This window comes from Pantoea sp. V106_11 (genome assembly GCF_029967885.1).
GTDB classification, from domain to species: Bacteria; Pseudomonadota; Gammaproteobacteria; order Enterobacterales; family Enterobacteriaceae; genus Pantoea; species Pantoea ananatis.
Genome location: NZ_JASCAK010000021.1, coordinates 1 through 57,240 on the forward strand (window position 1 = coordinate 1; position 57,240 = coordinate 57,240).

The 57,240-nt window shown below is 52.1% G+C and carries 55 protein-coding genes, 1 pseudogene and 1 other annotated feature (1 of these 57 only partly in view); of the genes and pseudogenes, 31 read left to right on the forward strand and 25 right to left on the reverse strand.

The genetic code is table 11. The features are described from left to right. Nucleotides 1-221: 221 nt before the first annotated feature. Together purU and QLG08_RS04160 are read right to left on the reverse strand one after the other, a co-directional pair. Nucleotides 222-1,070 carry a formyltetrahydrofolate deformylase gene (purU, locus tag QLG08_RS04155; RefSeq protein WP_013025975.1) on the reverse strand — a complete coding sequence of 283 codons (849 nt, stop codon included), beginning with the start codon at nt 1,068-1,070 and terminating at the stop codon, nt 222-224. Nucleotides 1,071-1,126: 56 nt separating this feature from the next. Continuing rightward, a complete protein-coding gene (locus tag QLG08_RS04160) occupies nt 1,127-1,582 on the reverse strand; it encodes a YchJ family protein (protein ID WP_014593829.1) in 456 nt (151 codons plus the stop codon). A gap of 97 nt (nt 1,583-1,679) precedes the next feature. On the opposite strand from QLG08_RS04160, the gene rssA reads away from it, so the two are divergent. The 5 genes from rssA to QLG08_RS04185 all read left to right on the forward strand — a co-directional run bounded on the left by rssA (nt 1,680) and on the right by QLG08_RS04185 (nt 7,195). Then, the gene (gene rssA / locus QLG08_RS04165) at nt 1,680-2,591 is read left to right on the forward strand and encodes a patatin-like phospholipase RssA (protein WP_024471782.1); all 912 of its coding nucleotides are present in this window, start codon (nt 1,680-1,682) and stop codon (nt 2,589-2,591) included. 99 nt (nt 2,592-2,690) lie between these two features. Beyond that, the gene (rssB, locus tag QLG08_RS04170; RefSeq protein WP_014605716.1) at nt 2,691-3,707 is read left to right on the forward strand and encodes a two-component system response regulator RssB; all 1,017 of its coding nucleotides are present in this window, start codon (nt 2,691-2,693) and stop codon (nt 3,705-3,707) included. A 195-nt stretch (nt 3,708-3,902) separates the two neighbouring features. Next, a complete protein-coding gene (gene galU / locus QLG08_RS04175; protein WP_014593827.1) occupies nt 3,903-4,811 on the forward strand; it encodes a UTP--glucose-1-phosphate uridylyltransferase GalU in 909 nt (302 codons plus the stop codon). Nucleotides 4,812-4,832: 21 nt separating this feature from the next. Next, nucleotides 4,833-6,173, forward strand: a complete 1,341-nt coding sequence (locus QLG08_RS04180) for a UDP-glucose/GDP-mannose dehydrogenase family protein (RefSeq protein ID WP_013025970.1) — start codon at nt 4,833-4,835, stop codon at nt 6,171-6,173. A 14-nt stretch (nt 6,174-6,187) separates the two neighbouring features. Beyond that, entirely contained in the window at nt 6,188-7,195 is a 1,008-nt protein-coding gene (locus tag QLG08_RS04185; RefSeq protein WP_014593826.1) for an NAD-dependent epimerase, read from the forward strand. Nucleotides 7,196-7,290: 95 nt separating this feature from the next. Here the strand turns inward: QLG08_RS04185 and hns are convergent, their stop codons facing one another. Further along, nucleotides 7,291-7,698, reverse strand: a complete 408-nt coding sequence (gene hns, locus QLG08_RS04190; RefSeq protein ID WP_110286789.1) for a histone-like nucleoid-structuring protein H-NS — start codon at nt 7,696-7,698, stop codon at nt 7,291-7,293. Between the two features lie 415 nt (nt 7,699-8,113). Here hns and tdk point away from each other — a divergent pair, with 415 nt between their 5' ends. After that, nucleotides 8,114-8,740 carry a thymidine kinase gene (gene tdk / locus QLG08_RS04195; RefSeq protein WP_282472819.1) on the forward strand — a complete coding sequence of 209 codons (627 nt, stop codon included), beginning with the start codon at nt 8,114-8,116 and terminating at the stop codon, nt 8,738-8,740. A gap of 228 nt (nt 8,741-8,968) precedes the next feature. On the opposite strand, the gene adhE is transcribed toward tdk, so the two are convergent. Next, nucleotides 8,969-11,656 carry a bifunctional acetaldehyde-CoA/alcohol dehydrogenase gene (gene adhE / locus QLG08_RS04200; protein ID WP_110286787.1) on the reverse strand — a complete coding sequence of 896 codons (2,688 nt, stop codon included), beginning with the start codon at nt 11,654-11,656 and terminating at the stop codon, nt 8,969-8,971. Nucleotides 11,657-12,093: 437 nt separating this feature from the next. Here adhE and QLG08_RS04205 point away from each other — a divergent pair, with 437 nt between their 5' ends. From QLG08_RS04205 to oppF, 7 genes are all read left to right on the forward strand, one after another. Further along, the gene (locus QLG08_RS04205; protein ID WP_013025965.1) at nt 12,094-12,741 is read left to right on the forward strand and encodes a YchE family NAAT transporter; all 648 of its coding nucleotides are present in this window, start codon (nt 12,094-12,096) and stop codon (nt 12,739-12,741) included. Between the two features lie 582 nt (nt 12,742-13,323). Continuing rightward, nucleotides 13,324-14,940 carry an ABC transporter substrate-binding protein gene (locus tag QLG08_RS04210; protein WP_110286786.1) on the forward strand — a complete coding sequence of 539 codons (1,617 nt, stop codon included), beginning with the start codon at nt 13,324-13,326 and terminating at the stop codon, nt 14,938-14,940. 157 nt (nt 14,941-15,097) lie between these two features. Next, complete coding sequence (gene oppA, locus QLG08_RS04215) at nt 15,098-16,738, forward strand: oligopeptide ABC transporter substrate-binding protein OppA (RefSeq protein WP_014593821.1); 1,641 nt, start codon at nt 15,098-15,100, stop codon at nt 16,736-16,738. Nucleotides 16,739-16,825: 87 nt separating this feature from the next. Then, nucleotides 16,826-17,746, forward strand: a complete 921-nt coding sequence (oppB, locus tag QLG08_RS04220; RefSeq protein ID WP_013025963.1) for an oligopeptide ABC transporter permease OppB — start codon at nt 16,826-16,828, stop codon at nt 17,744-17,746. Between the two features lie 14 nt (nt 17,747-17,760). Continuing rightward, nucleotides 17,761-18,669: an oligopeptide ABC transporter permease OppC gene (gene oppC, locus QLG08_RS04225; protein WP_013025962.1), complete on the forward strand. Its 909-nt coding sequence runs from the start codon at nt 17,761-17,763 to the stop codon at nt 18,667-18,669. Between the two features lie 11 nt (nt 18,670-18,680). Next, nucleotides 18,681-19,694, forward strand: a complete 1,014-nt coding sequence (locus tag QLG08_RS04230; protein ID WP_013025961.1) for an ABC transporter ATP-binding protein — start codon at nt 18,681-18,683, stop codon at nt 19,692-19,694. Beyond that, nucleotides 19,691-20,692 carry a murein tripeptide/oligopeptide ABC transporter ATP binding protein OppF gene (gene oppF / locus QLG08_RS04235; RefSeq protein WP_013025960.1) on the forward strand — a complete coding sequence of 334 codons (1,002 nt, stop codon included), beginning with the start codon at nt 19,691-19,693 and terminating at the stop codon, nt 20,690-20,692. The genes QLG08_RS04230 and oppF overlap by 4 nt, the downstream gene beginning before the upstream one ends. Before the next feature lie 46 nt (nt 20,693-20,738). Here oppF and QLG08_RS04240 read toward each other — a convergent pair whose 3' ends face one another. Continuing rightward, the gene (locus tag QLG08_RS04240) at nt 20,739-21,068 is read right to left on the reverse strand and encodes an HI1450 family dsDNA-mimic protein (protein ID WP_196492568.1); all 330 of its coding nucleotides are present in this window, start codon (nt 21,066-21,068) and stop codon (nt 20,739-20,741) included. 38 nt (nt 21,069-21,106) lie between these two features. Then, complete coding sequence (cls, locus tag QLG08_RS04245; RefSeq protein ID WP_013025958.1) at nt 21,107-22,567, reverse strand: cardiolipin synthase; 1,461 nt, start codon at nt 22,565-22,567, stop codon at nt 21,107-21,109. 162 nt (nt 22,568-22,729) lie between these two features. Here cls and QLG08_RS04250 point away from each other — a divergent pair, with 162 nt between their 5' ends. Further along, nucleotides 22,730-22,903 (forward strand): YciY family protein, encoded by a 174-nt coding sequence (locus QLG08_RS04250; protein WP_006119368.1) that lies wholly within the window; start codon nt 22,730-22,732, stop codon nt 22,901-22,903. Between the two features lie 29 nt (nt 22,904-22,932). On the opposite strand, the gene QLG08_RS04255 is transcribed toward QLG08_RS04250, so the two are convergent. Together QLG08_RS04255 and QLG08_RS04260 are read right to left on the reverse strand one after the other, a co-directional pair. Beyond that, nucleotides 22,933-23,106: a hypothetical protein gene (locus QLG08_RS04255; protein WP_013025956.1), complete on the reverse strand. Its 174-nt coding sequence runs from the start codon at nt 23,104-23,106 to the stop codon at nt 22,933-22,935. 69 nt (nt 23,107-23,175) lie between these two features. After that, a complete protein-coding gene (locus tag QLG08_RS04260; protein ID WP_014605725.1) occupies nt 23,176-23,472 on the reverse strand; it encodes a YciI family protein in 297 nt (98 codons plus the stop codon). 197 nt (nt 23,473-23,669) lie between these two features. Between QLG08_RS04260 and tonB the strand changes: the two genes are divergently transcribed. Further along, on the forward strand, nt 23,670-24,428 hold the full coding sequence (tonB, locus tag QLG08_RS04265; RefSeq protein ID WP_013025954.1) for a TonB system transport protein TonB: 759 nt from the start codon (nt 23,670-23,672) through the stop codon (nt 24,426-24,428). A gap of 115 nt (nt 24,429-24,543) precedes the next feature. Here tonB and yciA read toward each other — a convergent pair whose 3' ends face one another. The 4 genes from yciA to QLG08_RS04285 are packed head-to-tail and all read right to left on the reverse strand — an operon-like array spanning nt 24,544 to nt 26,796. After that, nucleotides 24,544-24,966, reverse strand: coding sequence for an acyl-CoA thioester hydrolase YciA (gene yciA / locus QLG08_RS04270; RefSeq protein ID WP_013025953.1), 423 nt, complete (start codon nt 24,964-24,966; stop codon nt 24,544-24,546). 55 nt (nt 24,967-25,021) lie between these two features. Further along, nucleotides 25,022-25,561: a septation protein A gene (locus tag QLG08_RS04275; protein WP_014605727.1), complete on the reverse strand. Its 540-nt coding sequence runs from the start codon at nt 25,559-25,561 to the stop codon at nt 25,022-25,024. A 56-nt stretch (nt 25,562-25,617) separates the two neighbouring features. Further along, nucleotides 25,618-26,352: a YciC family protein gene (locus QLG08_RS04280; protein ID WP_013025951.1), complete on the reverse strand. Its 735-nt coding sequence runs from the start codon at nt 26,350-26,352 to the stop codon at nt 25,618-25,620. Nucleotides 26,353-26,379: 27 nt separating this feature from the next. Then, nucleotides 26,380-26,796: a YkgJ family cysteine cluster protein gene (locus tag QLG08_RS04285; protein WP_015700210.1), complete on the reverse strand. Its 417-nt coding sequence runs from the start codon at nt 26,794-26,796 to the stop codon at nt 26,380-26,382. A gap of 251 nt (nt 26,797-27,047) precedes the next feature. On the opposite strand from QLG08_RS04285, the gene ompW reads away from it, so the two are divergent. After that, nucleotides 27,048-27,680 carry an outer membrane protein OmpW gene (ompW, locus tag QLG08_RS04290; protein ID WP_014593818.1) on the forward strand — a complete coding sequence of 211 codons (633 nt, stop codon included), beginning with the start codon at nt 27,048-27,050 and terminating at the stop codon, nt 27,678-27,680. A gap of 47 nt (nt 27,681-27,727) precedes the next feature. Here ompW and QLG08_RS04295 read toward each other — a convergent pair whose 3' ends face one another. The 6 genes and pseudogenes from QLG08_RS04295 to QLG08_RS04320 form a co-directional block, all read right to left on the reverse strand. Then, entirely contained in the window at nt 27,728-28,042 is a 315-nt protein-coding gene (locus QLG08_RS04295) for a BON domain-containing protein (protein WP_014605729.1), read from the reverse strand. A 144-nt stretch (nt 28,043-28,186) separates the two neighbouring features. Beyond that, complete coding sequence (trpA, locus tag QLG08_RS04300; RefSeq protein ID WP_014605730.1) at nt 28,187-28,990, reverse strand: tryptophan synthase subunit alpha; 804 nt, start codon at nt 28,988-28,990, stop codon at nt 28,187-28,189. Next, complete coding sequence (trpB, locus tag QLG08_RS04305; RefSeq protein WP_013025946.1) at nt 28,990-30,180, reverse strand: tryptophan synthase subunit beta; 1,191 nt, start codon at nt 30,178-30,180, stop codon at nt 28,990-28,992. Before trpB ends, trpA begins: the two co-directional genes overlap by 1 nt. Before the next feature lie 47 nt (nt 30,181-30,227). After that, complete coding sequence (gene trpCF, locus QLG08_RS04310; protein WP_282472820.1) at nt 30,228-31,589, reverse strand: bifunctional indole-3-glycerol-phosphate synthase TrpC/phosphoribosylanthranilate isomerase TrpF; 1,362 nt, start codon at nt 31,587-31,589, stop codon at nt 30,228-30,230. A 2-nt stretch (nt 31,590-31,591) separates the two neighbouring features. Next, nucleotides 31,592-33,185, reverse strand: a pseudogene (gene trpD / locus QLG08_RS04315) (bifunctional anthranilate synthase glutamate amidotransferase component TrpG/anthranilate phosphoribosyltransferase TrpD). After that, the gene (locus tag QLG08_RS04320) at nt 33,185-34,747 is read right to left on the reverse strand and encodes an anthranilate synthase component 1 (protein WP_078828704.1); all 1,563 of its coding nucleotides are present in this window, start codon (nt 34,745-34,747) and stop codon (nt 33,185-33,187) included. Before QLG08_RS04320 ends, trpD begins: the two are co-directional and overlap by 1 nt. 23 nt (nt 34,748-34,770) lie before the next feature. Next, nucleotides 34,771-34,875, reverse strand: a sequence feature (Trp leader region). 154 nt (nt 34,876-35,029) lie between these two features. Between QLG08_RS04320 and QLG08_RS04325 the strand changes: the two genes are divergently transcribed. Beyond that, nucleotides 35,030-35,917 carry a PHP domain-containing protein gene (locus tag QLG08_RS04325; RefSeq protein WP_014605733.1) on the forward strand — a complete coding sequence of 296 codons (888 nt, stop codon included), beginning with the start codon at nt 35,030-35,032 and terminating at the stop codon, nt 35,915-35,917. 9 nt (nt 35,918-35,926) lie between these two features. Then, nucleotides 35,927-36,547, forward strand: a complete 621-nt coding sequence (locus tag QLG08_RS04330) for an L-threonylcarbamoyladenylate synthase (RefSeq protein ID WP_110286783.1) — start codon at nt 35,927-35,929, stop codon at nt 36,545-36,547. A 5-nt stretch (nt 36,548-36,552) separates the two neighbouring features. On the opposite strand, the gene QLG08_RS04335 is transcribed toward QLG08_RS04330, so the two are convergent. Then, a complete protein-coding gene (locus QLG08_RS04335) occupies nt 36,553-37,194 on the reverse strand; it encodes a hypothetical protein (RefSeq protein WP_014605735.1) in 642 nt (213 codons plus the stop codon). Between the two features lie 1,163 nt (nt 37,195-38,357). Between QLG08_RS04335 and rluB the strand changes: the two genes are divergently transcribed. Continuing rightward, a complete protein-coding gene (gene rluB / locus QLG08_RS04340; protein ID WP_014593812.1) occupies nt 38,358-39,242 on the forward strand; it encodes a 23S rRNA pseudouridine(2605) synthase RluB in 885 nt (294 codons plus the stop codon). 92 nt (nt 39,243-39,334) lie between these two features. Here rluB and QLG08_RS04345 read toward each other — a convergent pair whose 3' ends face one another. The 3 genes from QLG08_RS04345 to QLG08_RS04355 form a co-directional block, all read right to left on the reverse strand. Continuing rightward, on the reverse strand, nt 39,335-40,648 hold the full coding sequence (locus QLG08_RS04345) for a CitMHS family transporter (RefSeq protein ID WP_013025938.1): 1,314 nt from the start codon (nt 40,646-40,648) through the stop codon (nt 39,335-39,337). A 529-nt stretch (nt 40,649-41,177) separates the two neighbouring features. Continuing rightward, nucleotides 41,178-41,768: a cob(I)yrinic acid a,c-diamide adenosyltransferase gene (gene cobO / locus QLG08_RS04350; RefSeq protein WP_013025937.1), complete on the reverse strand. Its 591-nt coding sequence runs from the start codon at nt 41,766-41,768 to the stop codon at nt 41,178-41,180. Continuing rightward, nucleotides 41,768-42,529: a YciK family oxidoreductase gene (locus QLG08_RS04355; RefSeq protein ID WP_110286782.1), complete on the reverse strand. Its 762-nt coding sequence runs from the start codon at nt 42,527-42,529 to the stop codon at nt 41,768-41,770. The genes cobO and QLG08_RS04355 overlap by 1 nt, the downstream gene beginning before the upstream one ends. 173 nt (nt 42,530-42,702) lie before the next feature. Here QLG08_RS04355 and sohB point away from each other — a divergent pair, with 173 nt between their 5' ends. Next, nucleotides 42,703-43,749, forward strand: coding sequence for a protease SohB (gene sohB, locus QLG08_RS04360; protein ID WP_013025935.1), 1,047 nt, complete (start codon nt 42,703-42,705; stop codon nt 43,747-43,749). A 30-nt stretch (nt 43,750-43,779) separates the two neighbouring features. On the opposite strand, the gene QLG08_RS04365 is transcribed toward sohB, so the two are convergent. Beyond that, nucleotides 43,780-44,028 carry a YciN family protein gene (locus QLG08_RS04365; protein ID WP_064352532.1) on the reverse strand — a complete coding sequence of 83 codons (249 nt, stop codon included), beginning with the start codon at nt 44,026-44,028 and terminating at the stop codon, nt 43,780-43,782. 368 nt (nt 44,029-44,396) lie between these two features. Here QLG08_RS04365 and topA point away from each other — a divergent pair, with 368 nt between their 5' ends. From topA to acnA, 5 genes are all read left to right on the forward strand, one after another. Then, nucleotides 44,397-46,994 carry a type I DNA topoisomerase gene (gene topA, locus QLG08_RS04370; RefSeq protein ID WP_013025933.1) on the forward strand — a complete coding sequence of 866 codons (2,598 nt, stop codon included), beginning with the start codon at nt 44,397-44,399 and terminating at the stop codon, nt 46,992-46,994. Between the two features lie 190 nt (nt 46,995-47,184). Next, complete coding sequence (gene cysB / locus QLG08_RS04375) at nt 47,185-48,159, forward strand: HTH-type transcriptional regulator CysB (protein WP_013025932.1); 975 nt, start codon at nt 47,185-47,187, stop codon at nt 48,157-48,159. Between the two features lie 495 nt (nt 48,160-48,654). Next, the gene (locus QLG08_RS04380; protein WP_013025931.1) at nt 48,655-48,813 is read left to right on the forward strand and encodes a YmiA family putative membrane protein; all 159 of its coding nucleotides are present in this window, start codon (nt 48,655-48,657) and stop codon (nt 48,811-48,813) included. Between the two features lie 36 nt (nt 48,814-48,849). Next, nucleotides 48,850-48,996: a hypothetical protein gene (locus tag QLG08_RS04385; protein WP_227022862.1), complete on the forward strand. Its 147-nt coding sequence runs from the start codon at nt 48,850-48,852 to the stop codon at nt 48,994-48,996. A gap of 400 nt (nt 48,997-49,396) precedes the next feature. Then, entirely contained in the window at nt 49,397-52,078 is a 2,682-nt protein-coding gene (acnA, locus tag QLG08_RS04390; protein ID WP_014605739.1) for an aconitate hydratase AcnA, read from the forward strand. A gap of 31 nt (nt 52,079-52,109) precedes the next feature. Here the strand turns inward: acnA and ribA are convergent, their stop codons facing one another. Beyond that, entirely contained in the window at nt 52,110-52,703 is a 594-nt protein-coding gene (ribA, locus tag QLG08_RS04395; RefSeq protein WP_015700216.1) for a GTP cyclohydrolase II, read from the reverse strand. A gap of 228 nt (nt 52,704-52,931) precedes the next feature. Between ribA and pgpB the strand changes: the two genes are divergently transcribed. The 5 genes from pgpB (at nt 52,932) to yciH (ending at nt 56,541) form a co-directional block, all read left to right on the forward strand. Beyond that, on the forward strand, nt 52,932-53,696 hold the full coding sequence (gene pgpB / locus QLG08_RS04400; RefSeq protein WP_014605741.1) for a phosphatidylglycerophosphatase B: 765 nt from the start codon (nt 52,932-52,934) through the stop codon (nt 53,694-53,696). 129 nt (nt 53,697-53,825) lie between these two features. Next, on the forward strand, nt 53,826-54,137 hold the full coding sequence (locus QLG08_RS04405) for a LapA family protein (RefSeq protein WP_014593805.1): 312 nt from the start codon (nt 53,826-53,828) through the stop codon (nt 54,135-54,137). A gap of 6 nt (nt 54,138-54,143) precedes the next feature. Then, entirely contained in the window at nt 54,144-55,313 is a 1,170-nt protein-coding gene (gene lapB, locus QLG08_RS04410) for a lipopolysaccharide assembly protein LapB (RefSeq protein WP_013025926.1), read from the forward strand. 194 nt (nt 55,314-55,507) lie between these two features. After that, entirely contained in the window at nt 55,508-56,221 is a 714-nt protein-coding gene (gene pyrF / locus QLG08_RS04415) for an orotidine-5'-phosphate decarboxylase (RefSeq protein ID WP_014593804.1), read from the forward strand. Continuing rightward, on the forward strand, nt 56,218-56,541 hold the full coding sequence (gene yciH / locus QLG08_RS04420) for a stress response translation initiation inhibitor YciH (protein WP_014593803.1): 324 nt from the start codon (nt 56,218-56,220) through the stop codon (nt 56,539-56,541). The genes pyrF and yciH overlap by 4 nt, the downstream gene beginning before the upstream one ends. A gap of 82 nt (nt 56,542-56,623) precedes the next feature. Here the strand turns inward: yciH and osmB are convergent, their stop codons facing one another. Further along, nucleotides 56,624-56,839 (reverse strand): osmotically-inducible lipoprotein OsmB, encoded by a 216-nt coding sequence (gene osmB / locus QLG08_RS04425; RefSeq protein WP_014593802.1) that lies wholly within the window; start codon nt 56,837-56,839, stop codon nt 56,624-56,626. A gap of 345 nt (nt 56,840-57,184) precedes the next feature. On the opposite strand from osmB, the gene araD reads away from it, so the two are divergent. Continuing rightward, nucleotides 57,185-57,240, forward strand: the 5' portion of a protein-coding gene (araD, locus tag QLG08_RS04430) for an L-ribulose-5-phosphate 4-epimerase (RefSeq protein ID WP_015700217.1). 643 nt of this gene lie beyond the right edge of the window; only the first 56 of its 699 coding nucleotides appear in the window; its start codon is at nt 57,185-57,187; the stop codon falls past the right edge of the window.

The following is a 57,240-nucleotide window of genomic DNA, read 5'->3' on the forward strand; positions in this document are numbered from 1 at the left end:
GGAGAAGGATTCGAACCTTCGAAGTCTGTGACGGCAGATTTACAGTCTGCTCCCTTTGGCCGCTCGGGAATCCCACCAGGGACTGAATTGTTGTGCTCTGAAGCGGGGCGCATCATACCAAATGCGCCATGGCTGTAAAGCGACGACTGGCAAAAGGTGAATCGTTTGCCCACTTTTTGCCCGTAGCGCTGGAATGTCAGCCAATCCAGCGCCGTTTACGCTTAAAGAATAATCGTGCGGTTACCATAAACAAAAACACGCTGGCCCAATACTTTATCCAGCGCGCGGCTCAGCACGTTTTTTTCGACGTCGCGTCCGGCCCGCATCATCTCTTCGGCGGTGTAACTGTGATCGACATTAATCACGTCCTGCATGATGATCGGACCTTCATCAAGGTTATCGTTAACGTAGTGTGCCGTTGCGCCAATGATTTTCACACCACGTTCGTAAGCCTGATGGTAAGGCCGTGCGCCGATAAAGGCCGGCAGGAAAGAGTGGTGAATGTTAATAATCTGATTTGGGTAGCGCTGCACAAAGCCCGGCGTCAGCACGCGCATGTATTTGGCAAGCACCACATAATCGGGCTGATAACGATCAATCTCGTCCGCCATGCGGTTGTCATGCTCTTCGCGCGACAAGCCTTCGTGGCTGACCAGAACAAACGGAATATCGAAACGCTCTACCAGCGAACGCAACGTGTCGTGATTACCGATAACGGCGGCGATTTCCATATCGAGGCCGCCAAACGCACTCTTCATCAGCAGGTCGCCAAGGCAGTGTGCTTCTTTGGTAATGAGAATAACAACACGGCGACGGCCTGCGCTATGCAGTTCACGCACGGAACCTTGCGGAAGGGCACTGTCGAGATCGGCCAGCAGGGTGGTGTCGTTAAAAATCCCCTCCAGCTCTGTGCGCATAAAAAAACGCCCGGTGCGATGGTCAACAAACTCATTGTTTTGCACGATATTCAGTTCGTGCTTGTAACAAATATTGGTGATTTTGGCGATCAGACCTTTTGCATCGGGACAAATGGTTCGTAAAACTTTTCTTTGCATGGTTTGCGCTTGCATCTCAATCAGAGTCCTGTCAAAGCATTAAGGGTAAAACCGTTACGCAGGCAACTGCCTTAGCCGCAACATTTTTTGTATTTTTTATCGGCGCCACAAGGACAGCGATCGTTACGCCCAATGGCGGGCGTCACTCCGTCTACATAGTACCAGCGTTGATCCTCGCGAAGAAAGCGTGAACGTTCGTACATTGCCCGATCGGCGCCGTTTTCACGATAACGGGCGAAAAAAGTCACAAACGATTCGTCATCATCACGCCCCGGTTCACGCTGCGTGATGTTCAGGCTCAGCCATTCAGTACCAGCAAAACTTTCAGACAACAGTCCCGCAAGTGCCGGATCGCGCCGGGTAGGATGCCAAGTAGACACCAGGTAGTTGACGTCATGTTTGACATAAGCGCAGTAGCGAGAGCGCATAAGTTGTTCAGCTGATAAGGGAATTTCTGCTCCTTTAACAAAGGGCTGACAACATAGGCTATACTGCTTGCCGCTACAGCAAGGGCAAGATTCGGACACACTTTCTCCTGTTAATCACAGTCGTTGTTGATGATATCGTTTACTTTATCTGACCCATGCTTATGACGCTACGTATTGACGCCAGGAACCGAGCAAGATGAGAAAGCAAAAGATTGGATTGGCTCTGGGTTCCGGTGCCGCCAAAGGATGGGCGCATATCGGCGTCATCGAAGCGTTGGAAAGCGCAGGCATTGAAATTGATGTAGTCGCCGGGTGTTCAATCGGTGCCCTGGTCGGTGCGGCTTATGTCAATCACCGGTTGCCCCATATGAAAAAATGGGTCAGCGCTTTTAGCTACTGGGATGTGATCCGCCTGATGGATCTCTCCTGGCAGCGCGGCGGACTCCTGCGCGGTGAACGCGTATTTAACCATGTCCGCCAGCTCATCACGAATGATGCGCTTGAGTCATGCGATAAGCCCTTTGGCGTAGTGGCGACCAACCTGAGCACCGGGCGTGAATTATGGCTCACTGAGGGAGAATTGCATCAGGCGGTTCGCGCTTCCTGCAGTATGCCAGGTTTATTACCACCGGTCGGCTACAATGGATATTGGCTGGTAGACGGTGCCGTGGTGAATCCGGTGCCGGTTTCGCTAACGCGCGCACTGGGCGCTGATGTGGTTATTGCCGTCGATCTTCAACACGATGCGCACCTGATGCAGCCTGATTCAATGGTGCTGACGCCACAGAGTTCTGAAGAACATGCCGCGGCTGTCGCACTGAATCTTGACTGGCGCGGAAAGCTGCGCCAGAGGCTGGTCAGTTTTACCCAGCGACGCGCATCACAAGTGCCGGGCGCGATGGAGATCATGGCAACATCCATTCAGGTCCTGGAAAATCGCCTGAAGCGAAACAGGATGGCAGGCGATCCGCCCGATGTGCTCATCCAGCCGTTTTGTCCACAAATATCCACGTTGGATTTTCATCGTGCAGAAGAAGCTATTGCGGCTGGGAAGGTTGCCGTTGAGAAACAAATGGATGAATTATTACCGCTGGTCCGTAGAAGATAATCTGGTTGTTCACGCACAGATGTTACTTCGGTCTATTCTGAAAGGCGCAACTGCGTTTTATGAACCACTATTGAATTATCGGGTACGCAGGGGGATGGAATGGAAAAACCACTGATCGGCAAAAAGATACTCATTGTCGAAGATGAGGCCGTTTTCCGTTCGCTTTTAAACCAATTTCTGTCATCGATGGGGGCTGTCACAGTTGAGGCAGAAGATGGCCTCGAGGCTATTGAGCAACTGAAGCAGCATGCTGTGGAGCTGGTGATTTGTGATCTTGAGATGCCGCGCATGAGCGGTATCGAATTCGTTGAACACGTGCGCAGCCGGGGTAACAGCGTCCCGATTTTGATTATTTCCGCCACAGAAAATATGTCCGATATTGCTCAGGTTTTGCGTCTTGGCGTACAGGATGTGCTGCTTAAGCCGCTAAAAAACTTTGAACGTTTTCGTGAAGCGGTTTACGAATGCCTCTATCCCTCCATGTTTACCTCAAAGGTGGAGGAAGACGAGCAGCTGTTTCAGGACTGGGACGCTCTGGTTCGCGATCCCTCTGCGGCGGCAAAACTCCTTAAAGAACTTCAGCCACCCGTACAACAACGCATTGCTAACTGTCGGATCAACTATCGGCAACTGACGATGGCCGAGCAGCCAGGTCTGGTGCTGGATATTGCGGCGCTTTCAGACAAAGATCTCGCCTTTTATTGTCTTGACGTTACGCGCGCAGGCGACAACGGCGTACTGGCCGCCTTGCTTTTGCGCGCCTTATTTAACGGACTCCTTCAGGAACAGTTATCTGGCCAAAAACAACGCTTACCTGAGCTGAGCAGTCTGCTCAGACAGGTTAATTTGCTGCTGCGCCAGGCAAATCTGACCGGTCAGTTCCCGTTGCTGGTGGGCTACTATCACCGCGGATTAAAAAATCTGGTACTGGTTTCAGCCGGATTAAATGCAACGCTGCACGTTCAGGCCCATCAAATACAACTCAGTAACGGTGTGCCACTTGGCACTATGGGCAGTACACATACTAACCAAATAAGCCAGCGCGCTGATGACTGGCAATGCCATATTTGGGGGGCCGGAGGCCGCATACGACTGATGTTATCGTCTGACCAGTAAACCCGTATGGATAGTTTATTATCTGATGGGAGACAGGGCCAGAAGTTAGCTTTACACTTGGGTAATAGTCTTAAATTCTACGGATAGCGGTCTTCCAGGATAAATCCGTTCACGACTAACTGATATACTCATTTCCGAATTTAAACCGACATATCAAGCATTAAAACTTGAACGGCCTATAAGAGAGGTATTTTGATGTCTGCCTATAAGACCAAAGTAAAAAAAGCGGTAATTCCAGTAGCGGGTTTGGGTACACGTATGTTGCCTGCTACCAAAGCGATTCCAAAAGAAATGTTGCCGCTGGTTGATAAGCCGTTAATTCAGTATGTCGTTAACGAGTGTATTGCTGCGGGTATTAATGAGATTGTGCTGGTTACTCACTCCTCTAAAAACGCCATTGAGAACCATTTTGATACCAGTTTTGAACTGGAGTCTATGCTGGAAAAACGCGTCAAGCGCCAGCTGCTGGACGAAATTCAGTCCATCTGTCCTCCGCACGTGACCATCATGCAGGTCCGTCAGGGCATCGCGAAAGGTCTGGGCCATGCGGTCATGTGTGCACATCCTCTGGTCGGCGATGAACCTGTTGCGGTCATCCTGCCTGACGTGATCATCGACGAATACGAATCTAACCCAACCAAAGATAACCTGGCAGAAATGCTGAGCCGTTACGAAGAGTCTGGCCGTAGTCAGATCATGGTTGAGCCCGTCAGCGATGTGACGGCATACGGTGTTGTAGATTGTCAGGGTGCAGAACTGAATCCTGGTGACAGCGCGCCTATGGTCGGGGTTGTTGAGAAACCTAAAGCGTCTGAAGCGCCATCCAACCTTGCGGTTGTCGGTCGTTACGTTCTGTCTGCGGATATCTGGCCACTGCTGGCGAAAACGCCTCCAGGTGCCGGTGGCGAAGTTCAGCTCACCGACTCCATTGCCATGCTGATGGATAAAGAAACCGTCGAAGCCTATCACCTGAAAGGGGTAAGCCACGACTGTGGTAACAAACTGGGTTATATGCAGGCTTTCGTTGAATATGGTGTCCGCCATCCGGTATTGGGTAAAGAGTTCACTGAATGGCTCAACAATACTGTTAGCGATAAAAAGTAATTTTAAACACAGGATAGCTCAATGAAAGTCACTGTATTTGGTATCGGCTATGTCGGTCTGGTTCAGGCTGCGGTGTTGGCCGAAGTCGGACATGACGTTCTCTGCATTGATGTGGATGAAAACAAGGTCGAGAACCTTAAAAAAGGCAAGATCCCAATTTTTGAGCCGGGTCTGACGCCGCTGGTTATGTCGAATTACGAATCGGGTCGCCTGAAGTTCAGCACTGATGCTGCTCAGGGCGTGAACCACGGTGTAATGCAGTTTATCGCCGTCGGCACGCCGCCTGATGAGGACGGCTCGGCCGATCTGAAATATGTTACTGCCGTAGCGCGTACCATTGCTCAGCACATGACAGATCACAAAGTCGTGATTGATAAGTCAACGGTACCGGTCGGAACGGCTGACAGAGTCCGTGCTGTCATGACAGAAACGCTGCAGGCGCGCGATGCCAACATCAGCTTTGATGTGGTATCCAACCCAGAGTTCCTGAAAGAAGGCGCGGCCGTTAACGACTGTATGCGCCCTGAGCGTATCGTTGTCGGCACCGACAATGATGACGTGGTGGAGCTGTTGCGTGAGCTGTATGAGCCATTCAACCGTAACCACGATCGTATGATTTTGATGGATATTCGCAGTGCAGAACTGACGAAGTACGCCGCTAACTGCATGCTGGCGACGAAAATCAGCTTTATGAACGAAATTTCCAATCTCGCAGAACGTTTAGGTGCGGATATCGAAAAAGTGCGCCAGGGGATTGGTTCTGACTCACGTATCGGCTATCACTTTATCTACCCAGGCTGCGGCTATGGCGGTTCCTGCTTCCCGAAAGACGTTCAGGCGCTGATCCGCACAGCGGAGTCTATTGGTTATACACCGCGCCTGTTGAAGGCGGTGGAAGACGTCAACGACAGCCAAAAGACAAAGCTGCCCACCTTCATTAAACGCCACTTCGGTGACGATCTGAAAGGTAAAACGTTTGCGCTGTGGGGCCTGTCATTCAAGCCCAACACAGATGATATGCGCGAAGCATCCAGTCGCGTGTTGATGGAAACGTTATGGGAAGCGGGTGCCTCTGTTCAGGCGTTCGATCCGGAAGCCATGGACGAAGCGCAGCGCATCTATGGTCATCGCGACGATCTGAAGCTGATGGGAACCAAAGAAGCGGCGCTGCACGGTGCAGACGGCCTGGTGATTTGTACGGAATGGCAAAATTTCCGTGCACCTGACTTTGACGTGATTAAGAGCGCACTGAAAGAACCCGTGATTTTTGATGGACGTAACCTGTATGATCCAGAGCGTATCAGCAAACGCGGCTTCGTTTATTATGCAATCGGCCGCGGAGCATCTATCCAGGCTGTGTGATTAACGAGGGATTTATGAATTTTCTGGTAACCGGCGCAGCAGGCTTTATTGGCTTTCATGTCAGTCAACGCCTGCTGGCCGCCGGTCACCAGGTTGTCGGTCTTGACAACCTGAATGACTACTATGATGTAAACCTTAAACAAGCTCGCCTTGATATCATCGGTGACAATCCATCCTTTACCTTTATTAAAGCCAATTTGGCCGATCGTCAGGCTATTGCCACACTTTTTGAACAGCACAATTTTCAGCGCGTTATTCATCTGGCCGCTCAGGCAGGGGTGCGTTACTCACTCGAAAACCCCCATGCGTATGCCGATGCAAACGTCATTGGGCACCTGAATATTCTTGAAGGCTGCCGCCACCATAAAATCGAGCATCTGCTTTATGCTTCATCCAGTTCGGTTTATGGCCTGAATAACAAGATGCCATTTTCAACAGAAGACAGCGTCGATCATCCCGTGTCATTGTATGCCGCGACGAAAAAAGCCAATGAGCTGATGTCGCATACCTATTCACATCTCTATCAATTGCCTACCACTGGCTTACGTTTTTTCACGGTCTATGGCCCGTGGGGACGTCCGGACATGGCGTTGTTTAAATTCACCCGCGCAATGCTTGCAGGCGAGGCGATAGATGTTTATAACCAGGGGCAAATGAAACGCGACTTTACTTATATCGATGATGTTGCAGAGGCGGTTATTCGCTTGCAGGATGTTATCCCGCAGGCGGACGCAGACTGGACCGTGGAAACGGGTTCTGCCGCGTCAAGCTCTGCCCCTTATCGCATATATAACCTTGGCAATAGCCAGCCGGTGAGCCTGATTCACTATATTGAAGCGATTGAGAAAGCGTTGGGTGTGAAGGCAAATAAAAATCTGATGCCCATGCAACCGGGGGACGTGCTGGCAACCAGCGCGGACACAACCGCATTATTTAATACCATTGGATTTAAACCCCAAACCGGTGTTGATGAAGGCGTAAGGCGCTTTGTAGACTGGTATCGAAATTTCTATTCAATCTGAAAATAAAAAAAAGGAAGCGATCGCTTCCTTTTTTTTCTGGTGCGGATAATCTTAAAGCTAAAGTAAAGCTAACAATAAGCGAAACAGGCTAAGCATTACAGCAGGAAGTCGTCTAACTGCTTACCTTGTTCTTCCATGGCTTTCTTGATTGCTGCTGGCGTACGGCCCTGACCCGTCCAGGTTTTGGTCTCGCCATGTTCATCTACAAACTGATATTTAGCCGGGCGGGCAGCACGTTTGGCTTTGCCAGCCGTTTTTGATTCTGACAGGGTATTGAATAATTCGTTGGGATCGATACCATCCGCTAACAGCATCTCGCGATATTGCTCAAGTTTACGCGCACGCTCTTCGTTTTCAGCTTTAGAGTTTGACTCTTCGTCGCGACGTTCATTTACCACGACGTCCAGTTTTTCCAGCATTTCTTCCAGCGTTTCCAAAGAACACTCTCTGGCCTGGGCACGCAGCGTGCGGATATTATTAAGATTTTTAAGTGCTTCGCTCATTGTCCTGATCTCTGAATAATTAATAGGAGAGTTGTTCTGCCCGCTAATAGTAGTGGTGGAGAAAAATAAGTTCAACATTAAATTAATTTTTAGCTTAAAAAGAGTAAGCGAGGAATTTAATAAATTATTAATTCACCCCGATGAAGTGTGATGTCAGGTGGGTTGAATCAATGAAAAGATTAAGATCTTAGCTGAAAATGCGCTGATACATTATCGGTATAAAAATAATGTTTAATCACACATGTGCTTTAATATTTATCCTGACTTGAAGACCCAATGCCGCATCATATTAACCGCTGCATCATCAATGAGTGATGCTAATCTGAACAGCATAAGGTGAAAATCCCCCCAGCAGCAACCTGTAGATATGCTAAAATCGGCCCTGTTTTTTCATCGTATCCGAGAATCGGCGCAAATGGCTCAACTCTATTTCTACTATTCGGCAATGAACGCCGGTAAATCAACCGCATTATTGCAGTCATCCTACAATTATCAGGAACGCGGGATGCGCACGCTCGTCTATACCGCTGAGATCGACAATCGCTTCGGCGCAGGCAAGGTGAGCTCGCGTATTGGATTATCTTCTCCTGCGGTGCTTTATAATGCAGCCAGCCAGCTTGATGTGGAAATTGCCCAGGAACATGCGCGACAACCCGTTCACTGTGTACTGGTGGACGAAAGCCAGTTTCTGACGCGTGAGCAGGTTAAGGCCTTGTCTGACGTGGTAGATAATCTGGATATTCCCGTACTCTGCTACGGGCTGCGTACCGATTTTCTTGGTGAACTCTTCACCGGTAGCCAGTATCTTCTGGCATGGGCGGATAAGCTGGTAGAGCTGAAAACGGTCTGTCATTGTGGACGTAAAGCGGGCATGGTGCTGCGTCTGGACAGTGACGGTAAACCTTTCAGAGAGGGGGAGCAGGTCGTCATCGGCGGCAACGAACGTTATATCTCCGTATGCCGTAAGCATTATAAAAAGGCGATAGAGCAGGGTTGTTTGCAGGCATCCATGGGGCGCAAACCCCCGTGGGGGAATAAATAGCCCTCAATGAGCGCCGGGCTGCTTTTCCATGGCGCTCGTTAAGGGCGCAAGGCGATGCGATCACGGACTTTATTCCTTTTCCCGTCCGGCTCAGGTCGATATTCTCTTCACTACCCTGATTCACCAGGCAGCAGTGTTTAACGAAGCGGTAAACCCGCCATAAAAAACCCCTTGAGGCACGGGCCAGACAAGGGGTTTCGGCAGCCCGTTCATCGGGCGCGGAGCGGATTAGGCTTTTTTAGCTTTCTTCGCCGCTTTGCTGTCACTGACAGGTTGAGCCTGAGCAGCCTCGGCGGCACTGGCGAACGGCTCGACAAATTTACGGCCGTAGTAGCTGTCCAGCATCAGCTGTTTGAGTTCGGCAATCAGCGGATAACGTGGATTCGCGCCAGTACACTGGTCATCAAAGGCATCATCCGCCAGTTTATCGACTTTCGCCAGGAAGTCTGCCTCCTGCACACCGGCTTCACGAATCGAGGCCGGAATACCCAGTTCCGTTTTGATTTCATCCAGCCATACCAGCAGCTTCTCAATTTTCTGGGCAGTGCGGTCGCCCGGCGCGGTGAGACCAAGATGATCCGCAATTTCAGCATAACGACGACGCGCCTGGGGACGATCGTACTGGCTGAATGCGGTTTGCTTAGTAGGGTTGTCATTGGCGTTATAGCGAATAACGTTGGAAATCAGCAGCGAGTTAGCCAGTCCATGAGGAATATGGAACTCAGAGCCAAGCTTATGCGCCATTGAGTGACAAACCCCGAGGAAGGCGTTCGCAAAGGCGATACCGGCGATGGTGGCGGCATTATGTACACGTTCACGGGCAACCGGATTTTTTGCACCTTCTGCATAGCTCGCCGGTAAGTTCTCTTTAAGCAGCTTAAGCGCCTGCAGGGCCTGACCATCGGAGTATTCATTGGCCAGGACCGACACATAGGCTTCCAGCGCGTGCGTCACCGCATCCAGACCGCCGAAAGCACAAAGTGAACGTGGCATATCCATGACCAGGTTGGCATCAACGATAGCCATATCCGGCGTCAGCGCATAATCGGCCAGCGGGTATTTCTGTCCGGTCGCGTCATCCGTTACCACGGCAAAAGGCGTCACTTCTGAACCTGTGCCTGAGGTTGTCGTAATGGCCACCATGCGCGCTTTCACGCCCATTTTAGGGAACTTATAGATACGTTTGCGAATATCCATAAACCGCAGTGCCAGCTCTTCAAAATGGGTTTCTGGATGCTCATACATGACCCACATGATTTTGGCTGCATCCATCGGCGAACCGCCGCCCAGGGCGATGATCACGTCTGGCTTAAAGCTGTTCATCTGTTCTGCACCTTTACGCACGATGCTTAAGGTGGGATCCGCTTCAACCTCAAAGAAAACTTCGGTTTCGATGCCGTGAGATTTTAAAACGCGGGTGACCTGATCGGCATAACCGTTGTTAAACAGGAAGCGGTCAGTCACCACAAACGCGCGTTTGGCACCGTCAGTGGCGATCTCTTCAAGCGCAATGGGTAAAGAGCCGCGACGGAAGTAAATGGACTTCGGAAGTTTATGCCACAACATATTTTCAGCTCGCTTAGCGACGGTTTTCTTGTTGATGAGATGTTTGGGCCCCACGTTTTCAGAAATGGAGTTACCGCCCCAGGAACCACAACCCAGTGTCAGAGAAGGGGCGAGTTTGAAGTTATATAAATCACCAATACCGCCCTGAGAAGCTGGCGTGTTGATCAGAATGCGGGCTGTTTTCATCTTGTCGCCAAAATAGTGCACGCGCGCTGTCTGATTGTCCTGGTCGGTATACAGGCATGACGTATGACCAATACCGCCCATCGCCACCAGTTTCTCCGCTTTGCTGACGGCATCCTGATAATCTTTAGCACGGTACATCGCCAGTGTCGGCGACAGTTTTTCATGAGCGAAAGGCTCTGATTCATCGACCCGTTCAACTTCGCCAATCAGGATTTTGGTTTCACCAGGTACGCTGATGCCGGCCATCTCCGCAATCTTCACCGCAGGCTGGCCCACAATGGCGGCGTTAAGCCCACCGTTTTTTAGAATGATATTTTGTACCGCACTCAGCTCCTGTCCCTCAAGCAGATAGCCACCATGGCTGGCGAAGCGCTCGCGCACGGCGTCGTAGACGGCATCCACCACGATAACCGACTGTTCAGAGGCACAGATCACACCGTTATCAAACGTTTTTGACATCAGGATGGAGGCAACGGCGCGTTTAACATCAGCTGTTTCATCGATGACAACGGGCGTGTTACCGGCCCCCACGCCAATCGCCGGCTTACCTGAGCTGTAGGCGGCTTTGACCATGCCGGGGCCACCCGTCGCCAGAATCAGGTTAATATCAGGATGGTGCATCAACTGATTGGACAGTTCCACAGAAGGTGCATCAATCCAGCCTATAATGTCTTTGGGCGCGCCAGCGGCAATCGCTGCCTGCAGGACAATATCCGCCGCTTTGTTCGTCGCATCTTTGGCTCGAGGATGGGGGGAGAAGATAATCCCGTTGCGGGTTTTAAGGCTGATAAGTGCCTTGAAAATCGCGGTGGAGGTAGGGTTAGTGGTGGGGACGATACCGCAAATCAGGCCGATGGGTTCAGCGATTGTGATGGTGCCAAACGTATCATCGGTGTCCAGTACGCCGCAGGTTTTCTCATCCTTATAGGCGTTGTAGATGTATTCAGAAGCGAAGTGATTTTTAATGACTTTGTCTTCAACAATGCCCATGCCCGATTCTGCCACCGCCATTTTAGCGAGTGGAATTCGGGCATCCGCGGCGGCCAGTGCGGCTGCGCGGAAGATGGCATCGACCTGTTGTTGAGAAAAATTGGCGAATTCTTGCTGGGCTTTTTTTACACGTTCAACCAGTGCATTGAGTTCAGCGACATTAGTAACGGCCATTGTGCTCTCCTGAGGAAGTTAAACTTTTTTTAGTAAACAAGCCTGAATCCCTGAGTATAGCCATGGTGCAAACGGCACGGTTTACGGGAATAAAGCAGCGGTTTTTCAATTGTTTACTAAAAGAGCTTCTCTCTGTTTCGAAATAATGAGACCTGCGTTACTGACAGAGAAAGAGTATCGGGTTTGGGAGAGAACAATGATGATTTAGATCAATTTAAACCCAAGCTGACTCCTTTCAGCTCTGCATTCAGGGGGGCCGGGCTGGGGGATAATAAACGGGGCGTAAAAGTAACATCTTCCACAAGATAGTTAATGCGTGGTTAAAGCCACTAAATTGTAAGTAAAATAACAGCATAAATAACTGCTTAGGCATCTGGCGCCCACGGCTTTTTTCACTTACATTAGGCGCGTTTTTCATCTGGGATGGGGAGTTAACCGTGAATCCTGCGTTATTAGATCTGTCTGGCTATATCAAGTTTTTCGTAGGCCTGTTTGCACTGGTTAATCCCATCGGCATCATTCCGGTATTTATTAGCATGACCCGCTATCAGGGCGTGGCAGAACGCAATAAAACCAACCTGACGGCCAACCTCGCGGTGGCGATTATTCTCTGGACCTCGCTGTTTCTGGGCGATGCAATCCTGCATGTCTTCGGTATCTCTATCGACTCGTTTCGCATTGCGGGCGGGATTCTGGTGGTGACCATCGCTATGTCGATGATTAGCGGCAAGCTGGGCGAGGATAAGCAAAATAAGCAGGAAAAAACGGAAACGGCAATTCGGGAAAGTATTGGCGTGGTTCCCCTTGCGCTGCCGCTTATGGCGGGTCCAGGCGCCATCAGTTCGACTATCGTCTGGAGCACACGTTATAACAACTGGCTCAACCTTTTGGGTTTTACCGTTGCGATTGCTGTTTTTGCCTTTAGCTGTTGGCTGCTGTTCCGCGCTGCGCCTTTAATGGTCAGGCTGTTAGGGCAGACAGGGATTAACGTGATTACCCGTATCATGGGATTGCTGTTAATGGCGCTAGGTATTGAATTTGTGGTGACCGGCATCAAGGCAATTTTTCCCGGTCTGGTTGGGTAAACCGACTTATTTAATCGCATTTAACAAGAAATGAACCAATAGGGTGCAAAAGACGATTTTTTTGCACCGTATTGATGCAATTATTTATCTCTCTTCACATCCTTCTTCAGTTATCACTTCCGCTAATAACCTTCGCTGCAGCGCCAGTGCTGGCATCGCGGCATGTCACTATATTCACACTATATTCTGCTCTCGCAGCGGAAGTTGGCATGATTAATGCTGGTCTACGTCGCTTAAACCGTTTTTTAAATGATGTGACGGTGTGTATTCACACTACAACAACGCAACGCCAGGGTAGAAATGTTGTTTTTTGGTTAAATTGACATCAAAGTGATGAGATTGTTTATTAATCAGTCTGTTAAGCTATTTTTAGGGCGAAAATTAACACTTCCACTGGGAAAAATCTCATGATAAAAGAGAAACAGGTAACATTTTAGCGATTTAGTTTTGGCGCCCCTCTGCAGCATCTGCTAATTTTCGGCGCATTAATAATGTTTTCCCAAACGTCAAAAGCAAAAGATTTATTCCTTATTGATGCTGGGATATCAGAATAAAAATTGGCATTTAACAAGGGTGTGGGAAATGAACGCGCAGCACTACCTGGCTTGTCTGGCACTAACCTTAACCGCATTGCCCACCTGTGCTGCCACCGTGCCATCAGACGTGACGCTCTCCGCCGTACAGCAAATCGTGATTAATAACGGTTCGGAAGTTGCCTCGCTCGATCCGCATAAAGTCGAAGGTGTACCGGAGTCAAACATCATCCTCAACCTGCTGGATGGGCTGGTTAACACGGACAATAACGGTAATGTGGTGCCGGGTGTGGCTGAGCGCTGGGAAAACCAGCAAGGTAAAATCTGGACATTCACCCTGCGCGACAATGCCAAATGGAGCAATGGGGAGCCGGTTACGGCACAGGACTTCGTTTACAGCTGGCGTCGTCTTGCCGATCCTAAAACTGCGTCGCCCTATGCCAGCTATCTGCAGGCTGCCCATATTGCGAATGTCGATGCGATTCTTGCCGGTAAAGTTGCCCCCGATCAACTGGGCGTGAAAGCCCTGGACGATCGCCATCTGCAAATTACCCTGACCGAACCGGTGCCTTATTTAGTGGCCATGCTGGCGCACACCGCGATGAAACCCGTTTACGCACCTGCCATCGAAAAGTGGGGTGAGGGCTGGACCCAACCCGGTCACTATATCGGTAACGGCGCCTATACGCTGAATGACTGGGTGGTGAATGAGAAAATTGTTCTGAAGCGTAATCCTCTTTACTGGAACAATGCTCAGACCGTTATTGAGCAGGGAACGTTTCTGGCCATCAGCTCGGAAAACAGTGATATCAATCGCTATCGCAGCGGTGGCATTGATATGACCAACAGCGCGGTTCCGCCCGACTTGTTTGCTAAATTGCGCAAAGATATGGGTGATGAGGTTAAAGTCAGTCCGCTGCTCTGCACCTTCTATTACGAAATTAATAGCAAAAAACCGCCGTTCACCGATGCCCGCGTGCGCGCTGCGATCAAAATGACGCTGGATCGCGATATCATCGCTCGTAAGATCATGGGGCAAGGGCAAATTCCGGCCTACAGCTTTACGCCGCCTTACATCGCAGGCGCTGCGTTATCTTCCCCAGACTGGATGGCGTGGACACAGCCGCAGCGAAACGCGGCTGCGAAAAAACTGCTGGCCGAGGCGGGTTACAACGATAAAAATCCGCTGCGCTTTACGCTGCTCTATAACACATCCGATCAAAACAAAACCCAGGCCATCGCCGCCGCGTCCATGTGGCAACGCAATTTGGGCGCGCAGGTTACGTTGCAGAATCAGGAATGGAAAACCCTGCTGGAAACCCGGCATCAGGCACAATATGACGTTGTGCGCGCCACCTGGTGTGCGGATTACAATGAGCCCTCAACATTCCTGAATATGTTCCAGAGCCAGTCGTCGACCAATACCGCGTTTTACCACAGTGCGGAATACGACCGTCTGTTAGCCGCAACATTAACGGCTGAAAATGAAGCGGACCGCGCATCATTGTATCAGCAGGCAGAAACACAACTCGACAAAGACTCAGCAATTGTGCCAGTTTACTATCGCGTCAGCGTGCGGCTGGTTAAACCCTGGGTTGGCGGTTTTACTGGCCACGATCCGCAGGACATGACAGACCTGAAATACTATTTCATTAAAAAACACTGAGTCACGCGCTTAACCGGCGGCACAGTCGGGAAGGGCGTGGCCGTGCAGACCACACAACAGGGTCAATACGCCCCAGGTGGCAAACACCGGGGACCCGAATACGGGGAACGCTGAGGTCGCAAACACCCTCAGTGAAAATAAAAAACTGGAGTTAAGAATGAACAACATCACGAAAAAAACCTTGATTGCTGCCAGCGTCTTTGCAGCGATGAGTGCGCTCGCAGCGAACAGCGTTATGGCAGCCACAGTACCTGCCGGCGTAGAACTGGCCGCGAAGCAGGAGCTGGTTAAAGGAAACGGTAGCGAGGTTCAGTCACTGGATCCGCATAAAATCGAAGGCGTTCCGGAATCTAACGTGAGTCGTGATCTGCTGGAAGGTCTGGTCATCAGCGATACGGATGGTCATCCCATTCCTGGTGTGGCTGAAAGCTGGGATAACAAAGACTTTAAAGTCTGGACTTTCCACTTGCGTAAAAATGCAAAATGGTCAAATGGTGAACCTGTCACTGCTCAGGATTTCGTCTACAGCTGGGAGCGTTTGGCCGATCCGAAAACCGCATCGCCTTATGCCAGCTATCTGCAATACGGCCATCTGGCTAACGTTGATGATATTATCGCTGGCAAGAAGCCCCCAACAGACCTGGGCGTAAAGGCGATTGACGATCATACACTGCAAGTGACCTTAAGCGAGCCGGTGCCTTATTTCTATAAATTACTCATTCACCCCTCAATGTCGCCAGTTAATAAAGCTGCAATCGAAAAATTCGGTGACAAGTGGACTCAGCCAGAAAACTGGGTGGGTAACGGTGCGTTTAAGTTGGAATCACACGTTATCAACGAACGTATTACCGTTGTGCGTAACCCTGAATACTGGGATAACGCGCATACCGTGCTGAACAAAGTCACTTTCCTGCCAATCTCGTCGGAAGTCAGCGATGTAAACCGTTACTTCTCTGATAACGGCAGTGACATGACCTATAACAACCTGCCTATTGAGCTGTTTAAAAAATTGCAGCGTGACAACGGTAAAGAGCTGCATGTTGACCCGTATCTGTGTACCTACTACTACGAAATCAACAACCAGAAAGCGCCATTTAACGATCCGCGCGTTCGCGCTGCGCTTAAGCTCGGCATCGATCGCGACATTATCGTAGACAAAGTCCTGGCGCAGGGCCAGAAACCGGCTTACAGCTACACGCCGCCAGCGACAGATGGAATGGAATTGGTGAAGCCTGAGTGGTTTACCTGGTCACAGGAAAAACGTAATGCCGAAGCGAAAAAGCTGCTGGCTGAAGCCGGTTATACGCCAGAAAAACCGCTGACCTTTAATCTGCTGTACAACACCTCTGACCTGCATAAGAAACTGGCCATTGCCGCGTCATCTATCTGGACGAAAAACCTGGGTGTGAAAGTGAAGCTGGAGAACCAGGAGTGGAAAACCTTCCTGGATACCCGCCACCAGGGCAACTTTGACGTTGCGCGTGCAGGCTGGTGTGCAGACTACAACGAACCGACATCGTTCCTGAATACCATGCTGTCTGACAGCAGCAACAATACCGCGCACTATAAGAGCCCAGCTTTCGACAAGCTGATGAAAGATGCGTTGGCCACTACAGATGATAAAGCGCGTTCGGCTGATTACGAGAAGGCAGAGCAGCAGCTGGATAAAGACTCTGTGATCGTGCCGCTTTACTACTACGTTAACACGCGCCTGGTGAAACCTTATGTTGGCGGTTATACCGGTAAGGATCCGCTGGATAACGTAGCAGACAGAAACCTGTACATCATCAAGCACTAATAAAACACCAAGAACAGCGGCGGCGCGTTACGCGCCGCCAGTACTTTTTTTAATGCAATGTGAAGCACCAGCCTGGTAGGTACGGCAATGTTAAAATTCATTCTGCGTCGGTTGCTTGAAGCAATTCCGACGCTTTTCGTTCTGATTACCATTTCCTTCTTTATGATGCGACTGGCGCCCGGCAGCCCTTTTACCAGCGAGCGCACCCTGTCGCCAGAGGTCATGGCAAATATCGAGGCGAAATATCACCTCAACGATCCTATCGGTAAGCAATACGTTGATTATCTGATTCAACTGGCGCATGGCGATTTCGGGCCCTCGTTCAAGTACAAAGACTATTCGGTCAATTACCTGGTCGGCCATGCCTTCCCGGTTTCAGCCAAACTCGGCCTTGCTGCCTTTATCCTGGCAGTCGTTCTGGGCGTCACGGCGGGCGTTATTGCGGCGCTGAAGCAGAACAGCCTGTGGGATTACGTTGTGATGGGGGTGGCAATGACCGGCGTGGTGATACCGAGTTTTGTGGTAGCGCCGCTATTGGTTCTGGTGTTCGCAATCACGCTTAAGTGGCTGCCGGGTGGCGGCTGGAATGGCGGTCAATGGAATTACATGCTGCTGCCGATGGTGGCGCTCTCACTGGCCTACATTGCCAGTATTGCGCGCATCACCCGCGGCTCGATGATTGAAGTTATGCACTCCAACTTTATCCGTACCGCGCGAGCGAAAGGGCTGCCGCTGCGTCGTATCGTGTTACGTCATGCACTGAAGCCTGCGCTGCTGCCGGTCATTTCCTATATGGGGCCGGCCTTTGTGGGCATCATTACCGGTTCTATGGTCATCGAGTCGATTTACGGACTGCCGGGTATTGGTCAGCTGTTCGTGAACGGTGCACTTAACCGTGACTATTCACTGGTGCTGAGCCTGACCATCCTGGTGGGGCTGTTGACCATCCTGTTTAATGCGATCGTCGATGTGCTGTATGCCGTTATCGACCCGAAAATCCGCTACTGATTCTGGAGTTCGCCATGATGTTAAGTAAGAAAAATAGCGAAGCTCTTGATGCATTCAGTGAAAAACTGGAAGTCGAAGGGCGAAGCCTGTGGCAGGATGCCCGTCGTCGTTTCATTCATAACCGCGCCGCATTAATCAGCTTGATGGTGCTGATGCTCATCACGCTGTTTGTGATTTTCGCGCCTATGCTGTCGCAATTCTCCTATTTCGATACCGACTGGGGAATGATGTCATCACCGCCCGATACCACGTCGGGACACTGGTTTGGCACCGACTCCTCGGGGCGCGATTTGCTGGTGCGCGTAGCCATTGGCGGGCGCATTTCACTGATGGTCGGGATTGCTGCCGCGCTGATCGCCGTGATCGTGGGGACCTTGTACGGTTCAATCGCGGGTTATCTGGGCGGGAAAACCGATTCCGTGATGATGCGTATTCTGGAAATCCTTAACTCCTTCCCGTTTATGTTCTTCGTTATCCTGCTGGTGACCTTCTTTGGCCGCAATATTCTGCTGATCTTTGCCGCTATCGGCATGGTGTCCTGGCTGGACATGGCGCGTATCGTGCGCGGGCAGACATTAAGCCTGAAGCGCAAAGAGTTTATTGAAGCTGCACACGTTGGCGGTGTTTCCACCTGGAAAATTGTGACGCGCCATATCGTCCCCAACGTTCTGGGCGTCGTGGTGGTTTACGCTTCGCTGCTGGTGCCCAGTATGATTCTGTTTGAATCTTTCCTGAGCTTTCTGGGGCTGGGAACGCAGGAGCCACTGAGTAGCTGGGGCGCACTGCTCAGCGATGGTGCGAACTCCATGGAAGTCTCGCCATGGCTGTTACTGTTTCCGGCGACGTTCCTGGTCGTCACCTTGTTCTGTTTCAACTTTATTGGCGATGGCCTGCGTGATGCCCTCGACCCCAAAGATCGTTAAGGAGTTTCCCGATGACTATTCATGAATTTCAGCCTGCTCAGGCTGCGCGCGCGGGAAGCGAACTGCTGCTTGAAGTGAAAGATTTACGCGTAACCTTTGGCACGCACGATGGTGACGTCACCGCTGTTAACGATCTCAACTTTTCACTGCGGGCAGGTGAAACCTTAGGGATTGTGGGCGAGTCGGGTTCGGGTAAATCCCAGACCGCCTTTGCGTTAATGGGGCTGTTGGCCAGCAACGGGCGCATCGGTGGTTCGGCGTTGTTCAACGGTAAAGAGATCCTGAATTTGCCTGAGAAACAGCTGAACCGACTGCGTGCCGAGCAAATCGCCATGATCTTCCAGGATCCCATGACGTCACTGAACCCCTATATGCGGGTCGGCGAGCAACTGATGGAAGTGCTGAAGCTGCATAAAGGGATGAGCAATGCACAGGCATTTGAAGAGTCAGTAAGAATGCTGGATGCGGTTAAAATGCCGGAAGCGCGTAAACGTATGAAAATGTATCCCCACGAGTTTTCGGGTGGGATGCGTCAACGTGTGATGATTGCGATGGCCCTGATGTGTCGGCCTAAGCTGCTGATTGCCGATGAGCCGACAACCGCACTGGACGTCACGGTTCAGGCGCAGATCATGACCTTGCTGAATGAGCTTAAGCGCGAGTTTAACACCGCGATCATTATGATCACCCACGATTTGGGTGTGGTTGCGGGCATTTGCGATAAAGTTCTGGTGATGTATGCCGGACGCACCATGGAATATGGCCGCGCCCGTGATGTGTTTTATCAGCCCGCACATCCCTATTCTATTGGTTTGCTGAACGCTGTACCCAGACTGGATGCGGAAGGGGAAAGTCTGACGACGATACCGGGTAATCCGCCTAACCTGCTGCGTTTGCCGCAGGGTTGTCCTTTCCAGCCGCGCTGCCCTCACGCTATGGATATCTGCTCCAACGCACCGCCGCTGTTACCTTTTGCAGAAGGGCGTTTGCGCGCCTGCTTTAAGCCGGTGGAGGAACTCGTATGAGCAGCCTGGCAGAAAAGAAAGTGTTACTCGAAATCGCCGATCTGAAAGTCCATTTTGATATCAGGGATGGCAAGCAGTGGTTCTGGCAGCCGCCAAAATCTCTCAAGGCGGTGGACGGTGTCAGCCTGCGCCTGTATGAAGGTGAAACCCTGGGCGTCGTCGGGGAATCCGGCTGCGGCAAGTCTACGCTGGCGCGGGCCATTATTGGCCTGGTAAAAGCCACCGAGGGCCGCGTTTCATGGCTCGGGCGTAACCTGCTGGGGCAGAGTGAAGAAGAGTGGCGTAAGGCGCGAAGCGATATCCAGATGATTTTCCAGGATCCGCTGGCCTCGCTGAATCCGCGTATGACCATCGGCGACATCATTGCAGAGCCGTTACGCACTTATCATCCGGAGCTGTCGCGTCAGGATGTCAAAGATCGCGTCAAGACCATGATGATGAAGGTAGGGCTCCTGCCTAACCTGATCAACCGCTATCCACACGAGTTCTCGGGTGGACAGTGCCAGCGTATCGGTATTGCGCGCGCATTGATACTTGAGCCTAAGCTGATTATCTGCGACGAGCCGGTGTCGGCCCTGGACGTGTCCATTCAGGCTCAGGTCGTTAACCTGCTGCAGCAACTGCAACGTGAAATGGGCCTGTCGCTGATTTTTATCGCCCATGACCTCGCGGTGGTTAAACACATTTCCGACCGCGTGCTGGTGATGTATCTGGGGCACGCCGTGGAGCTGGGCACCTACGACGAGGTGTATACCAATCCGCAGCATCCCTATACCAAAGCGCTGATGTCGGCGGTGCCGATTCCCGATCCGGACCTGGAAAAAAATAAGCAAATCCAGCTCCTGGAAGGGGAATTACCCTCACCGATTAATCCGCCCTCCGGCTGTGTGTTCCGGACGCGCTGTCCGATTGCCGGCCCTGAGTGTGCGAAAACCCGGCCGCTGCTTGAAGGCAGTTTCCGCCATGCGGTGTCCTGCCTGAAGGTGGATCCTCTGTAAAACAAAAAGCCGGGCAATCGCCCGGCTTTATATTCATGGTGTTACGCTATTCACGCCACAAAATATGGCACAGCTTGTGATCTTTTTCGCGACACAACAGCACGCGCGCAAAAACATCAGTAATAGGTTCGCCATCCGCTTCGCCCAGACCGATCACCACTTCTGAGAAAAAATCTGGATTCAAATCGAAATCCACATGATCCTGCCAGTCATCGGAAGGGTCAAACAGCTCTGCGCCACCACGCTCTTCAAACTGCAGGTTGAAAAGAATGATATCGGCCGGATCAAGATTATCGCCAGCCAGTTCAAGAAAAATGTCATAGGCCTGTTCCAGCGTTTCGTCTTCTGTCAGGCGGTTGTTCAGATCCATGCTCAGTCCCGTTTATCTAAGGGCAGTTCGTAATTTCGCTCGTTTTACAGTAAAGGGCTGAAGAAGTAAAACAGTCGTTCGACAATCCGCTGCCACCAGGCACGTTTTGCCCAGCGTTTAGGATCGAGCAGACGCGAACGGGCAATATAGTCATCCTGCACGCAGGCCAAATCGCTGCCGAATCCGGCATCATCGACAGCCAGGGTAATTTCGAAATTCAGCCACAGGCTACGCATGTCCAGGTTAACGGTTCCCACCAGGCTCAGTTGACCGTCCACCAGCACGCTTTTGGTATGCAGCAGGCCATCTTCAAACTGGTAGATTTTTACTCCTGCCTCAAGCAGCTCGCCAAAGAAGGAGCGGCTGGCCCAGCCGACCAGCAAAGAGTCATTGTGAAGGGGAACCACAAGACTCACGTTAACGCCCCGCATGGCCGCCGTGCAAATGGCATGAAGCAGATCGTCACTCGGCACCAGATAGGGCGTGGTCATGATAAGCTGCTCACGCGCTGAATACACCGCCGTGAGCAGAGCCTGATGAATCAAATCCTCCGGAAAACCGGGACCGGAGGCGATAACCTGCACCGTGTGCCCACTTTCCTGTTCAAAGGGCATGATATTGCGGTCTGGCGGCGGCGGCAAAATACGTTTACCGGTCTCAATTTCCCAGTCACAGCTGTAGACAATTCCCATGGCGGTGGAAACCGGACCTTCCATGCGCGCCATCAGGTCAACCCACTGGCCAACGCCGGCCTCTTGTTTAAAAAAGCGCGGATCAACCAGGTTCATGCTGCCGGTGTAGGCAATATAGTTGTCGATCAGCACCATTTTACGATGTTGACGCAGGTCCATACGGCGCAGGAATACGCGCAACAGGCTCACCTGGAGCGCCTCAACGACGTCAATGCCTGCATTACGCATCATGCCCACCCAGGGGCTTCTGAAGAACGCCACGCTGCCCGCTGAATCCAGCATGAGGCGGCAGTGAACGCCGCGGCGTGACGCGGCCATTAACGACTCGGCGACCTCATCCGCCAGCCCGCCCGGATTCCAGATATAGAACACCATCTCGACATTGTGGCGAGCCAGCTGGATATCGCGAATCAAGGCTTTCATGACGTCATCAGAGCTGGTCAGAAGCTGCAACTGATTGCCTTTTACGCCCGCAATGCCCTGGCGGTTGTTGCACAGTTGAAACAGCGATCGTGCGACGTCGCTGTAATCTGTCGCGAAAATTTCGCTGCGTTTCTTTAAATCATTTAGCCAGCGAGCGGTGGAAGGCCACATGGTACGTGCGCGTTCAGCGCGGCGCTTACCCAAATGTAATTCGCCAAAGGACAAGTACGCGATGATGCCAACCAGCGGCAGAATAAAGATAATCAGCAGCCATGCCATCGCTGAGGTAACGGCCCGTCGCTTCATCAGGATGCGCAGCGTGATCCCGGCAATCAGTAACCAGTAACCAAACAACAGCAACCAACTGATAAGCGTGTAAAACGTGGTCATTAAGTGGACATCCTGTTCGCGCTTGAGTCAGAGAAGTTTACGTGGAGATGAGGGGGAGCGAAACCCTTAATAATAGCGGCGTTTCAATGAGAGATCCGATTTGGCATTCGCTCAGAGATCTTTATAATGCGTGCGCGTGAGTTTGATGCCAGAGAGGAAGTGATGAGACGAAGCAGAAACGAAGTGGCCCGCTGGAGAATGTTACGTCAGGTACAGCGCAGACGTTCACGCTGGCTTGAGGGGCAGTCACGTCGCTATAAACGGATTCACGGAATTCGCCATCAACTGGCGCAGCAGCAGCGTCGTTCGATTCTGTTTATCACACAAAATCTGTAATCGATCAGCCGCCCGGCGCGGCTGAGACATTAATGCCCGGTCATCAATAACTTGACGTTCACCAGCTGTACCGCAGCGGCCAGGACGATCAGCATGACGATCAGGTGCTTTTTATTCCGCCAGCCGTGTTTTCGCCACAGATAAAGCGCCGCACCTACTAACAGCATAATCACCAGCAACAGGGTGATAATAATCGATTGCATAAAATATCATCTCGAAAAAAAAGCTTCTGAGCGGCTGCCCGGAAGCTCTTTTTTGGCTGCGGAGTTAAATCAGAAGACGCGCTTAAACGGCTTAACGCTAACCTGCTTGTAAACACCGGCGGCGATGTAGGGATCGTCTGCAGCCCAGGCCTGCGCCGTTTCCAGCGAAGGGAATTCGGCGACGACGGTGGAACCGGTAAAGCCCGCGACGCCCGGATCGTTACTGTCGACCGCAGGCATAGGACCGGCGACGATTAACCGACCTTCTTCATGTAACAGCTTCAGACGTGCCAGGTGAGCGGGGCGCACGGCGTTGCGTTTTTCCAGAGAATCGGCGTTATCTTCAGCATAAATGACGTAAAGCAATTGGGCGCTCCCATTAACTCTTAAATTTGGCAACACGGTAAGGGATAGTTAAGTAGAGTGCAAACGAAACCTTGCGTCAATGGCCTCTGCAGCATATTGGGCTAAACAGGCTTTTTTAGCCGCAAAACAAGGAGGTTATTGAAACTGATTGCTATTTGCATTTAAAATCGTGACTTGATTTCACTACTGCGATTGCTATGACCACGCTGACTATGCCCTTACCAAAACGCACGCCTGTCGCCATGATCTTGTCTGTTGCACTGCACGGTGCAGTCATTGCGGGTGTTCTTTATGCGTCTTTTCATCAGACCATTGAGTTACCTAAAGCATCACAGCCGATTAGCGTGACGATGGTTGCACCGGCCGTTCAGCCAGAACCTGCAATCGCCCAACCCGCGCCGCAACCGACGCCTCAGCCAGAACCGGAACCCGTACCGGAGCCTCAACCTGCGCCAGAGCCGCCAAAAGCCGAACCGGTGCCGATCCCCAAACCTGAACCTAAGCCTAAGCCTAAGCCAAAGCCCCGTCACGAGCCTAAGCGTGAACAACCCAAGCGCGAGGTGAAACCGCGTCAGGACGTGAAACCGCAGGCAAATCCGTTCAGCCATGATACGGCCGCCACCCAAAGCAAGCCTGCCACCGCGCCAAAAAGTACGCCGTCGGCAGCACCCACGCAAAGTGTTTCCTCCGGGCCCAAAGCGCTTAATATCAGCAAGCCGTCTTATCCGCCACGGGCGGCGGCCTTGCGCGTTGAAGGACGCGTCAGGGTAAAATTTGACGTAGACAGCGACGGCCGGGTCGATAATATCGAAATCCTTTCTGCCGAACCGCGCAATATGTTCGAACGTACCGTTAAGCAGGCCATGCGAACGTGGCGTTATCAGAGTGGAAAACCGGGCAGCGGCCTGACGATGAATATCGTATTCAAAATTAACGGCGGGGCCAGCATCGAATAGCCGGAGAAAGGCTGTCTGAAGGGCGCTTGTGGCGCCGTGAGCGATCGCAACCTGCGCGTCGCGCACGGCAACAGGGAATTATCTGCAGGGCAGATTCAGCACCGAAAACCTGTTATCAGGCAGGGTAGGACTGGTTATCCCGTCCTGCTGGCAGTTGGCGAGGATGCCCCTCGTTGTCCACCGCGACGTAAATAAACACGGCTTCGGTAGCACAATATGTCTGCCCGATAGGTTCAGATGACACCTTCTTGATCCATACCTGAACGTTAATCGTCATCGAGCTGTTGCCGGTCCGGATACAGTGCGCATAGCAACTGACGACATCGCCCACTGCGACGGGTTTTAAGAAGGTCATACCATCAACGCGTACGGTGACGACGCGGCCTTCAGCAATCTCTTTAGCCTGGATCGCGCCACCCATATCCATTTGTGACATTAACCAGCCACCGAAGATATCGCCGTTAGCATTTGTATCCGCTGGCATCGCCAGGGTGCGCATCACCATTTCGCCCTTGGGCAATTTATGTTTATCGTCCATTGCTCTGGTTTCTTAAGTCTGAGAGAGACGTTGCCCGCCTGAGCGGACAACAGGTTTATTTTTGTTCTTGTTGCGGCATCTTACGCCAGATATAGACGCCGCTCAGCAGCGTAAACAGCAGCGTAAGGCCGGTCAGTCCAAACACTTTGAAGTTAACCCAGACTGACTGAGGTAACCAAAACGCAACATATATGTTTGCCAGACCACAAATCAAGAAAAACAGCGCCCAGGCGATGTTGAGATTTCGCCAGACGTGGTCAGGCAGTTCCAGCTCTTTACCCAGCATGGTCTGTATTAACGGCTGTTTCATGAACCACTGGCTGAACAGTAACGCCAGCGCAAACAGGGTATAGATGACGGTGACTTTCCACTTAATAAATTCATCATTATGGAAAACCAGCGTCAGCGTGCCGAAGACGGCCACCAGAACGAAGGTGAAAATCGTCATTTTCTCAAGCTTGCGATACAGCACCCAGCTCGCAACCAGCGCCAGTCCGGTCGCGACAACCAGCGCGCCCGACGCCACAAAAATGTCGTACAACTTATAAAAAATAAAGAAAACAACAAGGGGGAGAAAGTCGAGTAGCTGCTTCATAGTCATTCCAGTTAAGGCTGCATGGCCTGCCAGTGCGCCGGAAGGCGCACGGACAATCAACGTAACAGCATATAAAGCCGGTACAAATAAATCACCAACAGGGTCGAAACCAGGTTACCGATGGCGGTGAAAATCACCGTTGAAACATTCATGGGCAACAGGGTTAATGAGGTAAAGAAAAACATCACGGCGAGCTTAGCCAGTAACCATACGATAATGGCAGGGGCAATCAGCTTCACGTTTTTCCAGGCCATTCGCATGCTGGCGCGCATTGCGGCGATAACGCCGAGTTTTTCACTCGCCAGAATGATTGGCGACAGCGACAGCACAATGGTCAGCAATACGCCCGGAACCACCAGTACCATAAAGCCCAGCTGCGCCACCAGGGTAACGAGAAACGTCAGCAGCAGTAGCTTTGGCAGCAAGGGTGCAGAGGCGCCAATCGCTCGCAGCGCACTTACGCGTTGGCCTGACGAAACCAACGGAATCAGGCACAGCATACCGCCCAACAGCAGCGTATTCCCCACCAGCCCCGCAAACGTTCCCGCTGCAGAAGCGCGCAGCAGCACCTGTTGCTGTTCGGGTGACATGCTCTGCACCATATCGAACAGCGAGGTACTGCTAATTTCGCCTTGCTGCAATATCGCCATTTGATCGTCACCGGGCGTCAGAACGTGTAACAGCATGACCGTGACAAACGCGGTCAGCAGCGACATCAGCACCAGGGTGAACAATTGATGACGAAAAAAATTTCCAGTGTCACGGTATAACGAGCTTGCCGTGATAGACATGTACTCTCCTTGAAAGAACCGGGTTAATTAACCCGGCGATTGTACATGTTCTGACGGCTCGCTGGCACCCGCAACCCGATAACTTTCTGTCATATCAGGTAAAGATGGGTGAAAAAGTGCGGGAAGGCCAAAGCGCGCTCTGGCCCGGTCGCAGCCTTCGTTCCAAACCCCCTGTTCTCCAGACATCTCAAACTCACGGCAGGGCGAAGGCCGGTTTTCATAGATACTGCACGAAACACAGCCGCCAATATCGCCCTTGAGCGCGACACAGCGCGGTGTGCGATCGTTCGTGCCGCGCATATTCCGCATTAACAGACTCAGGGGCTCCGTTAATTCCGTGGGCACCAGCCCCCCGGCGTCATCGGCTTCTGCCCAGTAAAAAGAGACGCGAAAGTGGGCACAACAGGCACCACAGCTAATACAAGGGTTGAGAGTATCGCTCATTTGATCGCCCGCCACCTCTGAGGCATCGAAGCAAAACAGTCCGGGGAGATCAGCAAAGTAATGCGGCGTTACGGTTTCGGCAAGGGATATTTAGCGGCCACCAGAGCACGCAAAATTGATTTGAATCAATTCATTGTTTTTTAAATCATTTTTCCGGGTTGATTTAGATGCAATTGACAATGAATCGCGCTAAATCTGTGCGGACAAAAAAATGATTCAGTGCAGGCATTCAATTTCTCACAGGAGTGAATATGAAACTGGCTAAATGCGCCATGCTGCTGGCGCTTGCATTACCGCAATTTGCGTTGGCTCACCAGGCGGGCGATTTCTTTGTCCGTGCAGGAAGTGCCACAGTCCGACCCACCGAAGGCTCAGACAATGTGCTGGGAATGGGGCCGTTTAGCGCAAGCAACGACACTCAGCTGGGCTTAACCTTTACCTATATGGCCACTGATAATATCGGGGTTGAGCTTCTGGCCGCCACGCCGTTTCGTCATAAAGTCGGGCTGGGCCCAACCGGCACCCTGGCGACGGTACGTCAGCTGCCGCCCACGCTGATGGCACAGTACTACTTTTTTGACAGCCAGAGTCAGGTGCGTCCCTATGTGGGCATCGGCGTTAACTACACCACCTTCTATGATGCCGATTTTAACCAGACCGGACGGGATGCGGGCTTGAGCGATCTCAGCCTGAAGGATTCGTGGGGCGTTGCCGGGCAGGTGGGGCTGGATTACCAGATCAACCGCGACTGGATGCTGAACGCTTCCCTGTGGTACATGGATATTGATACGCAGGTGAAATTCAAAGCGGGCGATCAGCAGCAGAATATCCATATGCGCGTGGATCCTTGGGTGTTCTTCTTTGGCGCAGGTTACCGTTTCTGATAAAAAAAAGGGCCACGTCAACGTGGCCCTAGATTTTTTAACCGACGTTATTTAATTTGCATGTTATTAACGACGGATCTTACGCCTGCCACGCTGCGGGTAACCTGTACGGCATGGTTAGCCATCTGCGGCGAGCTGACAAAACCGCTGAGCTGCACTTTACCCTTAAAGGTTTCAACGTTGATTTCAGTCGATTTCAGCGACTCATCTTTTAACAGTTCTGCTTTTACTTTCGTGGTGATGACGGTGTCATCAATGTAACCGCCGGTGCCTTCTTTAGTTGGCGTTGGCGCACAGGCGCTCAGTGTTAATGCAACAACAGCCGCGACCATGGCACTTGCCAGCACTTTAAACCATTTCATTGCTTCTCTCCCTGTCACAAATTGGATGCGACGTTACCATAACGGCGCCTGTTAATTGTGGTGCAGAAAATCCGAAATTAGCAAACCGGGAATGAAAAAAAACAGGGAAATCATGCCTTACCGGGCGGTAAGGCATGTGGGGAATTAGCGGGTGGCGGCTTTCATTCTTGAGACAAAGTCTTTTAATTCATTCAGCATCACTTCGGGCTGAGCCAGGTTTTTCTCGATAATTTTTACTACGGCAGAACCTGAAATCGCCCCAGCCACGCCTGCATCAATGACTTCTTTCACCTGAGAAGGTTCGGAGATGCCAAAACCTTGTAAGGATGGCGGCGCATTGTACTCACGCATTTTATCGATCAAATGCTTTAGAGGCAGGTTGGCGCGATTTTCAGCACCGGTAATGCCAGCTCGTGAAAGCACATAAATGTACCCACGACCATGTGAAGATATTTGTCTCAGAAGTTCATCATCTGCATTTGGCGGGCAGAAGAAAATAGGGGCGATGTTGTGGCGCATGGCAGCCTGGCGGAATGGGGCAGACTCTTCTACGGGAACATCACCAATTAATACGGAATCAACCCCTGCTTGTTCACAGCGTGTATAAAACTCTTCGATGCCATTGTTAAAGACTAAATTCGCATACATCAGCAAGCCAATCGGCAGTTCAGGGTATTTCTGGCGTACGCTTGCAATTATCTCAAAGCATTGTGTTGTGGTGGTGCCAGCGGCAAAGGCGCGAAGGCCTGCGCCCTGAATAGTTGGTCCGTCAGCGAGCGGGTCAGAGAAGGGAATACCGAGCTCAAGAGCATCAGCGCCACCTTCAACAAGGGCATCAATAATGCGTAGTGATAGGTCTGGAGAAGGATCTCCCAGAGTAATGTAAGGCACAAACACGCCTTCTTTCTTCTCTGCCAGACGTGAAAACAGTCGATCGTAACGTTCCATCAGATTTCTCCCTGCGCAGTCAGAATATCGTGGACGGTGAAGATATCTTTATCACCGCGACCCGAAAGGTTGACGACAATCAACTGCTCTTTCTCGGGTTCTGCCTTAATCATTCTCAGCGCGTGGGCCAGCGCGTGCGCCGACTCCAGGGCAGGAATGATACCTTCGGCGCGGCACAGCGTTTTAAAGGCAGCAAGCGCTTCATTGTCGGTTACCGAAACATAGTCAGCCCGACCAATACTGTTGAGGTGAGCGTGCTGAGGACCGACGGAAGGAAAGTCGAGTCCGGCTGAAATTGAGTATGACTCTTCAATCTGCCCTTCGTCAGTCTGCATCATCGGGGCTTTCATACCGAAGTAAATGCCGACGCGGCCGTGCTTCAGTGGTGCACCGTGTTCGCCGGTTTCAATCCCGTGTCCGGCCGGTTCAACACCAATCAGCTTCACCTTCTCTTCGTCGATAAAGTCGGCAAACATACCGATGGCATTGGAGCCCCCGCCGACGCAGGCGATCACGGCATCCGGCAGGCGACCTTCCTTTTCCAGAATCTGCTTTTTGGTCTCTTCACCAATCATGCGCTGAAACTCACGCACAATCGTCGGGAACGGGTGCGGACCCGCCGCAGTGCCCAGCATATAGTGAGCGGTTTCATAACTGCCTGACCAGTCGCGCAGCGCTTCGTTGCAGGCATCTTTCAGCGTGGCAGAGCCGCTGTGCACCGGGATGACCTCGGCGCCCATCAGGCGCATACGAAAGACGTTCGGCGACTGCCGCTCTACGTCTTTGGCGCCCATATAGATGCGACATTTCATGCCCAGCAGCGCGCAGGCAAGGGCAGAGGCGACGCCATGCTGGCCTGCACCGGTTTCGGCAATGATTTCGTTTTTGCCCATGCGCTTAGCCAGCAGAGCCTGCCCTAACACCTGGTTGGTCTTGTGCGCGCCGCCGTGCAACAGGTCTTCGCGCTTTAAGTACAGGCGGGTTTTCGACCCTTTGGTCAGATTACTGCACAGGGTTAAGGCTGTGGGGCGGCCAGCATAATTTTTCAGCAGATCGGTAAATTCAGCCTGGAATTCCGGATCTTTTTGCGCGCTGACAAAAGCTTCTTCTAGCTGTTTCAAGGCCGGCATCAAAATCTGCGGCACATACATGCCGCCGAAGTCGCCAAAATAGGGATTAAGTAAGGTCATGTTTTGCTATCCTTTTTTTTGGCCCGTCAACACACGGGCCAGGTCAATCAGTAGGCGCGAAGCGTCCGGAATACCGAGGCAATTTTGCTGGCGTCTTTAATACCCGGCTCGCTTTCCACGCCCGAATTGAAATCCAGCCCTGCACAGCCTAACTGAGCGGCTTCGACGCAGTTGTCAGCGCTCAGTCCTCCTGCCAGCAGAACATTCTTCAGGTCCTGTCCTTTTAGCAGCGACCAGTCAAATGTCTGGCCCGAGCCACCGTTGCCGTTATCGAAGACATAGCGGTCAACATGGGGCCAGCGACGTTCGGGCAGGGCCGTCTGGATGCTGAGCGCTTTCCAGATTTGCACGTTTTCTGGCAGCGCCTGATAAAGCTCAGCCACATAGGCCGGGTCTTCATCGCCATGCAGTTGCACGGCACTCAGCTGTAACGCCTCTGTTTTTGTGACAATGTCACTTATAGCGGCATCACGGAACACGCCAACATACTTTAGCGGTGCGCCAGCCATGACCGCGCGTGCACGCTCGGTATCAACCTGACGCGGTGAACCTTCAACAAAGATCAAACCACCAAAAATGGCACCTGCCTCGCAGGCCGCGCAGGCGTCCTCAGGACGGGTCAGACCGCAGACTTTATTGCTGCCCAGGGTGACGCGGCGCACGGCGGCATGAAGATCCTCTTCTTCCATTAGCGCAGAGCCGATGAGGAAACCATTCGCAAAATGGCTTAACTCGCGGACATCCCGATAGTTGTTGATGCCCGACTCGCTGATCACGGTGACGCCAGGGCCCAGGCGCGGGGCCAGTTCACGGGTCCGGTTAAGGTCGATGGAGAGATCGCGTAAGTCACGGTTGTTGATGCCGACCACTTTGGCTTCCAGCGCAATCGCGCGTTCCAGCTCCTGCTCGTTACTGACTTCAGTCAGGACGCCCATCTGCAGGCTGTGCGCAATGGCGGCCAGCTGGCGATACTGCTCGTCGTCAACCACAGAGAGCATCAGCAGGATGGCATCCGCCTGGTAGTAACGCGCCAGGTAAATTTGATACGGATCGATAATAAAATCTTTGCACAGGACCGGCTGCGTAATGGCCGCGCTGACGTCGGGCAAAAAGGCGAAGTCACCCTGAAAGTATTTCTCGTCCGTTAATACGGAAACGGCAGAGGCATAGTGGCGATAAACCCCGGCTATCATCTCAGGATCAAAATCATCACGAATAAGCCCTTTGGATGGAGAGGCTTTTTTGCATTCCAGAATAAAGGCAGTGCGGGTGCCCTGCAGTGCGTCATAAAAACTACGGCTGGAAAGCGCCACTCGCTGCTGGAAACTCTCCAGAGGTTGCTGCTGCTTACGCGCCTCAACCCAAACGGCTTTGTCTTTCACGATTTTATCTAACACTGTACCCTGCATGATTATCCTCTTGCTGCCAGAGCCACCACGCGCTCATAAGCCTGACCGCTACGGATGGCATTGAGCGCACGCTGTGCATTTTCACGGAGATCTTCATTACCAAACACTTTGAGCAGCATCGCCACGTTGACGGCAACCGCCTCCGCGTGGGCCTGCTCGCCATTACCCTGGAGTAAACGTGTCAGAATGTCACGGTTTTCTTCGGGCGTGCCGCCGGCCAGCGCCTCTTTAGGATGGAAGCCAAAGCCGAAATCCTCTGGCGCCAGCTGATAGCGGGTAATCTCACCTTCACGCAGCTCCGCTACATGGGTGACATCGTGAAGGGCCACCTCATCCATGCCGCCCCCGTGTACCACTGCCGCGCGCTGGTAACCCAGAACTTTTAGCGTCTGCGCGATGGGCAACACCAGCTCGGGGCTGTAAACCCCAATCACGGCCAGCGGGGGACGTGCAGGATTAATCAGTGGCCCCAGCACGTTAAACAGCGTGCGGGTTTTCAGCTGTTGGCGCACCGGCATGGCATGACGAAAGCCCGTATGGTACTGGGGGGCAAACAGGAAGCAGACATTAAGATCGTCCAGCGCTTTGCGTGCCCGCGCCGCAGGCATATCAAGATCGATGCCGAACGCCGCCAGCAGATCGGAAGAACCTGATTTGCTGGATACGCTGCGATTTCCGTGTTTCGCCACCTTCAGGCCGCAGGTTGCTGCGACAAACGCGCTGGCGGTGGAAATGTTAATGCTGTTACTGCCATCGCCACCGGTGCCGACAATATCGGCAAAGGCATAATCCGGGCGAGGAAAGGGTTTAGCATCTTCCAGTAAGGCACAGGCCGCCCCGGCAATCTCCTCGGGGTTTTCGCCACGCACCTTCATAGCAATCAGCGCGGCGGCCAGCTGAGTAGGTTCAAGCTGACCGGTGATGATGGCGCTAAACAACTGATGACTCTCGTCTTGCGTCAGGATGTGCGACTGGTAAAGTTTTTCCAGAATCGTGTTCATACCTTGCTCCCTGTTACTTCGCCAGCGCCCAGGCCAGCGTCTGTTCAAGCAGACGTGCGCCCTGCGTGGTTAAAATGGATTCCGGGTGAAACTGGAACCCGCAAACGCGATCTTTCTCGTGACGGACCGCCATCACCATGCCGTTGTAGCTGGCATTCACCGTTAACTCGTCGGGTGTATTACTGCCAACCAGTGAGTGATAACGGGCAACGGGAAGAGGATTGCTGAGCCCGGCAAACATCGCTTCACCGTCATGACTGATGGCAGAGGCTTTACCATGCAGAATTTCGCCCGCCTGGCCGACGTGGCCGCCGTAGGTTTCCACGATTGCCTGATGCCCAAGGCAGATACCAATAACCGGCAGCTTTCCGCGAACCTCGCGCAGCAACGCTGGCATACAGCCCGCATCTTTCGGTGCGCCAGGTCCGGGAGAGAGCATCAGCACCGGATTATTCATGCTGTGCAGTCGGTCGAGCAACAGCGACGCCGGCATCGTATTGCGATAAACCACCACGTTATGCCCGAAGGTGCGCAGCTGATCGACGAGGTTGTAGGTAAAAGAGTCGATGTTGTCCAGCAGCAGGATGTCAGCCATCAGAAAATCTCCTTGCAGTGATGAGCAGTGGCAATTGCGCGCAACACCGCGCGGGCTTTATTACGGCTTTCGTCCGCTTCGGCCTGCGGGTTCGAATCCAGTACCACACCGGCCCCGGCCTGCACCGTTGCCACGCCGTCTTCCACATAGGCTGAGCGGATCACGATGCAGGTGTCTAAATCACCGTTAGCGGTGAAATAGCCTACTGCGCCGCCGTAGATGCCGCGACGGGTGCCCTCAGCTTCGGCAATCAACTGCATCGCTCTGACTTTTGGCGCACCACTAAGGGTGCCCATGTTCATGCAGGCGCGATAGGCATGCAGCACATCAAGATCATCGCGCAGCGTGCCGACGACGCGTGAGACCAGATGCATAACAAAAGAGTAGCGGTCCACTTTGGTCAGATCGGCAACATAGCGGCTGCCGGGGCGACAGATACGGGCTAAGTCATTGCGCGCCAGATCGACCAGCATCAGGTGCTCTGCCAGCTCTTTGTGGTCCGTGCGCATTTCCAGCTCAATACGGCTGTCGAGATCGCGATCCAGGGAGCCGTCGGCGTGACGACCACGTGGACGCGTACCGGCTATGGGGTAAATTTCAATCTGACGTGAAGCGGCATCGTACTTCAGCGAACTTTCAGGCGAGGCACCAAACAGTGAAAAGTCCTGGTCCTGCATAAAGAACATATAAGGACTTGGATTACTGCGTTTCAGCGTGTCGTAAGCCGCCAGCGCAGATGGGCAGGGCAGCGAAAAGCGGCGTGAGGGCACAACCTGGAAGATTTCGCCAACGCGAATGGCTTCCTGCATTTTGCGCACCACCTCACAATACTCATCATCACTCTGGCTGGTGGTCAGCGTCATGGTTTCGACAGGCTGAACCGGCAATACCGGCGCAGCCTGTAACATCTGCCCATGCAGTTGCTCAATACGGCGCTGCAGACGCTGAAATTCAGAGGTGGAAGCGCTGAACAGACTGGCCTGCAGGCGTGCGCTGCGCGCCTGGTGATCCAGCACCAGTAGCGTTTCCGCCAGATAGAAGCAGTAGTCGGGGCAACGTTGCTCGCTGCTGAGCTCGGGTAAATCTTCGAAGCCTGCAACCAGGTCATAGGCGAACAGCCCGCCAACAAACACGGCTTCACGCTCTTCACTGGGTGAATTCACCAACTGCGGGATCAGACGCAGGGCATCAAATACCGACAGGGCGCGCAAGCGGGAATCTTCATCCTGCTGATCCTGAGGCGCAGGAAAGGTCAGAACACGGCCGTCAGGACGCGGTTCATTCAGAATGTCAGAGGGTAACGCGTCATCCAGCAGCGGCAGCAGTGCCCGACCATTGTCAGACAGCGCCTGAAAGGTGACGCGATTGCCCAACGCGCTAATGCGCAGGGCGCTGTCGACAATCATCAGGCTTTGTAAGTTTTCTTTGCTGTCAATGTCCGCCGATTCGAGTAACAGGGTGGCCGGACGCGCACCGCATAACTGGTGAAACACCGCGGCAGGATCTTCCCGATAGGGCGCGCTGCCGGTAATTAACTTCACTGTAGGTTTTGCATTGAGCATGATGATTTCTCTGAATATCGTCCAAAAAAAAGCCCGCTCGGTGGCGGGCTCAGGTATCTGCACAGTGTTTACGCTAGGTGTGCACGACAACGTCGCCCGTACTGGGAAACATTGCGCCACCAACCCATCAAAAGCGTAATAACAGTTTTCATGATCAAATACCCGTTTGCGGTGAACTTGTGTACTAGTTAACTGGTTCGCGACAAAAATGTCAATACACTTTTTCAGTGACCGATAAAATCGTTATTATGCTGACCCGAGCAGTAGCCAGCAGGAGTTGTTTTGAGCGATATCGCCCGTTTTCCGCTTTACGATCTTCATAGTCACACACGGGCTTCAGACGGATTACTGTCGCCGCAGGCGCTGGTTGAGCGCGCGGTCGACATGCGCGTCGGGGTGCTGGCCATTACCGATCACGACACCGTTGCGGGCGTGACCGAGGCGCAGCAGACCGTACGGGATCAGCAACTGCCCATTAGCGTTTTAGCCGGTGTTGAAATTTCCACGCTGTGGGAAAACCATGAGATTCATATCGTCGGCCTCAATATTGATATTCAGCATCCGGTCATGACTCAGTTCCTTGCCGGTCAGTATGCGACGCGGCTGGAACGCGCACATCGCATTGCTGAACGGCTTGAAAAGGCCCAGATCCCGGATGCGCTGGCTGGGGCTATGCGTTTGGCTGATGGCGGAATGATTACGCGTGGCCATTTTGCCCGCTACCTGGTTGAGGTGGGAAAGGCCAACAATATGGCCCAGGTGTTTAAAAATTATCTGGCACGAGGCAAAACCGGCTACGTCCCGCCCCTATGGTGTACAATTAATCAAGCTATTGATGCTATTCACCATTCTGGTGGATGTGCCGTGCTGGCACATCCGGGACGGTATGGATTATCGGCAAAATGGCTAAAGCGCCTGGTCGCGTTTTTTAGCGCCGCGGGGGGGGATGCTATCGAAGTGGCGCAGTGCCAGCAGGCACCTGATGAGCGAACGACGTTAGCGCAATACGCCCGAGATAACAGCCTGGCAGCATCGCAAGGTTCTGATTTTCATCAACCCTGCCCGTGGATCGAACTTGGCCGCAAATTGTGGCTGCCCGCGGGGGTTGAACCGGTGTGGGAACGTTTTCCCGCGCTGGCACCCGCAGTCGAATGTACGGAAAGGGGATAAGAGGTTTCTATGAGTCAACTGTTTCATATTCATCCAGATAATCCGCAACCGCGCCTGATTAATCAGGCGGTAGAGTACCTGAATAAAGGTGGCGTTATTGTCTACCCGACGGATTCGGGTTATGCCCTGGGGTGTCGGCTGGAAGAGAAAGGGGCGATGGAGCGAATTTGCCGCATCCGTCAGTTGGACGGCCATCACAACTTCACCCTGATGTGCCGTGATTTATCTGAGCTGTCAGTCTATTCTCAGGTCGGTAATAGCGCCTTCCGGCTGCTTAAAAATAACACGCCAGGTAATTACACCTTTATTCTCAAGGCGACCAAAGAGGTGCCGCGTCGTCTGATGAATGATAAGCGTAAAACGATTGGATTACGCGTACCTTCAAATCCGGTCGCGCTTGCGCTGCTTGAGACGCTAAACGAGCCAATGATGTCCACCTCGTTAATTCTGCCGGGTAATGACTTTACTGAATCCGATCCTGAAGATATTCAACACAGCATTGGCAAACTGGTCGATTTGATTATTGACGGTGGCACGCTAGGACAGCAGCCCACCACCGTCATCGATCTGACCAGCGATGCACCTGAAGTCGTCCGTGAAGGTGTGGGGGATGTTACGCCTTTTCTGTAATACACTCAGGTTTTACGGGTGGCCGGAAGGGTCGCCTGTAACCAGTTTTTAAACTGGCCGTAAGGGATATACAGTGACACGTCTTTTAAAATCACTTTTCCGCTGCGGCCATTTTTAATGGCATCTGAATAACCTACGATAACCCCGCCCAGCGTATCATCACTGTTGTAAACACCGCCGCCGGACATGCCCTGAACCACACCGGCGTTAGACGCCATCGCGATACAAGGGCTTTTATTCCAGGTATTACGAATGGCTGTGCGCGCCAGGTTTACCCCTTTCGACTCCACCGGCATGGCGGAGATATAGCTGTATCCGTACATTTTCACCGCATCACCAATATCGGTGCTGCGGAACTGGGTCAGCGTATTAGGGGGATTCTTGTGATAAATAATCGCAAGGTCGCAATAAGGGTGGTAGGACTTCACGCGCTGCACGGCAAATTTAGCCACGTGCGCGGCAGTCAGGCTGTAGTCAGGCGTCAGAGGAATGCTGGTGCCCAGCGTCCCTAAACCGAGAATGGTAGGGATGCCTGTCACACTCATATCCACGTGTTGCATTGCCGTACGGCTGTACTCAGTGTGACCCACAGAACAACCGCTTAGCGCCAGCGTCATAAGCGCCAGGCATAAAAACTGTTTTTGCATAATGATGTCTTCAGGTGAGCATGTCAGTAAAATCCCTGGTGAAGATTCAAGACATGCAAATTAAAGCTCATCGTGAGCCGTATTAACGCAATATTCCTGATGCGCCGGTTTATAAATATTCAATAACAACCAGTTAGCTGTCGTTTCATACTGCTGCGATAAAGATACCGAAGCCTGTAAGGTTCTCAGAATTAGACGGCCAGAAAGGTCGTATAAGGGTTATCGGCTAAAATTCGTATTAGCCCAATTTTTTTAATTAACTTTTGCTTTATTGACAGAACGACTACATGAGCAGCAGGCCAACCCAATGAGGTCAACACAAGGGTATTATCGGACAATAATTAAAATTGTACAATTTTTTTATCTTTGTATAGCTTTGTCATGCAATTGCTGTTGTTTTACAAGGTAAAAAACGCAGCTGTCCGGCGAGAAAGGGTTGGATTTCGCGCATTCCTGTACAGGCTTAATGGCCACGCGGTTATTTGAGTTAAGTGAAATTTTGCCCGATTTTTATTTAACTCAAATTAAATGGGGTGCGCTAAATAACCTTCCTCATGGAACTTTTGTTGTCACCGCAGAAGCCGTTAGCGATCTGCTTAAATTGTTTGACGGTAAATCTATAGTACAGAAATCATTAAATACAAATCTGTTTTATAGCCATTTTTAAAAACAGATGACGCGTGAAGTTTTATAGTCGCTCATCTGAGAAACATTAGATAAAATTAAGTAACAAAGCGTTACATTTTGCGTTGAGGACAAATAAATCTCTGCCGGGAACCTGTTACAGAAAAGAGCGCGGACAGCCGTGAATCCAGACGACAGTATGCTGAGGATCTGAGGAGGCGCCTTTCTGATAATTATGCAGACAAGGTGTGGCGCGAGCCCGGCTTCAAAGACGACGTTTTCATTATTATAATAAAGGACAGGCTTCGCTTACCTTGCCTTCAGCCGCGTTGAGGCGTAACAGATGAACGGTTGGTTTCATCTGTTTTCATGCTGATTTTTACTTACCTGCGGCGCGCATCAGGGCAATGCCATAATACGGGTTACATTAAGAGGGACATCCTGTATAATGGGGCCAACAGGAAAATATAAACCATTGATTTTTAAGGTTAAATTCCTAATCCATCCGACGCCTGGGAAGGCGACAATGAGGTAGCTCCATGAGCGAAAAGTTACAAAAAGTCTTAGCGCGTGCCGGTCATGGCTCGCGTCGTGAAATTGAAGCGATGATTGCTGCCGGGCGCGTGAGCGTTGACGGCAAGCTGGCCACTCTCGGCGATCGTATCGAAAACAGCAAAGCCCTGAAGATCCGTATTGACGGTCATCTGGTGTCGATTGCTGAATCAGCAACAGAAGTCTGCCGTGTTCTCGCCTATTACAAACCTGAAGGTGAACTTTGTACCCGCAGCGATCCGGAAGGGCGCCCTACAGTCTTTGACCGACTGCCGCGCCTGCGCGGTTCGCGCTGGATCGCCGTGGGCCGCCTTGACGTCAATACCTGTGGATTGATGCTGTTCACAACGGATGGTGAACTGGCTAACCGCCTGATGCACCCCAGCCGTGAAGTTGAACGTGAATATGCGGTGCGCGTGTTTGGTCAGGTTGATGACGACAAAATTCGTCAGCTCAGTAAAGGTGTGCAGCTTGAAGATGGCCCCGCGGCATTTAAAACACTGCGCTTTGCCGGGGGGGAAGGGATTAACCAGTGGTATAACGTAACCCTGACCGAAGGACGCAACCGGGAGGTTCGTCGTTTGTGGGAAGCGGTGGGCGTTCAGGTGAGTCGACTGATGCGTGTTCGCTATGGCGATATCACGTTGCCAAAAGGCGTACCACGCGGTGGCTGGATGGAGCTTGATCTCCCTGCTGTTAACTATCTGCGCAATATGGTGGGAATGGACGATGAGACCGTCACCAAGCTGGCTGTCGAAAAAGATCGCCGCCGCACCAAAGCCAACCAGATCCGTCGTGCCGTTAAACGCCACAGCCAGACCAGTGGCAGACCTGCGCGTCGTAATCCGGGCAGCAAACGCAACGCGACCTGATATCAGGCTGAGCTGAAGCGCCGGATTAATAAAAAAGCCGCAACGTGATCGTTGCGGCTTTTTGCTGTCAGGGAGAGGTGATCTGAGCCGGTTTAGCGGTGGAACAGTGGAAACGCGCCGGTAATTAATCCCCCGGCCATTAGCACCAGACTGATTAAAATGCCCCACTTAATGGCAAAACGCTGGTGGTCACCAATATCGACTTTCGCCAGACCGACCAGGAGATAAACCGATGGAACCAGCGGGCTGAGCAGGTGGAAAGGCTGACCCACAATCGAAGCGCGGGCAATTTCCTCAGCAGAAATCCCATAGCTGGCCGCCGTTTGGGCAATGACCGGCAGGATGCCAAAGTAGAAGGCATCGTTGGACATAAAAAAGGTAAAAGGCAGGCTGATTAATGCGGTAAATACCGCGAGATAGGGGCCAAAGCTGTGGGGGATAAACGCCAACAGGCTCTTCGCCATGGCATCCACCATGCCGGTTCCGGAAAGGATGCCGGTAAAAATACCTGCGGCAAAAATCAGGGCTGTTACGGCGAGCACATTACTGGCATGGGAACCAATACGCGCCTTTTGCTCTTCCAGCGTAGGGTAATTCAGCATTACCGCAATCGCGAAGGCCAGCATAAACAGAATCTGGATAGGCATCGCGCCAATAACCAACAAAACCAGCAGCACCGTGGTAAGAATAAAGTTTGGCCAGAACATTTTGGGTCGACGATTCGCCGCGCACTCTTCCGCATCGCCCAGGCCCAGCTCAATATTATCCAGATGGTGATCGTTGATGCTCATGACCCCCAGGCGCTTACGTTCCTGCAGGCCAAACAGAAACGCCAGGCCGACAAGGGCCACGCAGGCGATAAAAATGGCCGGCAGCATGGGAATAAAAATGTCCAGCGCGTCAATGCGCAATGCCGCCGCCGCACGGGCCGTCGGGCCGCCCCAGGGAGAAAGGTTCATGATACCGCTTGCAAGGTTAACCAGACAGGTCATTGCCAGCACGTTCATACCCAGCTTGCGGTAAAGAGGAAGAAACGCGGCAATCGCGATCATGTAAGTCGTTGAGCTGTCACCATCCAGTGAGACCAGCAACGTTAACACGGCCGTTCCGACGAGAACCTTAAGCGGATCGCCACGTACGATTTTCAAAATAAACCGCACCAGGGGGTCAAACAGACCCGCATCGATCATCAGGCCGAAGTAGAGGATAGAGAAGGTGAGCATCACGCCCGTTGGAGCCAGCGTTTTCACACCATCGAGCATCATGGCACCCAGACCCTGGTAAAATCCCCCTATCAGGGCGAACAGTGTGGGAATAAGAATTAGCGCTATCAGCGCTGACATGCGTTTGGTCATGATTAAATACATGAAACAAACAACCATCGTAAAACCCAGTATGGTCAGCAAAATAACAGCCCTCTTATTGGCAAAAAGTTATTCAATTGTGAGTAAGTAAGGTAATAATTTATGGAATTACTTAGCGTGTTAATAGTTAACCTGTTGTTTTGATTAACCATGCACATAGAGATGATATTAAAGCTAAATTATTTTTATCATTTCTTTAACATAAAAGGGTGATCCCGATCGGTTTCCGGCCCGACTGGCCCGGCACAATGTGACTGTGATCAATGAATGCTGGCGCGGGAAAGGGTTAATTTCAGGCATCATTAACTGGAAAGGGCGCGTAAAACCTAAGCGAAAAAATGACATTGATCGCCAGTTGAATGGGGTAAGGCCGTGAGCAGCCTGCCCAAATTGCCCCGACAACCTTAACGCGCCACCGGGAAGGGCGCGTGGTGGGTCATCTCGCGTTTGAGCAAGGGATGGGGATGACAGCTAGAGCAAAGTGATAACAGATTGATAATTTGATTAAGACAAAAAAGAGGCGGGTCAGACGGTTTCACGCCTGACCTTTATGGCATTGTGTTAATTAACGCTACCAGTCTATGCCCTGTTGGGCCTGGATACCGGCGTCAAAAGCGTGCCTGACGGGGCGCATTTCCGTTACCGTATCGGCCATATCCAGCAGCGTGCGATGGCAGCCCCGGCCAGTAACGATAACGCTCTGATGCACCGGTCGCTGTTTCAGGGCCGTTACCACCGCCTCAAGCGGAAGATAATCCATGCTGACCATATAGGTGATTTCATCAAGTATCACCAGGTCCAGCCGGGGATCGGCCAGCATGCGCTGAGCATGTTGCCACACGGCAAGGCAGGCATCGGTATCGGTCTGGCGATTCTGCGTTTCCCAGGTGAAGCCGGTAGCCATCACCTGAAACTCCACGCCATGCTGTTCCAGCAGATTGCGCTCGCCGTTTGGCCACTCGCCTTTGATAAACTGAATGGCTGCGGCACGCTTACCATGCCCGCAGGCGCGGAGCGCGGTGCCAAACGCCGCCGTGGTCTTACCTTTGCCATTGCCGGTAAACACCATCAGGATGCCCCTGACTTCACTGGCTGCGGCAATGCGGGCATCGACGTGTTCTTTCAAACGCTGCTGTCGCTGTTGGTGGCGTTCATCCGTCATTACTCGGCCGCTCCGGGTTTTCTGCCAGGCTGGGCATCAAAGCTGATACCGGTTTTGCGACGACTGTCGTCGCCCATCAAATACAGGTAGAGCGGCATGATATCGGCGGGGGTTTTAAGTTTGCTGGCATCTTCCTGCGGAAACGCACTGGCACGCATTTTAGTCCGCGTACCGCCGGGATTGATACAGTTGACCCGCAACCCATGATTTTTATACTCATCTGCCAGCACCTGCATCATGCCTTCGGTGGCAAATTTCGATACCGCATAGGCTCCCCAGCCTGCCCGGCCGGTGCGGCCTACGCTAGACGTGGTGAAGACCAGCGAGCCGCTATCTGATTTTAACAACAGCGGCAGCAGGGCCTGGGTGAGGAAGAAAGTCGCATCAACGTTAATCTTCATCACCTGTTGCCACACCAGGGGATCAAGCTCGGCCAGCGGCATGATGTCACCCAGAATACTGGCATTATGTAAGACGCCATCCAGATGTGAAAACCGCTGTGCCAGTTGCCCGGCCAGCTGGTGGCAATGCGCCGGCGTGGCCTCAGACAGATCAAATACGACCGAGTGTGCCGGACATTTGTTTAACTGATTAATCGCCTCTTCTGTCTGCTGCAGCTTTTCGGCGCTGCGCCCCAGTAAGATGACTTCCGCACCAAAGCGGGCATAGGTTAACGCGGCTTCCCGTCCAATGCCGTCAGAGGCACCGGTCACGAGAATCAGGCGATTCGCAAGTAAATCATTTTTGGGTTGGTAATGCATGTTGGGAGCCTCCCGCAACGTGAGGGTTTCACGCTTTATGCCTCAATTCAGGGCATGACGCAATTAGCAACAGGTACATTCTGTGCCAGGTGCTGGCATTTCAGGCGACGAGCCAAAATAAACCAGTTAAACTAACCCTTTGTCAGTAATCCTCTGTTTAATAAGGCGACACGATGGAACTTCTTTTGAATTATGGACTGTTTTTAGCAAAAGCGGTGACGGTGGTGATTGCCATTGCAGCGATCGTCATGATCGTTGTGAACGCCGCACAGCGCAAACGTCACCAGGGTGGGCAACTCCGTTTAACCCACCTCGGTGATGACTACAGCAAAATGAAAGAGGATCTGCAGCTTGAGAAAATGAAACCTCAGGCACAAAAGCTGTGGTTAAAAAATAATAAGAAAGCCGAGAAACAAAAGGCTAAAGCAGAGAAACGCGCAGTGAAGCAGGGCAGCCTTGAGACCGCCAGGCCGACGCTTTATGTGCTCGACTTTAACGGCAGCATAGATGCCAGCGAAGTGAAATCATTGCGTGAAGAAGTCTCTGCCGTACTGGCAGTGGCCCAGCCCGGTGACGAAGTCCTGCTGCGGTTGGAAAGCCCGGGTGGCATGGTGCACGGCTATGGTCTCGCCGCCTCTCAGTTGCAACGCCTGCGTGACGCCGGATTAACACTTACGGCTGCCGTTGACAAGGTCGCGGCCAGCGGCGGTTACATGATGGCCTGTGTTGCCAGCCAGATCGTGGCGGCACCCTTTGCGGTCATAGGTTCAATTGGCGTTGTCGCGCAAATTCCTAACTTCAATCGCCTGCTCAAGCGCAACGATATCGATGTTGAACTACACACGGCGGGCCAGTACAAACGCACCCTGACACTGTTTGGTGAAAACACGGAGGAAGGGCGTGAGAAATTCCAGCAGGATCTGAATGAAACACATCTGTTGTTTAAGCAGTTCGTTCACGAAATGCGCCCGTCACTGGACATCGACCGTGTCGCCACCGGTGAGCACTGGTACGGACGCCAGGCCCTGACGTTAGGCCTGATCGATCGTATTTCAACCAGTGACGATCTGATTATTCAGCACATGGATAAATTTACCGTGCTGGGCGTGAACTACGTGCGTCGCCGTTCAAGAATCGATCGCCTGACCCACAGTTCAGGACAGGTATTTGAACGCCTGCTGCTAAAGTGGTGGCAACGCGGTGATAAACCGATGTTATGAGTACAAACCCGGCTTCGGCCGGGTTTGTTGTTATTGCAGGTGGTAGCGGGGAGACAGCTCAACCGCCAGGTGTTTAAAGAGATTGAAGACCGCGGTGGTTTTTGCCGTTGGCAACCCTTCTTCATCCAAAAAAAGCGGGCCACGGAAGACCAGCACATCACCCTGCTGACTGACCGCCTCCACCGAGACACCGGCTAAATAATCATCATGTTGCCTGAGCAGAGCATTGGCAATCTCCAGTAGTGCCTGGGGCGAAATACCCTGAGTCGGGTTGTGCATGTGTCGGCTCCTTTTTGACAGTCTGACAATTCTTTCTATATTACTTGCGTATCGCATCGTTCGACAAACGGCTGCAGGGGTAAAAAGGGGCTTTACTCACAACAGATGCTAATTAAGTTGCGTAACAGATTTTATCAGGTACAGTGTGGGCGTTTCAGATTCCAGGGATATTGCACCGGGAAGTGCGATTAAGTCAGGCAGAAAAAGCGATTTTTATCATAAAGTTGCATTGGACTGTAATCACTGACCAGAGATTGAGCCCCTCGTCCTGAAATAAAAAACAGGCGTAGCAATATTGAACCCCGTGGGTTTTTGGGCATCCAATCCTCTCCCGTAGAGCAGGACGTATTCATTAGGTAAAGGTAAATATGGGTAAAGCACTCGTTATTGTTGAGTCCCCGGCAAAGGCCAAAACAATCAATAAATACCTGGGCAGTGGCTACGTGGTGAAATCCAGCGTGGGCCATATCCGGGATCTGCCGACCAGTGGTTCAACCGCCAAAAAAAGTGCTGAAACCTCGACAGATAAAAAAGTCAAAAAAGTAAAGAAGGACGAGAAGGCCGCGCTGGTCAGCCGTATGGGCGTTGATCCCTATCATGGCTGGGAAGCGGACTACCAAATCCTGCCAAATAAAGAGAAGGTGGTCGCTGAACTCAAAGCCTTGGCTGAAAACGCTGACCACATTTATCTCGCAACCGACCTTGACCGCGAAGGGGAAGCCATTGCCTGGCACCTGCGGGAAGTCATCGGCGGCGACGACAAACGCTTTAGCCGCGTGGTGTTTAACGAAATCACCAAAAATGCGATCCGTCAGGCGTTTGATACGCCGGGCGAACTGAATATTGACCGCGTTAATGCGCAACAGGCACGCCGCTTTATGGACCGTGTTGTGGGCTACATGGTTTCGCCGCTGTTGTGGAAAAAAGTCGCGCGGGGATTATCTGCGGGCCGCGTACAGTCGGTTGCCGTGCGGTTAGTGGTTGAGCGCGAGCGCGAGATCAAAGCGTTTGTTCCTGAAGAGTATTGGGAACTCAGCGCTAACCTGACGACGCCGAAGGGCGATGACCTGGCGATGGACGTGACTCACGCGGGTGATAAGCCTTTCCGTCCGGTCAATCACGAACAGACGCATGCCGCCCTGGCGCTGCTTGAAAAAGCCCGCTTTGCCGTTACCGATCGCGAAGATAAGCCAACCAGCAGTAAACCCGGTGCGCCATTTATTACGTCTACGCTACAGCAGGCCGCGAGTACCCGCCTGGGCTTTGGCGTCAAAAAAACCATGATGATGGCACAGCGACTTTATGAAGCGGGTCATATCACCTATATGCGTACCGACTCGACCAATCTGAGTCAGGATGCGGTTTCCATGGTGCGCGGCTATATCGAAGGGAATTTCGGTAAAAAGTATCTGCCAGACAACGCCAATACCTTTGCCAGCAAAGAGAATTCACAGGAAGCACACGAAGCGATTCGTCCTTCTGACGTGGATGTGGTGGCTGAGCAGCTCAAAGATATGGAAGCGGATGCACAAAAGCTGTATCAGCTCATCTGGCGTCAGTTTGTTGCCTGCCAGATGACACCTGCTCAGTATGATTCAACCACGCTGACGGTAACAGCGGGGGATTACAAACTGAAGGCCAAAGGGCGCACGCTGCGTTTTGACGGCTGGACTAAGGTCATGCCCGCCCTGCGCAAGAACGATGAAGATCGCACCTTGCCGCCGGTGAACGTGGGTGACGAACTGAGCCTGCAGGCATTGCTGCCAAGCCAGCACTTTACCAAGCCACCGGCTCGCTTCAGCGAAGCCTCGCTGGTGCGCGAACTGGAAAAACGTGGAATTGGCCGGCCTTCGACCTATGCCGCTATTATCTCCACCATTCAGGACCGGGGCTATGTCCGGGTTGAGAATCGCCGTTTTTATGCCGAAAAAATGGGTGAAATCGTCACCGATCGCCTGGAAGAAAATTTCCGCGAACTGATGAATTACGATTTCACCGCGCACATGGAAAGCAGCCTCGACCAGGTTGCCAACAACCAGGCGGAATGGAAAGCGGTGCTTGATCGCTTCTTCTCAGACTTCAGCCAGCAGCTGGAACAGGCGGAGAAAGATCCTGAAGAAGGCGGCATGCAGCCAAACCAGATGGTGTTAACCACCATTGACTGCCCCACCTGCGGCCGCAAAATGGGCATTCGCACGGCCAGTACCGGCGTTTTCCTGGGATGTTCAGGTTACGCACTGCCGCCGAAAGAGCGCTGTAAGCAAACCATTAACCTGATTCCAGAAAATGAAGTGCTGAATATTCTGGAAGGGGACGATGCTGAAACCAATGCGTTACGCGCACGTCGTCGTTGCCAGAAGTGCGGCACGGCAATGGACAGCTACCTGATTGATAACGGACGCAAACTGCACGTGTGTGGTAACAACCCTGAATGCGATGGCTATGAAATCGAAGAGGGCGAGTTCCGAATCAAAGGTTACGACGGTCCGGTGGTTGAGTGCGAAAAGTGCGGGTCTGAAATGCACCTGAAGATGGGGCGTTTCGGTAAGTACATGGCCTGTACCAACGATGACTGCAAGAATACACGTAAAATTTTGCGTAATGGCGATGTGGCACCACCGAAAGAAGATCCGGTGCCGCTGCCAGAACTGCCGTGTGAAAAGTCAGATGCCTACTTTGTGCTGCGCGACGGTGCGGCGGGTGTGTTCCTGGCCGCTAACACCTTTCCAAAGTCACGTGAAACCCGTGCACCGCTGGTGGAGGAACTGCAACGTTTCCACGATCGCCTGCCTGAGAAGTTGAAATACCTGGCCGAAGCGCCAGCAACCGATCCGGAAGGCAATAAAACGTTGGTGCGCTTTAGCCGTAAAACGAAACAACAGTACGTTGCCTCTGAAAAAGAGGGTAAAGCGACGGGCTGGTCAGCGTTTTACATTGACGGCAAGTGGCAGGAAGCGAAAAAGTAATCCTCAGAGGCCAGCACACGCTGGCCTTTTTTCTCGCCTTATATCAATCCGTTCTACATTGTTTCTTAAAATGCTATAGTGGTTATAGCATTTCCGAACCCTTCTTGCTGCTCAGCACTCCTCCACCGGCCGGGGCGACAGTACGTCATCCGGGGATGCGACTCTGTAACCGACCAGGATAAAAAAAGATATGAAATTACAGCAGTTGCGCTATATCGTAGAAGTCGTGAACCACAATCTTAATGTCTCTTCGACAGCGGAAGGTCTTTATACCTCGCAGCCTGGCATAAGCAAACAGGTGCGTATGTTAGAAGACGAACTGGGCGTGCAGATTTTTGCCCGCAGCGGTAAACATCTCACCCAGGTGACGCCGGCCGGTGAAGAAATCATTCGTATTGCCCGCGAAGTCCTCTCTAAAGTCGACGCAATCAAGTCTGTCGCCGGTGAACATACTTGGCCAGATAAGGGCTCCCTGTATGTGGCGACTACCCATACTCAGGCTCGCTATGCCCTCCCGGGCGTGATCAAAGGATTTATCGAGCGCTATCCCCGTGTTTCACTGCATATGCATCAGGGCTCCCCAACGCAGATTGCCGAGGCGGTCTCCAAGGGAAATGCGGATTTTGCCATTGCTACGGAAGCGCTGCATCTGTACGACGACCTGATCATGCTGCCGTGCTATCACTGGAACCGCGCCATCGTTGTCACGCCCGATCATCCTCTGGCAGCTAAAGCGCAGGTAACGATTGAGGAGCTGGCCGATTTTCCGCTGGTCACTTATACCTTTGGTTTCACCGGTCGCTCGGAGCTGGATACCGCGTTTATGCGGGCGGGATTAACGCCGCGTATCGTTTTTACCGCGACGGATGCGGACGTTATCAAAACCTATGTCCGACTGGGGTTAGGGGTTGGCGTTATCGCCAGCATGGCCGTCGATCCCGTTGCCGATCCAGACCTGGTCAGAATCGAAGCCTCTGAAATTTTCACCAACAGCACGACCAAGATTGGCTTTCGTCGCAGCACCTTCCTGCGTAGCTACATGTATGACTTTATCCAGCGCTTTGCGCCTCATCTGACGCGAGATGTCGTTGATACGGCTGTCGCACTACGCTCAAACGAAGATATTGAAGCCATGTTTAAAGATATCAAACTGCCGTTTAAGTAACAGAGATGTCCAATCCCTTAGTCTCAGGCTGCCTTGTGCAGCCTTTTTTTTGTTTGAATGTTAGCGCCATGCTTAGGTTGATAAGTTTTATTATTTTTTTGTTAATGCTGCGTCGATCACATGTTTAATGTTTGCTGTATCTTAAATGCGAAACACAACACATTTTTGACGCGATATCTTTGCGGGCTGCCAGGATAATTCCCATACTCCAGTTAAGCCTTGATGGAGAAGCGTTAATTAGGGGGTGATTAAAAGACGGGTTTAGTAATGACTGGATCTAAAGTTAAATTAACTCAAATTTTTGTCACTGCCGTTTACGTTTATTTGGAATAAGTCATTAATCATCACTTAAGTAATTTTTACCATTTTGATAAATTGCGTTAATCGTTTTGTGCAATAAAAATTACTGGATTTTTGGCCTTAACGGGTTTAGGATTCGTCCTAAATCTTAATCGATGTTATCAATCGTTTTGTTGAGAGTGATTATCAAAAACTATGACTACGAGACTGACTGTAGACCCGGGTTTCCCGGCTAAAAGCACCAAGGTTAAGCGCTCCGGTAACACTCGTCGCAACGCCTGGTTAACTGTATTTGCTGCCTCAGCGCTGTTTTGGGTTGTTGTAGCGTTAATGATTTGGCGCATCTGGGGTTAAGCCATGTGGGCAAACGCACTCTGCCATAAGCACACAATGACCACTCGTCAGCATCGCCTCTCTGGCTACAAAGCTAAAGAGCCGGTTGCAAAGGCGGAAAAAGTGTCTATCCCGGAAAGCTGGGATCTCAACGAACATCAACGCAATTTCATCGAGTCGTTTCTGGACCCGAAAGTAAAATAATTAATTATCGTTCTTTTCTTTTCGACACATCTTCTGTCATTCGGCTGCTTAAAAAAGCCTTTCACACGTAGCATAAAAGATGTCATCCGTTAAAACGGTTGGTAGTGCGGCTTTCTATTGCCCATTCGGCGCAGGAGTGATCTTATGAATATGATTAAAATGACCTGGTTCAGTGCCTATGCTTTCTCTTTTAGCGTGTGGATGGCAGCACTTTGGGCAGCCTTGTAATATATCGTTTCCTGTTAATAAATAATGCCTCGTAATTTTACGGGGCATTTTTGTTTGCGTCAGATTGTAGCAATTGGTGTTGTAATCAAAACGTTAACAGAAAAGTGGTCTATCTTTAAGCTAAACCTTGTTGTCTCTGAGGTTTAAAGACCATGATTATTAAGGAGGAGCTATGTCGTCAACCCTACGCGAGCAGAGTCAGGAAACACTGCAGGTAGATAATCAAAACTATCACATCTTCAGTCTACCTCGCGCATCACAACATCTCGGCAACATTGATCGTTTGCCTAAATCCATGAAAGTTCTGCTGGAAAACCTGCTGCGCTGGCAGGACGGTGATTCAGTCACGGAAGAGGATATCCAGGCACTGGTCGACTGGCAGAAAACGGCCCATGGCGATCGGGAAATTGCCTATCGCCCTGCGCGTGTATTAATGCAGGACTTCACTGGCGTGCCTGCCGTGGTGGATTTGGCCGCCATGCGTGAGGCGGTGAGTCGTCTTGGCGGCGACGTCGCCAAAGTGAATCCTCTGTCGCCGGTCGATCTGGTTATCGACCACTCTGTCACGGTTGACCATTTCGGTGACGATAACGCATTTGAAGAAAACGTGCGGCTGGAAATGGAGCGCAACCATGAACGCTACGTTTTTCTGCGCTGGGGCCAAAAGGCTTTTGATCAGTTTCGGGTGGTACCGCCAGGCACAGGTATCTGTCATCAGGTGAACCTGGAATACCTGGGCAAAGCGATCTGGCAGCAGAACATTAACGGTGAACGTTACGCCTGGCCTGATACGTTAGTCGGAACCGATTCTCATACCACCATGATCAATGCCCTGGGTGTACTCGGCTGGGGCGTGGGCGGGATTGAGGCAGAGGCCGCCATGCTTGGCCAGCCGGTTTCTATGCTGATCCCCGACGTCGTGGGTTTCAAGCTAACCGGGAAACTGCGTGCGGGCATCACCGCAACCGACCTTGTACTTACCGTCACGCAAATGCTGCGTAAGCATGGCGTTGTCGGGAAGTTTGTCGAGTTCTATGGTGATGGCCTGGCTGATCTGCCGCTGGCCGACCGTGCCACCATTGCTAATATGGCACCGGAATATGGCGCAACCTGCGGATTTTTCCCGGTTGATGAAGTCACACTCAGCTATATGACGCTAACCGGACGCGATGCCGAGCAGGTGGCACTGGTGGAACACTATGCTAAGCGACAGGGCCTGTGGCGTAATGCCGGCGATGAACCAATTTTCACCAGTAGCCTTGCGCTCGATATGAATGATGTCGAGTCGAGCCTGGCCGGACCGAAACGTCCGCAGGATCGCGTCTCGCTGGGTGATGTGCCCGCCGCTTTCGATGCCAGCAATGAGCTGGAAGTGAACCATGCACAGAAACCGCATAAGCAGGTCGACTATACCGACAGCGAGACCGGCCTGAGCCACACGCTGACCGATGGCGCGGTCGCGATTGCGGCGATTACCTCCTGTACCAACACCTCTAACCCCAGCGTGCTGATGGCCGCAGGGTTACTGGCGAAAAAAGCGGTTGAGCGGGGATTAAAACGCCAGCCGTGGGTCAAAGCGTCGCTGGCTCCGGGTTCTAAAGTGGTTTCCGACTATCTCGCGGTCGCGCAGCTGACACCTCATCTCGATAAACTGGGTTTTAACCTTGTGGGCTACGGTTGTACAACCTGTATCGGTAACTCGGGTCCGCTGCCGGATGAGATTGAATCGGCCATCAAAGAAGGGGATTTAACGGTAGGGGCCGTCCTGTCCGGTAACCGCAACTTCGAGGGCCGTATTCATCCGCTGATTAAAACCAACTGGCTGGCATCGCCACCGCTGGTCGTCGCCTATGCGCTGGCAGGTAATATGAAAATCAACCTGCAAACCGACCCGCTCGGTCACGATCATCAGGGCAAGCCGGTATTTCTGAAAGACATCTGGCCTTCACCTGAAGAGATTGCGACCGCCGTCCAGCAGGTCACCAGCGATATGTATCACAAAGAGTACGCTGAGGTATTTAACGGCACGCCAGAGTGGCAGGCCATTAAGGTAAGTGAAGCGGCTACCTACGACTGGGATGAAGGATCAACCTACATTCGCCTGTCGCCCTTCTTTGACGACATGGAAAAAGAACCTAAGCCGGTTCAGGATATTCATGGCGCGCGCCTGCTGGCGATTCTTGGCGATTCGGTCACCACTGACCACATCTCGCCAGCCGGTAGCATCAAAGCGGAAAGTCCGGCCGGTCGCTATCTGCTGTCCCACGGCGTGGAGCGGAATGATTTTAACTCCTACGGTTCACGGCGCGGCAACCACGAAGTGATGATGCGCGGGACCTTTGCGAATATCCGTATTCGAAATGAAATGGTGCCTGGCGTGGAAGGGGGTTACACCAAACACTATCCCAGCGGTGAGCAGTTGGCCATTTATGACGCGGCGATGAAATATCAGGCTGACGGCATTCCCCTGGCGGTGATTGCGGGTAAAGAGTACGGTTCAGGATCGAGCCGTGACTGGGCGGCGAAAGGGCCGCGTTTGCAAGGCGTCCGCGTGGTAATTGCGGAATCCTTCGAACGTATTCACCGTTCCAACCTGATTGGTATGGGGATTTTGCCGCTGGAGTTCCCTCAGGGCGTAACGCGTAAAACGTTAGGTCTGAAAGGTGATGAGGCGATAGATGTGGAAAACCTGGCGCAGCTTAAACCCGGATGCACCGTTTCTGTCACGCTAACCCGCGCAGATGGCAGTCAGGAGAAGCTGGATACGCGTTGCCGTATTGATACCGGTAATGAACTGACCTATTACCGAAACGACGGTATTCTGCACTACGTAATTCGTAACATGCTGAACTGATAAATCAGCCGGGGAAACCCGGCTGTTTCATTCAGGACTTCGGCAGAAGATGACCCATTTTTTCTGCCTTGGTATCAAGATAGTGCGCATTCTCAGGATTGCGCCCGACAACCAACGGTACCCGCTCAACAATATTGATCCCGGCTTCACCCAGAATTTCCACTTTCCGCGGATTGTTAGTGAGCAGCCGAACTTCATTTACGCCCAGTAACTTAAACATATCGGCACACAGCGTGAAGTCACGTTCGTCAGCGGCAAAGCCTAACTGATGATTGGCTTCAACGGTGTCGTAGCCTTTATCCTGCAACGCATAGGCACGAATTTTATTCAGCAGGCCGATGTTACGACCTTCCTGGCGGTGATAGAGCAGTACACCACGGCCTTCTTCAGCAATGGCATTCAGGGCCGCTTCAAGTTGGAAGCCGCAGTCGCAACGCAGGCTGAACAGCGCATCGCCAGTCAGACACTCGGAATGAACACGAGCCAGGACTGGTTGATTATCGTTAATATCGCCAAAGACCAGGGCAACATGGTCATGACCGGTTGCCAGTTCTTCAAAACCTACCATCAGGAAATCTCCCCATGGCGTGGGCAGTTTGGCTTCTGCCACCCGTTTAAGCTGCATGTGACTCTCCAGAACCCTCAAAGGATGCACTATCATCATAATAGTGCACAGGCCGATGCGGCCCGACAAACGTGGAATATTGTGCCACAACCGCGAGGCAGGCTGTTAATCTGTGTAAACGATTGTTGTGATAAAGCACGATTATCTAATCTTAAAAGGTTATGTTATTCTTTTTTAAGCTAAAGTTATGCTTTCGCAACAGGTTTTTACCGGGAAAAAGGAAAAGGGATGATTAAAATCTTTCAACGGACGCTGGCGGGAATGCTGCTGCTGCTTATTATGCCGGTTGCAGTATGGTTATCCGGTTGGCAATGGCAGCCTGGCGAAAGTAATACCTCTCTTAAGGTCTTGTTCTGGATGACCGAAACGGTCACACGGCCGTGGGGAATGCTGACCAGCCTGATTTTAAGCGCGTGGGTGCTGTGGTGCCTGCGTTTCAGGCTCAAACCGGCGCTGCTGCTCCTGGTGATCATGAATGCCACCATCCTGGCCGGTCAATACACAAAATCCTTTATCAAAGAGCAGGTGCAGGAACCCCGGCCCTATGTCGTCTGGCTGGAGAAAACCCACGGGCTGGACGACAAGACCTTTTACCAACTGAATCGTGAGCAACGTGGCCAGCGCGTCACGGCGCTGATTGCGGATGAATCCCATATTCCGGGCTGGCTGAAAAAGCACTGGGCCTTTGAAACAGGGTTTGCCTTCCCGTCCGGACACACGATGTTTGCCGCCAGTTGGGCCTTACTGGTCATCGGTTTACTTTGGCCACGCCGGCATTACAAAACGATTGTGCTTGTCGGACTCTGGGCAACAGGCGTCATGGGCAGTCGCCTGCTGCTGGGCATGCACTGGCCGCGCGATCTGGCCGTGGCAACATTCATTTCCTGGGTGTTTGTCGTGGTGGCAACCTGGCTTGCTCAACGCTTCTGTGGGCCGCTCAGCCTGCCACCGGAAGAGAAGCAGGAGGTGGCTGAACGGGAACAAGGATTGTAATTGCGCCGTTCAGCACCATATCTTTATCTTGAAACTGAGCAAAAGCTCTTCGTCTGATGCGGCCGGGAGCAGTATTTTTGCCGTAATTTTGGCATAATTCTATTCGACAACCTCACAACGGGATGCACTGTGAAATATTTGCTGATTTTTTTAGTGGTTTTGGTCATTTTTATCATTTCCGTGACCCTTGGCGCGCACAACGACCAGGTTATCACCTTTAACTATCTGCTGGCGCAGGGTGAATTCCGTATCTCTACGTTACTGGCAACGCTTTTCGGCGTCGGTTTTTTGCTGGGATGGGTTATCTGCGGACTCTTCTGGTTACGTCTTCGGGTCTCTCTGGCCAATGCACAACGTAAAGTTAAGCGCCTGCAGACACAGATTGATCAGAGCACGCCAGCGCCTGTCGGTAAACCGCTACCGCCGGCCGCGCAGGAATAAGTCTCCATGTTAGAGCTGCTGTTTCTGTTACTTCCTGTCGCCGCTGCCTATGGTTGGTACATGGGCCGCCGAAGCGCGCAGCAGGATAAGCAACAGGAATCAAACCGCCTGTCTCGTGACTACGTCGCAGGGGTAAACTTTTTACTCTCCAACCAGCAGGATAAAGCGGTCGATCTGTTTCTTGACATGCTCAAGGAAGACAGCGGCACGGTTGAAGCACACCTGACCCTTGGCAACCTGTTCCGTTCGCGCGGTGAGGTTGACCGCGCCATTCGAATTCATCAGTCTTTAATGGAAAGCGCGTCGCTAAGCTACGAACAACGCTTGCTGGCCATCCAGCAACTGGGGCGTGACTATATGGCAGCAGGTCTTTATGACCGCGCCGAAGACATGTTCAAACAGCTGACGGATGAGACAGATTTCAGGATCGGTGCACTGCAACAGCTGTTGCTTATTCATCAGGCAACCAGTGACTGGGTTCAGGCTATCGAGGTGGCTGAGCGGCTGGTTAAACTGGGCAAAGACAAGCAGAAGGGTGAGATTGCCCATTTTTATTGCGAACTCGCGCTGCAGGCAATGAGCAGCGACGATCTCGACAGGGCGATGACCCTGTTGAAAAAGGGGGAGTCAGCCGATCGTCAGAGCGCACGCGTCTCGATTATGATGGGGCGCATCCTGATGGAGAAAGGGGAGCACGCCAAAGCTATCGAGCATCTGCAGCGTGTTCTGGATCAGGATAAAGAGCTGGTCAGTGAAACGCTGCCGATGTTAGAAACCTGTTTTCAGCGTCTTAATCAGCCCGACGCCTGGGCCGCATTTCTTAAACGCTGTGTGGAAGAGAACACCGGCGCCGCGGCGGAACTGTATCTTTCCGCGATTCTGGAGCAGGAGCAGGGCGCGGAAGCGGCGCAAAACTACATCAATAACCAGTTACAGCGTCACCCCAACATGCGCGTATTCCATCGTCTGATGGAGTTTCACCTGCATGAAGCGGAGGATGGTCGTGCTAAAGAGAGCCTGATGGTGCTGCGCGATCTGGTCGGCGAGCAAATCCGCACGAAACCACGTTATCGCTGCCAGAAATGCGGCTTTACGGCTCATGCGCTCTACTGGCACTGTCCGTCATGCCGGACCTGGTCATCAGTCAAACCGATTCGCGGACTGGATGGGCAATAACCTGTTGGTTATTGTCTTCGGTTTTCAATGCATTTTAGTTACAACATACTAAAATTGTTAATTGCAGAAATTGCCTGACCTCCGTGCGTTTATCGCCTGGCAGCGCAACAGGGATTGTGATGCGAAAAGCGGGCAGGTAGAATGCGTGCCGTTTGTCTAACGCGCCAGCAGGTGCCTACCGCAGAGGAAATAGCATGGCCTTATCCCAGACTTCACCGGTGTTAGTGGCGCTTGATTACCACGATATGAACAGCGCACTGCATTTTGTCGATCAGATAGAGCCGGGCAGCTGCCGCCTGAAAGTGGGCAAAGAAATGTTCACATTGTTCGGCCCACAGCTGGTAAAAACCCTGCAACAGCGTGGATTTGAGATCTTTCTCGACCTGAAATTTCACGACATCCCTAATACCACCGCCCGCGCGGTCGCTGCCGCCGCCGATCTTGGCGTCTGGATGGTGAACGTTCATGCGAGCGGCGGGGCACGCATGATGAATGCCGCCCGTGAAGCGCTTCTTCCCTATGGTGAGCAGGCGCCGTTACTGATTGCCGTCACCGTCCTGACCAGCATGGATGCCGAAGATTTACTGGGCCTGGGCATCACGCTGTCTCCCGCAGAGCAGGCTGAACGCCTGGCAAAACTCACGCGCGAATGCGGTCTTGATGGGGTTGTCTGCTCCGCACATGAAGCCGCGCGGTTCAAACAGGCGATCGGTCATGATTTTAAGCTGGTTACTCCCGGCATTAGGCCTCAGGGAAGCGACGCGGGCGATCAGCGCCGCGTTATGACGCCACAGCAGGCCCGCCTTGCTGGCGTCGATTATATGGTAATAGGACGTCCCATTACGCAGTCAGCGGACCCCGCCGCGACGCTTAAGGCGCTGTTGCAGGATTTGGAGAGCGTAAAATGAGTCGCGATAATCCCTTGGTGTATTCAACCGACGCTGGCCGTATCACTCAGCCCGAACAAAAGGCGGAACGGCCCAAAGGCGACGGCATTGTTCGCATTCAGCGCCAGACCAGTGGACGCAAAGGCAAAGGTGTTTGCCTGATTTCTGGCGTCGATATGGATGAGGCAGCACTGAACCAGCTGGCCGCTGAACTGAAGAAAAAATGCGGTTGTGGCGGGTCGGTGAAAGAGGGCGTGATCGAAATCCAGGGCGACAAGCGCGATTTATTAAAAAGCCTGCTGGAAGCCAAAGGCATGAAGGTAAAACTGGCTGGGGGTTGAAAGAAGAAACCGGACTACAAGGTAGCCCGGTTTTTTATTATGTAGATGCGCTGCGTAGCCGTGATTTATTGTTATAGCGTGCTTAGTGAACCTGGTGACCGATAATACCACCCACAGCTGCACCACCCACGGTACCCAGCGCGCTGCCGTTGGTTAATACAGAGCCACCAATTGCGCCGGCACCTGCGCCAATCGCAGTGTTACGGTCGCGTTTAGACCAGTTCGAACAGCCGCTTAACGCCACAACCAGCGTGGTCGCCAGGACAGCGGCGGTCACTTTTTTCATTGTAATTGTCATGAACTTCTCCTTTATTGTGTATGCAGATGCAACACAGTAAGTATAGCTGTGAAATTTTTTCAGGCCGCCTGTGAGGCATGATTACCGCATCCTTTCAGTATAAAAATGCCAGACACCATGGACAATCTGCTTGTAGCGGCTGAAAAGCATCATTAACAGATGGACCTGTCTGATGCCTGACAGAATTCTATTCATTTTGCAGAATTTCCGAAGATGGAAAATTCTTAATTCGCGACACAATTTTTCATTCACAGCCATTTTCCGCTGCTTTTTAGCTATTTGCTCCATAACGTTTTTTCTGCCTGCTCCGCACACTATGAAAACCCTTCTCAGCAGGAGAAAAAAATGCTGGAGCACCTTAAACAACAGGTCCTGGAAGCCAACCTGGATCTCCCCAAATA

What these genes read in the sequence shown, in the direction of transcription:
- QLG08_RS04330 (WP_110286783.1), top strand. Translation starts at nt 35,927, where the DNA reads ATGAGTCAACTGTTTCATATTCATCCAGATAATCCGCAACCGCGCCTG.
- QLG08_RS04280 (WP_013025951.1), bottom strand. Translation starts at nt 26,352, where the DNA reads ATGTCTATCACGGCAAGCTCGTTATACCGTGACACTGGAAATTTTTTT.
- QLG08_RS04210 (WP_110286786.1), top strand. Translation starts at nt 13,324, where the DNA reads ATGAACGCGCAGCACTACCTGGCTTGTCTGGCACTAACCTTAACCGCA.
- trpA (WP_014605730.1), bottom strand. Translation starts at nt 28,990, where the DNA reads ATGGAACGTTACGATCGACTGTTTTCACGTCTGGCAGAGAAGAAAGAA.
- trpCF (WP_282472820.1), bottom strand. Translation starts at nt 31,589, where the DNA reads ATGCAGGGTACAGTGTTAGATAAAATCGTGAAAGACAAAGCCGTTTGG.
- tdk (WP_282472819.1), top strand. Translation starts at nt 8,114, where the DNA reads ATGGCTCAACTCTATTTCTACTATTCGGCAATGAACGCCGGTAAATCA.
- pgpB (WP_014605741.1), top strand. Translation starts at nt 52,932, where the DNA reads ATGATTAAAATCTTTCAACGGACGCTGGCGGGAATGCTGCTGCTGCTT.
- lapB (WP_013025926.1), top strand. Translation starts at nt 54,144, where the DNA reads ATGTTAGAGCTGCTGTTTCTGTTACTTCCTGTCGCCGCTGCCTATGGT.
- QLG08_RS04320 (WP_078828704.1), bottom strand. Translation starts at nt 34,747, where the DNA reads ATGCTCAATGCAAAACCTACAGTGAAGTTAATTACCGGCAGCGCGCCC.
- oppC (WP_013025962.1), top strand. Translation starts at nt 17,761, where the DNA reads ATGATGTTAAGTAAGAAAAATAGCGAAGCTCTTGATGCATTCAGTGAA.
- QLG08_RS04385 (WP_227022862.1), top strand. Translation starts at nt 48,850, where the DNA reads ATGACCACTCGTCAGCATCGCCTCTCTGGCTACAAAGCTAAAGAGCCG.
- trpB (WP_013025946.1), bottom strand. Translation starts at nt 30,180, where the DNA reads ATGACCTTACTTAATCCCTATTTTGGCGACTTCGGCGGCATGTATGTG.
- QLG08_RS04285 (WP_015700210.1), bottom strand. Translation starts at nt 26,796, where the DNA reads ATGAGCGATACTCTCAACCCTTGTATTAGCTGTGGTGCCTGTTGTGCC.
- pyrF (WP_014593804.1), top strand. Translation starts at nt 55,508, where the DNA reads ATGGCCTTATCCCAGACTTCACCGGTGTTAGTGGCGCTTGATTACCAC.
- galU (WP_014593827.1), top strand. Translation starts at nt 3,903, where the DNA reads ATGTCTGCCTATAAGACCAAAGTAAAAAAAGCGGTAATTCCAGTAGCG.
- QLG08_RS04295 (WP_014605729.1), bottom strand. Translation starts at nt 28,042, where the DNA reads ATGAAATGGTTTAAAGTGCTGGCAAGTGCCATGGTCGCGGCTGTTGTT.
- QLG08_RS04275 (WP_014605727.1), bottom strand. Translation starts at nt 25,561, where the DNA reads ATGAAGCAGCTACTCGACTTTCTCCCCCTTGTTGTTTTCTTTATTTTT.
- QLG08_RS04185 (WP_014593826.1), top strand. Translation starts at nt 6,188, where the DNA reads ATGAATTTTCTGGTAACCGGCGCAGCAGGCTTTATTGGCTTTCATGTC.
- yciH (WP_014593803.1), top strand. Translation starts at nt 56,218, where the DNA reads ATGAGTCGCGATAATCCCTTGGTGTATTCAACCGACGCTGGCCGTATC.
- oppF (WP_013025960.1), top strand. Translation starts at nt 19,691, where the DNA reads ATGAGCAGCCTGGCAGAAAAGAAAGTGTTACTCGAAATCGCCGATCTG.
- QLG08_RS04335 (WP_014605735.1), bottom strand. Translation starts at nt 37,194, where the DNA reads ATGCAAAAACAGTTTTTATGCCTGGCGCTTATGACGCTGGCGCTAAGC.
- QLG08_RS04255 (WP_013025956.1), bottom strand. Translation starts at nt 23,106, where the DNA reads ATGCAATCGATTATTATCACCCTGTTGCTGGTGATTATGCTGTTAGTA.
- osmB (WP_014593802.1), bottom strand. Translation starts at nt 56,839, where the DNA reads ATGACAATTACAATGAAAAAAGTGACCGCCGCTGTCCTGGCGACCACG.
- cobO (WP_013025937.1), bottom strand. Translation starts at nt 41,768, where the DNA reads ATGACGGATGAACGCCACCAACAGCGACAGCAGCGTTTGAAAGAACAC.
- ribA (WP_015700216.1), bottom strand. Translation starts at nt 52,703, where the DNA reads ATGCAGCTTAAACGGGTGGCAGAAGCCAAACTGCCCACGCCATGGGGA.
- ompW (WP_014593818.1), top strand. Translation starts at nt 27,048, where the DNA reads ATGAAACTGGCTAAATGCGCCATGCTGCTGGCGCTTGCATTACCGCAA.
- cls (WP_013025958.1), bottom strand. Translation starts at nt 22,567, where the DNA reads ATGACCACGTTTTACACGCTTATCAGTTGGTTGCTGTTGTTTGGTTAC.
- adhE (WP_110286787.1), bottom strand. Translation starts at nt 11,656, where the DNA reads ATGGCCGTTACTAATGTCGCTGAACTCAATGCACTGGTTGAACGTGTA.
- rluB (WP_014593812.1), top strand. Translation starts at nt 38,358, where the DNA reads ATGAGCGAAAAGTTACAAAAAGTCTTAGCGCGTGCCGGTCATGGCTCG.
- acnA (WP_014605739.1), top strand. Translation starts at nt 49,397, where the DNA reads ATGTCGTCAACCCTACGCGAGCAGAGTCAGGAAACACTGCAGGTAGAT.
- purU (WP_013025975.1), bottom strand. Translation starts at nt 1,070, where the DNA reads ATGCAAGCGCAAACCATGCAAAGAAAAGTTTTACGAACCATTTGTCCC.
- yciA (WP_013025953.1), bottom strand. Translation starts at nt 24,966, where the DNA reads ATGGACGATAAACATAAATTGCCCAAGGGCGAAATGGTGATGCGCACC.
- QLG08_RS04355 (WP_110286782.1), bottom strand. Translation starts at nt 42,529, where the DNA reads ATGCATTACCAACCCAAAAATGATTTACTTGCGAATCGCCTGATTCTC.
- tonB (WP_013025954.1), top strand. Translation starts at nt 23,670, where the DNA reads ATGACCACGCTGACTATGCCCTTACCAAAACGCACGCCTGTCGCCATG.
- QLG08_RS04250 (WP_006119368.1), top strand. Translation starts at nt 22,730, where the DNA reads ATGAGACGAAGCAGAAACGAAGTGGCCCGCTGGAGAATGTTACGTCAG.
- rssA (WP_024471782.1), top strand. Translation starts at nt 1,680, where the DNA reads ATGAGAAAGCAAAAGATTGGATTGGCTCTGGGTTCCGGTGCCGCCAAA.
- QLG08_RS04365 (WP_064352532.1), bottom strand. Translation starts at nt 44,028, where the DNA reads ATGCACAACCCGACTCAGGGTATTTCGCCCCAGGCACTACTGGAGATT.
- sohB (WP_013025935.1), top strand. Translation starts at nt 42,703, where the DNA reads ATGGAACTTCTTTTGAATTATGGACTGTTTTTAGCAAAAGCGGTGACG.
- QLG08_RS04230 (WP_013025961.1), top strand. Translation starts at nt 18,681, where the DNA reads ATGACTATTCATGAATTTCAGCCTGCTCAGGCTGCGCGCGCGGGAAGC.
- hns (WP_110286789.1), bottom strand. Translation starts at nt 7,698, where the DNA reads ATGAGCGAAGCACTTAAAAATCTTAATAATATCCGCACGCTGCGTGCC.
- oppB (WP_013025963.1), top strand. Translation starts at nt 16,826, where the DNA reads ATGTTAAAATTCATTCTGCGTCGGTTGCTTGAAGCAATTCCGACGCTT.
- cysB (WP_013025932.1), top strand. Translation starts at nt 47,185, where the DNA reads ATGAAATTACAGCAGTTGCGCTATATCGTAGAAGTCGTGAACCACAAT.
- rssB (WP_014605716.1), top strand. Translation starts at nt 2,691, where the DNA reads ATGGAAAAACCACTGATCGGCAAAAAGATACTCATTGTCGAAGATGAG.
- QLG08_RS04180 (WP_013025970.1), top strand. Translation starts at nt 4,833, where the DNA reads ATGAAAGTCACTGTATTTGGTATCGGCTATGTCGGTCTGGTTCAGGCT.
- QLG08_RS04380 (WP_013025931.1), top strand. Translation starts at nt 48,655, where the DNA reads ATGACTACGAGACTGACTGTAGACCCGGGTTTCCCGGCTAAAAGCACC.
- topA (WP_013025933.1), top strand. Translation starts at nt 44,397, where the DNA reads ATGGGTAAAGCACTCGTTATTGTTGAGTCCCCGGCAAAGGCCAAAACA.
- oppA (WP_014593821.1), top strand. Translation starts at nt 15,098, where the DNA reads ATGAACAACATCACGAAAAAAACCTTGATTGCTGCCAGCGTCTTTGCA.